Annotated in this window: 50 protein-coding genes, 1 tRNA gene and 1 other RNA gene (2 of these 52 running past the window's edge); 28 read left to right on the forward strand and 24 right to left on the reverse strand. The window is 68.0% G+C overall.

The genetic code is table 11. The annotated features are described in order from the left end of the window. A protein-coding gene (locus tag ACFYO1_RS43265; protein WP_387245668.1) for a queuosine precursor transporter crosses the window boundary here: on the reverse strand, positions 1-240 show its start. The gene continues 537 nt to the left of window position 1, outside the view; only the first 240 of its 777 coding nucleotides appear in the window; its start codon is at positions 238-240; its stop codon lies beyond the left edge, outside the window. Between the two features lie 32 nt (positions 241-272). On the opposite strand from ACFYO1_RS43265, the gene ACFYO1_RS43270 reads away from it, so the two are divergent. Further along, positions 273-809, forward strand: a complete 537-nt coding sequence (locus ACFYO1_RS43270; RefSeq protein WP_387245397.1) for a DUF4190 domain-containing protein — start codon at positions 273-275, stop codon at positions 807-809. Positions 810-884: 75 nt separating this feature from the next. Here the strand turns inward: ACFYO1_RS43270 and ACFYO1_RS43275 are convergent, their stop codons facing one another. The 3 genes from ACFYO1_RS43275 to ACFYO1_RS43285 are packed head-to-tail and all read right to left on the reverse strand — an operon-like array spanning position 885 to position 3088. After that, positions 885-1592 carry an RDD family protein gene (locus tag ACFYO1_RS43275; RefSeq protein WP_387245400.1) on the reverse strand — a complete coding sequence of 236 codons (708 nt, stop codon included), beginning with the start codon at positions 1590-1592 and terminating at the stop codon, positions 885-887. 44 nt (positions 1593-1636) lie between these two features. Further along, entirely contained in the window at positions 1637-2554 is a 918-nt protein-coding gene (gluQRS, locus tag ACFYO1_RS43280; RefSeq protein WP_387245403.1) for a tRNA glutamyl-Q(34) synthetase GluQRS, read from the reverse strand. A gap of 48 nt (positions 2555-2602) precedes the next feature. Then, complete coding sequence (locus ACFYO1_RS43285; protein ID WP_387245406.1) at positions 2603-3088, reverse strand: DUF309 domain-containing protein; 486 nt, start codon at positions 3086-3088, stop codon at positions 2603-2605. Positions 3089-3532: 444 nt separating this feature from the next. Between ACFYO1_RS43285 and ACFYO1_RS43290 the strand changes: the two genes are divergently transcribed. Then, a complete protein-coding gene (locus tag ACFYO1_RS43290) occupies positions 3533-3718 on the forward strand; it encodes a DUF397 domain-containing protein (RefSeq protein WP_387245671.1) in 186 nt (61 codons plus the stop codon). 141 nt (positions 3719-3859) lie between these two features. On the opposite strand, the gene ACFYO1_RS43295 is transcribed toward ACFYO1_RS43290, so the two are convergent. Further along, a complete protein-coding gene (locus tag ACFYO1_RS43295) occupies positions 3860-5515 on the reverse strand; it encodes a cytochrome bc complex cytochrome b subunit (RefSeq protein ID WP_387245409.1) in 1656 nt (551 codons plus the stop codon). 280 nt (positions 5516-5795) lie between these two features. Here ACFYO1_RS43295 and ACFYO1_RS43300 point away from each other — a divergent pair, with 280 nt between their 5' ends. Continuing rightward, positions 5796-7166, forward strand: coding sequence for a wax ester/triacylglycerol synthase domain-containing protein (locus ACFYO1_RS43300; RefSeq protein ID WP_387245674.1), 1371 nt, complete (start codon positions 5796-5798; stop codon positions 7164-7166). 34 nt (positions 7167-7200) lie between these two features. Here ACFYO1_RS43300 and ACFYO1_RS43305 read toward each other — a convergent pair whose 3' ends face one another. Further along, a complete protein-coding gene (locus ACFYO1_RS43305) occupies positions 7201-7839 on the reverse strand; it encodes a class I SAM-dependent methyltransferase (RefSeq protein ID WP_387245412.1) in 639 nt (212 codons plus the stop codon). A gap of 54 nt (positions 7840-7893) precedes the next feature. Continuing rightward, complete coding sequence (locus tag ACFYO1_RS43310) at positions 7894-8403, reverse strand: GNAT family N-acetyltransferase (protein WP_387245415.1); 510 nt, start codon at positions 8401-8403, stop codon at positions 7894-7896. Between the two features lie 208 nt (positions 8404-8611). Here ACFYO1_RS43310 and ACFYO1_RS43315 point away from each other — a divergent pair, with 208 nt between their 5' ends. The 4 genes from ACFYO1_RS43315 to ACFYO1_RS43330 all read left to right on the forward strand — a co-directional run bounded on the left by ACFYO1_RS43315 (position 8612) and on the right by ACFYO1_RS43330 (position 14503). Beyond that, a complete protein-coding gene (locus tag ACFYO1_RS43315; protein ID WP_387245418.1) occupies positions 8612-9034 on the forward strand; it encodes a hypothetical protein in 423 nt (140 codons plus the stop codon). A 92-nt stretch (positions 9035-9126) separates the two neighbouring features. Continuing rightward, a complete protein-coding gene (locus tag ACFYO1_RS43320) occupies positions 9127-11631 on the forward strand; it encodes an ABC transporter substrate-binding protein (protein ID WP_387245421.1) in 2505 nt (834 codons plus the stop codon). Positions 11632-12003: 372 nt separating this feature from the next. Beyond that, positions 12004-13272, forward strand: a complete 1269-nt coding sequence (locus tag ACFYO1_RS43325) for a cytochrome P450 (protein WP_387245424.1) — start codon at positions 12004-12006, stop codon at positions 13270-13272. Positions 13273-13282: 10 nt separating this feature from the next. Beyond that, positions 13283-14503, forward strand: coding sequence for a cytochrome P450 (locus ACFYO1_RS43330; protein WP_387245427.1), 1221 nt, complete (start codon positions 13283-13285; stop codon positions 14501-14503). Positions 14504-14543: 40 nt separating this feature from the next. Here the strand turns inward: ACFYO1_RS43330 and ACFYO1_RS43335 are convergent, their stop codons facing one another. After that, a complete protein-coding gene (locus ACFYO1_RS43335) occupies positions 14544-14918 on the reverse strand; it encodes a hypothetical protein (protein WP_387245430.1) in 375 nt (124 codons plus the stop codon). Between the two features lie 42 nt (positions 14919-14960). On the opposite strand from ACFYO1_RS43335, the gene ACFYO1_RS43340 reads away from it, so the two are divergent. From ACFYO1_RS43340 to ACFYO1_RS43365, 6 genes are all read left to right on the forward strand, one after another. Then, entirely contained in the window at positions 14961-15722 is a 762-nt protein-coding gene (locus ACFYO1_RS43340) for a helix-turn-helix domain-containing protein (protein WP_387245433.1), read from the forward strand. A 193-nt stretch (positions 15723-15915) separates the two neighbouring features. Continuing rightward, a complete protein-coding gene (locus ACFYO1_RS43345; protein ID WP_387245436.1) occupies positions 15916-18072 on the forward strand; it encodes a bifunctional serine/threonine-protein kinase/ABC transporter substrate-binding protein in 2157 nt (718 codons plus the stop codon). Between the two features lie 14 nt (positions 18073-18086). Next, on the forward strand, positions 18087-19070 hold the full coding sequence (locus ACFYO1_RS43350) for an adenosine deaminase (RefSeq protein ID WP_387245439.1): 984 nt from the start codon (positions 18087-18089) through the stop codon (positions 19068-19070). A 131-nt stretch (positions 19071-19201) separates the two neighbouring features. Beyond that, positions 19202-19591: a hypothetical protein gene (locus tag ACFYO1_RS43355; RefSeq protein ID WP_387245442.1), complete on the forward strand. Its 390-nt coding sequence runs from the start codon at positions 19202-19204 to the stop codon at positions 19589-19591. A gap of 45 nt (positions 19592-19636) precedes the next feature. Beyond that, a complete protein-coding gene (locus tag ACFYO1_RS43360) occupies positions 19637-20035 on the forward strand; it encodes a hypothetical protein (RefSeq protein WP_387245445.1) in 399 nt (132 codons plus the stop codon). A gap of 307 nt (positions 20036-20342) precedes the next feature. Continuing rightward, entirely contained in the window at positions 20343-20600 is a 258-nt protein-coding gene (locus tag ACFYO1_RS43365; protein ID WP_387245448.1) for a hypothetical protein, read from the forward strand. A gap of 132 nt (positions 20601-20732) precedes the next feature. On the opposite strand, the gene ACFYO1_RS43370 is transcribed toward ACFYO1_RS43365, so the two are convergent. Then, positions 20733-20820 (reverse strand) — tRNA-Ser (locus tag ACFYO1_RS43370). Between the two features lie 139 nt (positions 20821-20959). Between ACFYO1_RS43370 and ffs the strand changes: the two genes are divergently transcribed. Further along, positions 20960-21054: signal recognition particle sRNA small type (gene ffs, locus ACFYO1_RS43375), an RNA gene on the forward strand. 183 nt (positions 21055-21237) lie between these two features. Further along, on the forward strand, positions 21238-22527 hold the full coding sequence (locus ACFYO1_RS43380) for an aminotransferase class I/II-fold pyridoxal phosphate-dependent enzyme (protein ID WP_387245451.1): 1290 nt from the start codon (positions 21238-21240) through the stop codon (positions 22525-22527). 51 nt (positions 22528-22578) lie between these two features. Here the strand turns inward: ACFYO1_RS43380 and ACFYO1_RS43385 are convergent, their stop codons facing one another. Continuing rightward, on the reverse strand, positions 22579-23385 hold the full coding sequence (locus ACFYO1_RS43385; RefSeq protein WP_387245454.1) for a methyltransferase domain-containing protein: 807 nt from the start codon (positions 23383-23385) through the stop codon (positions 22579-22581). Positions 23386-23670: 285 nt separating this feature from the next. Here ACFYO1_RS43385 and ACFYO1_RS43390 point away from each other — a divergent pair, with 285 nt between their 5' ends. Continuing rightward, positions 23671-24246, forward strand: coding sequence for an HhH-GPD-type base excision DNA repair protein (locus tag ACFYO1_RS43390; RefSeq protein WP_378724374.1), 576 nt, complete (start codon positions 23671-23673; stop codon positions 24244-24246). Positions 24247-24399: 153 nt separating this feature from the next. Further along, positions 24400-24750, forward strand: a complete 351-nt coding sequence (locus ACFYO1_RS43395; RefSeq protein ID WP_387245457.1) for a hypothetical protein — start codon at positions 24400-24402, stop codon at positions 24748-24750. Between the two features lie 4 nt (positions 24751-24754). On the opposite strand, the gene ACFYO1_RS43400 is transcribed toward ACFYO1_RS43395, so the two are convergent. Then, complete coding sequence (locus ACFYO1_RS43400) at positions 24755-25672, reverse strand: neutral zinc metallopeptidase (protein WP_387245460.1); 918 nt, start codon at positions 25670-25672, stop codon at positions 24755-24757. A gap of 358 nt (positions 25673-26030) precedes the next feature. Here ACFYO1_RS43400 and ACFYO1_RS43405 point away from each other — a divergent pair, with 358 nt between their 5' ends. Then, the gene (locus ACFYO1_RS43405) at positions 26031-27662 is read left to right on the forward strand and encodes a DUF2207 family protein (RefSeq protein WP_387245462.1); all 1632 of its coding nucleotides are present in this window, start codon (positions 26031-26033) and stop codon (positions 27660-27662) included. Positions 27663-27891: 229 nt separating this feature from the next. Here ACFYO1_RS43405 and ACFYO1_RS43410 read toward each other — a convergent pair whose 3' ends face one another. Beyond that, entirely contained in the window at positions 27892-28266 is a 375-nt protein-coding gene (locus tag ACFYO1_RS43410) for a MerR family transcriptional regulator (RefSeq protein ID WP_387245465.1), read from the reverse strand. A 67-nt stretch (positions 28267-28333) separates the two neighbouring features. On the opposite strand from ACFYO1_RS43410, the gene ACFYO1_RS43415 reads away from it, so the two are divergent. Next, positions 28334-29104 (forward strand): amidohydrolase family protein, encoded by a 771-nt coding sequence (locus ACFYO1_RS43415; protein ID WP_387245468.1) that lies wholly within the window; start codon positions 28334-28336, stop codon positions 29102-29104. A gap of 4 nt (positions 29105-29108) precedes the next feature. Here the strand turns inward: ACFYO1_RS43415 and ACFYO1_RS43420 are convergent, their stop codons facing one another. The 6 genes from ACFYO1_RS43420 to ACFYO1_RS43445 all read right to left on the reverse strand — a co-directional run bounded on the left by ACFYO1_RS43420 (position 29109) and on the right by ACFYO1_RS43445 (position 36855). Then, complete coding sequence (locus ACFYO1_RS43420; RefSeq protein WP_150400703.1) at positions 29109-30398, reverse strand: ROK family transcriptional regulator; 1290 nt, start codon at positions 30396-30398, stop codon at positions 29109-29111. A gap of 349 nt (positions 30399-30747) precedes the next feature. Beyond that, positions 30748-31452 (reverse strand): hypothetical protein, encoded by a 705-nt coding sequence (locus ACFYO1_RS43425; RefSeq protein WP_387245471.1) that lies wholly within the window; start codon positions 31450-31452, stop codon positions 30748-30750. A 105-nt stretch (positions 31453-31557) separates the two neighbouring features. Then, entirely contained in the window at positions 31558-32235 is a 678-nt protein-coding gene (locus tag ACFYO1_RS43430; RefSeq protein ID WP_387245474.1) for a TetR/AcrR family transcriptional regulator, read from the reverse strand. Then, positions 32232-34508 (reverse strand): MMPL family transporter, encoded by a 2277-nt coding sequence (locus ACFYO1_RS43435; RefSeq protein WP_387245477.1) that lies wholly within the window; start codon positions 34506-34508, stop codon positions 32232-32234. Before ACFYO1_RS43435 ends, ACFYO1_RS43430 begins: the two co-directional genes overlap by 4 nt. A gap of 86 nt (positions 34509-34594) precedes the next feature. Next, entirely contained in the window at positions 34595-35896 is a 1302-nt protein-coding gene (locus ACFYO1_RS43440; RefSeq protein WP_387245480.1) for an ammonium transporter, read from the reverse strand. Positions 35897-36030: 134 nt separating this feature from the next. Then, positions 36031-36855, reverse strand: a complete 825-nt coding sequence (locus ACFYO1_RS43445) for a hypothetical protein (protein WP_387245483.1) — start codon at positions 36853-36855, stop codon at positions 36031-36033. Positions 36856-37324: 469 nt separating this feature from the next. Here ACFYO1_RS43445 and ACFYO1_RS43450 point away from each other — a divergent pair, with 469 nt between their 5' ends. The 5 genes from ACFYO1_RS43450 (at position 37325) to ACFYO1_RS43470 (ending at position 49263) form a co-directional block, all read left to right on the forward strand. Continuing rightward, the gene (locus ACFYO1_RS43450) at positions 37325-40126 is read left to right on the forward strand and encodes a DNA polymerase III subunit gamma and tau (RefSeq protein WP_387245486.1); all 2802 of its coding nucleotides are present in this window, start codon (positions 37325-37327) and stop codon (positions 40124-40126) included. A gap of 367 nt (positions 40127-40493) precedes the next feature. Beyond that, positions 40494-41708, forward strand: coding sequence for an acetyl-CoA C-acetyltransferase (locus tag ACFYO1_RS43455; protein ID WP_378726961.1), 1215 nt, complete (start codon positions 40494-40496; stop codon positions 41706-41708). A 114-nt stretch (positions 41709-41822) separates the two neighbouring features. Next, positions 41823-43973, forward strand: coding sequence for a 3-hydroxyacyl-CoA dehydrogenase NAD-binding domain-containing protein (locus ACFYO1_RS43460; RefSeq protein ID WP_387245489.1), 2151 nt, complete (start codon positions 41823-41825; stop codon positions 43971-43973). A gap of 122 nt (positions 43974-44095) precedes the next feature. Beyond that, positions 44096-45202: an esterase-like activity of phytase family protein gene (locus tag ACFYO1_RS43465; RefSeq protein ID WP_387245492.1), complete on the forward strand. Its 1107-nt coding sequence runs from the start codon at positions 44096-44098 to the stop codon at positions 45200-45202. Positions 45203-45687: 485 nt separating this feature from the next. Next, complete coding sequence (locus ACFYO1_RS43470) at positions 45688-49263, forward strand: protein kinase (RefSeq protein WP_387245495.1); 3576 nt, start codon at positions 45688-45690, stop codon at positions 49261-49263. Positions 49264-49271: 8 nt separating this feature from the next. Here the strand turns inward: ACFYO1_RS43470 and ACFYO1_RS43475 are convergent, their stop codons facing one another. Further along, the gene (locus tag ACFYO1_RS43475) at positions 49272-50588 is read right to left on the reverse strand and encodes a class I SAM-dependent methyltransferase (protein ID WP_387245498.1); all 1317 of its coding nucleotides are present in this window, start codon (positions 50586-50588) and stop codon (positions 49272-49274) included. Then, positions 50585-52024, reverse strand: a complete 1440-nt coding sequence (locus ACFYO1_RS43480; protein WP_387245677.1) for an FAD-binding oxidoreductase — start codon at positions 52022-52024, stop codon at positions 50585-50587. Before ACFYO1_RS43480 ends, ACFYO1_RS43475 begins: the two co-directional genes overlap by 4 nt. 207 nt (positions 52025-52231) lie before the next feature. Between ACFYO1_RS43480 and ACFYO1_RS43485 the strand changes: the two genes are divergently transcribed. Further along, positions 52232-52666 carry an SRPBCC family protein gene (locus ACFYO1_RS43485; protein ID WP_387245501.1) on the forward strand — a complete coding sequence of 145 codons (435 nt, stop codon included), beginning with the start codon at positions 52232-52234 and terminating at the stop codon, positions 52664-52666. A gap of 67 nt (positions 52667-52733) precedes the next feature. Here the strand turns inward: ACFYO1_RS43485 and ACFYO1_RS43490 are convergent, their stop codons facing one another. Genes ACFYO1_RS43490 through ACFYO1_RS43500 form a run of 3 tightly spaced genes read right to left on the reverse strand, consistent with a single transcriptional unit; the run spans position 52734 to position 54548 of the window. Continuing rightward, positions 52734-53084 (reverse strand): VOC family protein, encoded by a 351-nt coding sequence (locus ACFYO1_RS43490; protein ID WP_387245504.1) that lies wholly within the window; start codon positions 53082-53084, stop codon positions 52734-52736. Between the two features lie 15 nt (positions 53085-53099). Further along, on the reverse strand, positions 53100-53918 hold the full coding sequence (locus ACFYO1_RS43495; RefSeq protein ID WP_387245507.1) for a MerR family transcriptional regulator: 819 nt from the start codon (positions 53916-53918) through the stop codon (positions 53100-53102). 48 nt (positions 53919-53966) lie between these two features. Then, the gene (locus ACFYO1_RS43500; protein ID WP_387245509.1) at positions 53967-54548 is read right to left on the reverse strand and encodes a hypothetical protein; all 582 of its coding nucleotides are present in this window, start codon (positions 54546-54548) and stop codon (positions 53967-53969) included. 238 nt (positions 54549-54786) lie between these two features. Between ACFYO1_RS43500 and ACFYO1_RS43505 the strand changes: the two genes are divergently transcribed. The 3 genes from ACFYO1_RS43505 (at position 54787) to ACFYO1_RS43515 (ending at position 56439) form a co-directional block, all read left to right on the forward strand. Beyond that, positions 54787-55128, forward strand: a complete 342-nt coding sequence (locus tag ACFYO1_RS43505) for a YbaB/EbfC family nucleoid-associated protein (RefSeq protein ID WP_378719387.1) — start codon at positions 54787-54789, stop codon at positions 55126-55128. A gap of 20 nt (positions 55129-55148) precedes the next feature. Continuing rightward, complete coding sequence (gene recR, locus ACFYO1_RS43510; RefSeq protein WP_357379883.1) at positions 55149-55757, forward strand: recombination mediator RecR; 609 nt, start codon at positions 55149-55151, stop codon at positions 55755-55757. 64 nt (positions 55758-55821) lie between these two features. After that, positions 55822-56439 carry a LysE family translocator gene (locus ACFYO1_RS43515; protein ID WP_387245513.1) on the forward strand — a complete coding sequence of 206 codons (618 nt, stop codon included), beginning with the start codon at positions 55822-55824 and terminating at the stop codon, positions 56437-56439. Between the two features lies 1 nt (position 56440). Here the strand turns inward: ACFYO1_RS43515 and ACFYO1_RS43520 are convergent, their stop codons facing one another. Further along, positions 56441-57055: the 3' portion of a hypothetical protein gene (locus ACFYO1_RS43520; RefSeq protein WP_387245516.1), read on the reverse strand. It continues 30 nt past the right edge of the window; only the last 615 of its 645 coding nucleotides appear in the window; its start codon lies off the right edge, out of view; its stop codon occupies positions 56441-56443.

Below are 57055 nucleotides of genomic sequence, written 5' to 3' on the forward strand. Positions count from 1 at the left end.
CAGGAACCAGGCGCCGTCGGTGGTTATCGGCAGCACCTCCAGGGGGCCTAGCTTCACCGAGTGATCGGTGAAGAACTGCACGCCCTTGGTCGCGCAGATGTTGGAGATGATCAGCGTTGCCGTGAACAACGCCACGATCGGTGTGTAGTACCCCCGCGCCACCTGGGCGAATGCCGCATGGTCGGGCGCGGGGCGTCCAGATTCGGGTACCTCGGTTTTATTCGGCTCACTCACCCGCATCATCCAACCAGGTTGTGGAATACCCTGTAGCAATGACGAATCCCGGCGATTCCGACGAATGGTGGAAGCAGTACGGCGGCCAAGGCGTATCGCCGGAATCCGGCGCACCGAGCTCGGTTCCGCAATACCCGAACGCCGAACAGCCATCGGGGTACCCGTCGGCGCCGCAATACCCGCAGCAGCCCGCCCAGCCCATGACCCCGCCGCCGCAGCAGCAGTACCCGGGCTATCAGCAGCCGCAGCAACCGTATGCGGCCCAGCCCCAGCAGCAACCGTACGGCCAGCCGAACTACGGCTACCAGCCCGCCTACCAGCCATACGGGATGGCGCAGCCGCAGGGCACCAACGGCCTGGCCATCGGCGCGCTCATCTCCTCGCTCGCCGGATTCGTCACCTGTGGCCTCGGATCGATCGTCGGGATCATCCTAGGCGTCATCTCGCTGAACCAGATCAAGCAGAGCGGTCAGGAAGGCAGGGGCATGGCCCTGGCCGGCGTCTGGATCGGCGTCGGCGCCATCGTCCTCGCCGTCCTCTGGTTCGTCGTAGTCCTCGTCGCCGGCACCACCTAGCCCGACCCCGCGAAAACGTCAGGGGCGCACCCGGAAATCGGGTGCGCCCCTGCGCGTGTCTTCAGCCGATCGGCGTCAGGCCTTGACGACCTGGGTGCCGCCGGCGAACTTGTCGTGCCAGCCCTGCTTGTTCGGGTCCTGCGAGATGGTGACCATAATGTAGATCGCGAGACCGAGCGAGACCAGGCCGCCGATGCACGGGATGACATTCGCCGCGAGCCACAGGTTGCGCTTGAGCGAGGTGACCGGCTCGATCTTGGCCGCGCCGCCGGGTGCGAGCACCTTCAGCCCCAGGATCTTCTTGCCGAGCGTGGTCCCCTGGGTGGTCTCCATGCCTACGAAGTAGGCGAGTTCCACCAGCGTCCAGACCACGGACAGGCCGACGGTTGCGCCCGTGGAGCCGCTGAACACGACGTAGAGGATGGCGTACGGGATCGCCAGGATCAGCGCGTCGATGACGCGGGCGCCGATGCGGGTGCCGAGGTCACCCGGCTGGCCGCCGTACTGGTTGAAACCGCCGGGCTGCTGCGGGTACTGGCCGTACTGATCCTGCTGGCCGTACTGCGGGGCCTGACCGTATTGCGGCTGCTGGCCGTACTGCGGCTGCTGGCCGTACTGGGGCTGCTGGCCGTAGGGCTGTCCGCCCTGGGGGAATTGTTGGCCGCCTTGCGGGAACTGCTGACCGCCCTGCGGTTGCTGTTGGCCGCCTTGCGGGTACGGCTGCTGCCCATACGGCTGCCCGCCCTGCGGATATTGGTTGGGGTCGTACCCACCGCTTGTCATAGTTTGTCCTCGTCGAGTGATCAGTAGTTGGACGAATGCGTACGTTACGGACATCGACTGCGTTGCAACAACCCATTCCCGTCGAGTATCCACGGTTCGCGGGGCAGATGTGCCGGGTCGAAGCTGTCGAGCAGTTCGGCCGCCGAGGTCGCCGGGGAGCCGAGCGAGTGGGCGAGTGCGGCCACCACCTGGTCGGGCGGGTGGCCGAGCGTGCGTTGGTCGGCCAGCGTCACCGCGCCGTCGCGCTTGGCCAGACGTTGTCCTTCGGCGTTGAGTACCAGCGGAACGTGAGCGTAGTGCGGCACCGGGAGATCCAGCAGCGTCGCGAGATAGGCCTGCCGCGGGGTGGACGGTAGCAGGTCGTCACCGCGCACCACCTGATCGACGCCCTGCGCCGCGTCGTCGACCACCACCGCGAGGTTGTAGGCCGGGATGCCGTCGCCGCGGCGCAGCACCACGTCGTCCACCGGGGCGCGGTAGCGCCCGTGCAGGTCGTCGTTGATCTCGAATTCGGTTGCCGCGGCGCGTAAGCGCAGGGCGGCCGGGCGACCCTGGGCGCGGAAGTCGGCGCGCGCCCGATCGGTCAGCGTGCGGCAGGTGCCCGGATAGGCGCCGAGCGGTCCGTGTGGCGCGGTGGCCGCCTGCTGGATTTCTCTTCGCGTGCAGAAACATTCGTAGGTGAGTCCGGCGGCGGTGAGTCGATCGATGGCCGCTCGATAGAGCGGCAGCCGCTCGGACTGCCGGACCACCGGGCCGTCCCAGTCGAGCCCGATCGCGGTCAGATCGTCGAGCTGGCGCTGCTCGGCGCCCGGTCGCACCCGATCCAGATCCTCGATCCGGATCAGGAAGCGCCGGCCGGTCGACCGGGCGAACGCCCAGGCGAGCAGGGCCGTGCGCAGGTTTCCCAGGTGCAGGTCCCCGGACGGGCTCGGCGCGTACCGGCCCGCACCCGGCTCAGGCACGGGCCCGGCCGGGGCGGGATGAGGTGAACACGGTGCCCATCGTAGATATCAGCCGCGCAGCCGCGGCGTCAGCTCCGCCGCCGAGATCGGCGCCTGCGCGTCCAGCGCGTCGAGCAGGGCTTGCGCGTGGGCGATCAGGCCCGCGCGGTCGATGCCGTAGGGCACGTCCGCGCCGTCCTCCGGCTCGAACTCGGTCAGCCGGGTGATGGCCCGGGTCAGCAGGGTGCGCGCCCCCTTGGGATTACCTCGCTGGATGTGTGTGACACCGACAGCAAGTTGGGCAAGTGCCTGCCACAGCATCCGCTCGGCGAACGGTCCGTTCTTCCATGCGGCCTCTAATACCTCGTGCGCGTTGAATGCCAAACCGTCGTCCAGCAGTTGCTGAGCGAAGGTGAGGGTTTGCTGCGGCGGGAGTTCCAGATCATCGGGAATTCGGGCAACTCCGGCACTGCCGGGCGGTAGCGGACGGCCCAAACTATCCCGCGGGCGAGAGTTAAGGGCGCGACCTGCGTCGTCGCGATCGCGGTCAACCATGCCTTCCATCATGCCTGCCCACGATGATGGCGTCGATGAGACAGTGTCCGGAACAAGAAACTCCGGCGGATCACAGCGCAATCACATCGGCGGAAAAGTTTGCGGCAGCACGATCCGAGGAATAGTTACAACCCGCTGGCAATGTTTCCGCAACATTTAATCTTCGCAAACATGGCAGTTTTGCTGAGGCAATAAGCAAGAGACGGGCAAACTTTCGATCGACCTGCTAAAGTCTGTGTCGCGGGGGTAACCTCGCGGGGGTGTATTCACCCCGACGTACAGTGCGATAACGACGCACCGTTGAGTTGCGCGCTTTCCTCAGGCGCACAGGGGATTCGGCGTTGCTTGGCCGGGTGCCGGTGCTAGTTAGAACGATGTCAGAAGAAATCTCGTTCTCGACGCAGCAAAGGAGCTAGTGCCGTGGAGGTTGATTTGACGGATGCTGTGTGGCGCAAGAGCACATACAGCGGCCCTGATGGGAACTGCGTGGAAGTCGCCTTTCTAGTCGACGGCAAAATCGCGGTCCGTGACACCAAGGACAACGGATGTGGCCCGGTGCTGGCGTTTGCTCCGGGGCAGTGGGACGCATTCCTAACTGGAGTAGCGCAGGGGGAGTTCGGGCACGCCTGAGACAACAGGCGTCCTGAACTGGCACTACGGGCCCCGGGTCGGCACGGACTCGGGGCCTTCGCAATATTCGGGCACCGGGATTCCGGCGTCCGAATACTTGCGTGTGGGGATAACGCGCGTCGGCGAGCTATTCGCCGCCGGCTATCGCGCCGAACCGTTCCCGCCCGCACCGTTCCCGTTCCGGCTATCGCGTTCCTGGTAATTCCGCAGTACCGCCAGCTGCCGCCGCTCTTCCTCGTGATCGGCCTCGTGATTGCGCTCGGACTCCGGCCACGGATCGGCGCGGAAGAAGCTGCCGGTGCCCGGCTTGCCCGCCGCGCCGAGCTTGCTCATCTTCTTCGGCACCGGCGCGCCCTGGTACGCCAGCGGGATCGGATGGCCGTGCTCGTCCACCGGGCCGAGCGGCTGATGGAGCTCGATGTACTCGCCGTTGGGCAGCCGCCGGACCACGCCGGTCTCGACGCCGTGCGCCAGCACCTCCCGGTCGCCACGCTGCAGGCCGAGGCAGATCCGGTAGGCCACGAAGTAGGCCAGCGGCGGAACCAGCAGAATGCCGATCCGTCCGGTCCAGGTCGTCGCGTTCAGCGAGACGTTGAACTTGTAGGCGACGATGTCGTTCACGCACGACAGCGTGAGCACCACATAGAACGCGATCGACATCGCCCCGATCGCGGTGCGCACCGGCACGTCGCGCGGGCGTTGCAGCAGATTGTGATTGACGTACTTGTCCCCGGTCAGCCGTTTCTCGATCCACGGGTAGGTGATCAGCACCGTGAACACCAAGCCCATGATCAGCGCGCCCCACACCGGCGCGGGCACCGTGTAGCGGCCCAGATAGATCTCCCACGGCGGGATCAGGCGCATCATGCCGTCGGTCCACATCATGTAGAAGTCCGGCTGTGAGCCCGCGGAGATCTGGGACGGGTTGTACGGACCCATGTTCCAGATCGGATTGATCTGCAGCAGCCCGCCCATGATGGCGACGATGCCCAGGGTGAAGGCGAAGAACGAGCCCTGATCCAGCGAGAACACCGGCACGATCCGCGCGCCCACCACGTTGTTCTCGGTGCGGCCGGGACCGGGGAACTGGGTGTGCTTCTGGTACCAGACCAGCGCCACGTGCGCCGCGATCAACGCCAGCATGATGCCGGGGAACAGCAGCACGTGCGCGATGAACAGACGCGGAATGATGATGGTGCCGGGATAGTCGCCGCCGAACATCAACCAGTGCAGCCAGGTGCCGACGATCGGCATGCCGAGCGTGATGGACGAGAACGCCGCCCGCAGCCCGGTGCCCGACAGCAGATCGTCCGGCAGCGAGTAACCGAAGTAGCCCTCGAACATCGCCAGAATCAGCAGCAGCGCACCGATCACCCAGTTCGCCTCGCGCGGTTTCCGGAACGCGCCGGTGAAGAACACGCGGAACAGATGCACGATGATCGACGCCGCGAAAAGCAATGCGGCCCAATGGTGTACCTGCCGCACGAACAATCCGCCGCGCACCTCGAACGAGATGTTCAGCGCGGTCTCGTACGCCCGCGACATGGTCACACCGCGTAACGGCTGGTAGGAGCCGTCGTAGACCACCTCGGTCATGGACGGGTCGAAGTACAGGGTCAGATACACGCCCGACAGCAGCAGAATGATGAAGCTGTACAACGCGATCTCGCCGAGCAGAAAAGACCAGTGCGTCGGAAACACCTTGTTGATCGACCGCTTCAGAAAACTGGCGGCCTGATATCGCTCGTCGGCGGAATCCGCCTGCGCGCTGACCTTGCGACCGAGTTGAGTTGCCATGGTCGACACCCCGCCCCTGGGAGAGTGGTATGTGTTCTACTACAGACGGTAGCAGGCAAGCCGTCCGGAATCGATAGGTTTGCCCCGATCCACTTGCGGACCAAGATCATTCGTCGATCTACCCGCACCGAAAAGCCACGCTAGTTCGCCGCCGGACGGGACATCGCGGTGGCCTTTCTCGCAGCCGTGGCCCGGTCCTGAAGCCGGCGTTGTCGGCCGCGGCCATGTCCCGTCCGATTGAGCAGGCGGTGGGATTCGATACTGTCGGAGGGTGGGTTCGATGGCGCCGCAGGACGCGACGATGTACTGGCTGTCGGCCCGTACGCGCAATGATCTGTTCCTGCTGTACTGCTTCACCGATGCCGGGCGCCCGTCGGCCGAACTGCGTGACTTCGTCGCCGGACGCAGCGCGCGGATCGCCGATCTGCGGGTCCGGGCCCGCGATGTGCCCGGCGACCTGGACTATCCGGCATGGGTGCCGTGCGGGTTCACCGGTGATCAATTCGTCGAGCATGTGCTGCCGCAGCCGGATTGGGCGCACCTGCACACCGCGCTCGGCGAGGTGGTCGACACGAGTGTGGATGCGGCGGTGCGACCGTGGCGATTGCACGTATTCCGCGGCGTAACCGACGCGCCGGGCGGCCCTGAACCGGCACTCGTCGTCGTTCTGCAGATGTCGCACGCGCTTGCCGACGGCCGGCGCGCGGCCGAGATCGCCCGTGCGTTGTTCGCGGCGGAATACCGGGGCGACGCCACTGCGGATTCGGTAGCGGGCGCGCTCCGCACAATTCGCGCCGTGGCGATCTCTGCGCAGGTGACGGCGATACTTGCCTTGCCGCGGATGCCGATTCGGATGGCGCGAACGGCATTTCGTGGCTATCGAGCTTTTCGCGCCCAGCAAGGACTCGCCGAACTCACCGAGTCGGGGGAGTTGCCGCCACCTGGCCCGGGTTTCGCCCCCAGCCTGGTCAATCATGCTGCAATGGAAGCTGATTCGGCTCATCTGGTGCGGATGATCGTGTGCGATGCCGCATCATTGCGTGCGCCCGGACATACGTTGACCGTTGTCGTGCTCACCGCGGTATCGCTCGCGTTGACTCGCTACCTCGAACGGCGCGGCGGCCCGGTGGGCAAACTCGGAGCACAGGTTCCGATGGCACTGACCGATACGGCAAAGCGCAACGCCCGCAACAACTATCGAAGCCTCAGCGTCGACCTGTCCAGCGACGAACCCGATCTTCGTCTGCGCGCCGACCGGATCGCCGCAACCATGGCCGACCGTGGCCTGCGCGCCCGGCATCCCCTGTTGGCCGCTCAGGATCGGGTCACCGACGTCGTCCCCGCCCCGATGCTCCGCCGCGACATCGCCCGCTATCCCCTCGACACGGTCCCCGACTCGATCGCCGGTCACACCGTCGTCTCCAGCGTCAACCGCGGCCCGGCAAACCTCACCTTCGGCGGGGGCCGGGTCCGTTTCACCGGAGGGTTCCCGGCGATCGGCTCGGTGATGCGGCTGACCCATGGCGTGCACGGCCTCGGCGACACCGTCACGATCTCGCTCCACGCCGATTCCGCCACCGTTGCGGACCTCGACACGTACGCCGAGTTGTTGCGCACCGCTTTATCGGAAACAGCACAGGGGTTGAAATGATTGCGGCACGGACGAATTCGGGCTGGCACGCGATCTAATCGGCGGGTTTGCGCCACACCAGCGAATACCGCCAGTAGACCCGCCGCCGCACCCGCGCGCCTGGAAGCAGCGCGACCGCCTGCTGCCGCACCTGACGAGTCGTCAACGGCGGATCGAGAACGACCGGCATGTCATCGTGACTCGGCGCTATCGCGTACCAATCCCCGCGACCGAACTTGCGCAGAACAGCGAACGTGATCGCCAGCACCCGATGACCGATCGCGGCCACGAGCTCGACGGGCAGTTCCCGAACCAGGTCCGCACGCGGCAACGCGACGACCGCCAGTACCCCACCCGGACGCAGCGCCTCGGCCAGAACCGGTAACGCCTCGTCCAGCGGCAGGTGGTGCAGCGTGCTGATCGAAACGATCGCGTCGTAGCCTCTCGGAGGTAACGGCTGCGCCAGCACATCCCCGAGAATGCAGGTGACATTGCCGGGCACCGCCTGCTTCGCCACGTCGATCATCGCCGGCGACCGGTCGATCGCGTCGACCTGCTCGGCATGCCGCGCCAACTCCACCGCGAACGCACCGGCCCCACACCCGACGTCCAGCACTCGCGCGCACGGCTCGGGCAGTTGCCGCAGCAGAAACCGGTGGTAGAAGCTGTTGTGATCCCATCTGATGCCCGCCATCAATTCCACTCTGCCACAGCGTCTTCACGCGTCAACGCCGGTCCGGCCGGCTGCTCACCTGGCAGCGCGAGGCGTGCGCTGATCGAGCACGAGCGTCGCCGTGACCGTGTCGCCACTGACCGTCGCGCTAGCCGCTTCGAGTAGCCTGCGCGCCGCCGAGTTATCCACCGTGGTCACCGCGACGATCTGCCGCACACCGAGCTCCGCGGCAACACCCCGCAGCTGCTCGGCCACCGCCTTGCCTACGCCACGTCCTCGATCCGACCGTCCGATCCACACCCCGGCCTCGAGCCCCGCGTCCCCGGGCTGCAACCGTGCGGCACCCACGGCCCGGCCACCCACCACGATCACATACGTGTACTCGACCGGCGCGTCCTCCGCCAGCGCCCGCCCCCGGTGAAACTCGAGAAACGCCTGCCTACGCTCCGCGTTCCATCCCGGTTCGCCGTCCACCGGCGGCATCACCTCCAGCGGATCCGCGTCGGCCACCGCCGCCTCGAGTAGCAGCGTGAGGTTGTGCTCCGTCAACGGCTCGAGCTCGACCGGCTCCGTGTTCCTGTCCACGGCATCGAGCCTGCTGCAACGGTTTGCCCAGGTCAACGGAATTCCCGACTGGGTGCCGTGCAAGACTCAAATTGATTGTGCCACTTGAGCATTCGAGCGTGCGTGTCGATTTCTGCTCTGGCAGACTGTGCGACGCGGGCTCCCGCGGGGGAGTGGCCACGGGTCCGGACGCCGACACCGCGCGGGCCGATACAGGAGGGGATTAGACATGCGGTTCTCGATCCAACGTACGGGCCTGGCGATCGGCCTCATCGCGACAGCAGGCCTGCTCTCGACGGCCGAAGCCGCAGCCGCGCCGACCGGCTACCAGCCGCCGGAGCTCACCTTCGCCGCCACCGGCCCGCACGAGATCACCGCGACGATTCGCAACCCGAACGCCGCCGGCATCTGCTACGCCACCATCGGCATCGACACCTCGGTCCACGAGTTCGCCGAACACGACGGCACCGGCTATGCCCCCGCGGGCCAGACCATCAGGGTGACCCGCCACAACCTCGCCGCCGGCCGCTACCGCCTCGGTGGTTTCTGCGGCACGTCATCGACATCCCCTGATCAGGTGATGGCCGCCGAGCAGGAGGTCACCGTGCCGGGCGACAAGCCGGCTCCGACCGGCTCCGGCGGGTCGAGCTAGCCCGTCCGGCCTGGTAAACGTGCAGGCTACGATGACGGGTGAGCGGCCGGATTCGCTGATGCGGTCGGGTGACTCGACGTCTGAGAGGGCGGATGCTGCGCGCTGGTGAGGTTTTCGCCGGATATGTGATCGAGCGGCAGCTGGGTCGCGGCGGCATGGGGTCGGTATATCTGGCGCGGCATCCGCGGCTGCCGCGGCGGATCGCGTTGAAACTGCTCAGCCCCGACCTGCACGCCAACGACGAGATGCGCGCCCGGTTCGAGCGCGAGGCCGAACTGGTCGCGCGGCTGGATCACCCGAACATCGTCGCGGTGTACGACCGCGGTGTCGACGAGGGCATCCGATGGATTTCCATGCAGTACGTCGACGGTATCGATGCGGGCGCGCTCGACCCGCGCGAGCTGGATCCTGCGCGCGCGGTCGAGATCATCGCCGAAACCGCCAAGGCCCTCGACTACGCGCACGCCGTCGGCGTCCTGCACCGCGACGTGAAACCGGCCAACATCCTGCTGGCCCGCGCGACCGCAGGACAGGACGAGCGCGTCCTGCTGACCGACTTCGGCATCGCTCGCCTTCGCGACGACGCCCACCAGCTCACGCGCACCGGAATGTTCGCGGCCACCCTGGCCTACGCCTCCCCGGAACAACTCTCGGCGAGCGCCGTCGACCATCGCTCCGACCAGTACGCCCTGGCCTGCACCCTGTTCTGGCTGCTCTCCAACACCGCCCCCTTCTCCGCCGACAATCCGGCTGCGATGATCGCCGCTCACCTCCAGCAGCCGCCGCCCGCACTCACCACCCGCCGATCCGAGCTGCCCCCGGCACTCGACGCCGTTCTGTCCAAGGCACTGGCCAAACGCCCCGGTGACCGCTACGACTCTTGCGCGGAATTCGCCACCGCGGCCCGTGCAGCCCTGACCGCTGTGAAACTGCCTGCCCCGCCGACCATTCCGCAGTCCTGGGTGGCTCCGCGCGCAGAGGGGCCAGGACCGGGTGAGTCGCTACAGGGACAGCGGCCACCCAGTGAGCCCGTGCTCCAGTTGGGGTCGAGCGAGCGTGCGCCGAGGCCCGGCGAGCGTGGACAGCATGCGGCGCCGAGCGAGTCCACGCACCGGCAGGCCCGCGGTATGTCCGCGCCGGATGCGCATGCGCGACAGGCGGATTCGAGCGTTTCGGCGCATGGGTCTGCTCCCGATGCGGTCGACTCGGGCAGGAGTGCCCGGCCGTCGAATCGCCCCGCCGCGGCGACCGGTTCGCGCGGGGCGACGTTGTGGGAGACGCCGAGTCAGCGGACGCTGGCTGCCGAGGGGGAGGTCAGCCAGCCGGAAATCCGACGGCCCGGCCGGCGGGCCGCGCGCAATGCTGTTGCCGCCGGGGCTGTTCTGGTGGTGGCCGCGATTGTCGCGGGGATTATCTGGGCGAATTCCGGGACTTCGTCGGACGGCCCGGCAGCGCCCATGTCGTCCGGTCCCGGTGCGCTGCGAACAATCGACTGGTCAGGGGCCGTTGCGCCGGGGACTGCCGGCGCGCCGCGAGCGATCGAGCCACTGACGCAGATCGATATGCAGGGCAACGAGGTCGCGAAACCCACTGCCGCCGCCACTCCGGCAGGCGACGGCAAGGCGACGTGCACGCCCGTCACCATTGCCACGACAGCCGGGGCCGGCGGTAGCGCGGACGGTGGAGTGAAGCTGGCCGTGGATCAGTTCACCAAGGCGAACCCTGGATGCTCCGTGGCACTGCGGGAATTCGACATCGCGGGCGCACAGGCGAGCGACGTGGCCGCGCAGATCGTGAACGACCCGTCGATCGCGGCGCTGGTAGGTCCGGTGCTTTCCGCCGAAATTCAGTCCACCGGAAAGGTTTTCAATGACGCTGGCCTGCCGTTCCTGACCCCGTCGGCGACCGACCCCGCCCTGTCCACCAACGGCTGGCATTCCTTCTTCCGCGGCCTCGCCGCCGACGACGTGCAAGGCACCGCCCTGGCCAAGTACCTGGTCAACACGGCGCACTACCGCAGGATCTGCGTCATCCAGGACAAGGCCGGTTACGGCAGAAGCCTGGCCGGCAGCGCCGTCTCCAGCCTCGGCTCGGCCGCCGACTCGAGCTGCGCGGCCGAGATCGGCAAGGGCGATCGCGACTTCGCCACGCTGGCAACCGATATCGCGAAGGCGAAGCCGGACGCGATCTTCTACTCCGGCTACGCCGAAGAGGCCGCGGTCCTGCTCCGGCAACTGCGCGAAGCAGGCGTCACCGTCCCCTTCGTCTCCGCGGAAAGCACCGTCACCCCGGACTTCGTTGCCCAAGCGGGCAGTTCGGCGAAGGACGCGATCGTGTCGTGCTCCTGCGGCCCGGTGGTCACCCGATTCGCCGGCGAATACCAGGCACTCAACGGCCAGGCCCCGGGCCCGAGTTCGGTCGAGGCGTACGACCTCACCACGATCATCCTGAAGGGCGTCAGCACCGGCCGCACCACCCGCGCCGCCCTCGCCGACTACCTCCGCGGCTACGAGGGCACCGGCCTGGCCCGTACCTACCGCTGGTCCGCCGTCGGAGAACTCGTTACTCCCCAAACCTGGCTCTACAAAGTCAACTGATCTCCACCGCGCGGTTCCTGCCCTATTGCCTGGTAGCGCAACATATTTGCGACGTAGTAACCCGCTGTCGCCGGCTGCCGCATCGAGAGAGACTTTCTCGCAATGCTGCTACCGTGGGTGAGCCGTCAGGTTCTGGGCGGCTACCAGGGCCAACCGCGGGAATCCGGCGTTCGACCGGCGAAACCGCGTGTCCTGCAGGAACTGTGAGGGGGACGCGGTGAAACCACGGTTACCGCACAGCGTTCCGATCCTCGACGTGCACTCGTTAGCAGTGGTCACCTATGGTCGGGTGAAACTTGATATATCTCCGACCTTTCCACAGGCACGTGCCCGAGCCGCGTGCCCGCGCACCCACCGTCTGGAGTCACGTCCTTGACCACGTCACCCTTCACCGCGTCCGACAGCGCCGCACCCGGAGTCTGCCCCGTTCAGCACGGCTCACCCATCGACACCGACGGACCCCGCGTCCGGCTGCACACCCCGGAGTTCGCCGCCGATCCCCATCGCGCCTACGCCGAGATGCGTCGTCAGTACGGCTCGCTGGTGCCGATCGAGCTCGCCCCGGACGTGCCCGCCACCCTGGTCGTCGGTTACGACGCCGCGCTGCGAATCCTCAACGACCCCGAGCACTTTCCCGCCGATCCGCGGACCTGGCAGCAGAGCATCCCGGACGACTCACCCATCAAACCGATGATGGAGTGGTACCCGAACGCGCTGCGCAACAGCGGCGCCGCACACGCGCGCTACCGCCAGGCCTACACCGCCGCCATCGACGGAATCGACCTGCACGCCCTGCATTCCACCGTCGAGCGGATCGCCATCCCGCTGATCAACACCTTCTGCACCACCGGCTCGGCCGATCTGGTGACGCAGTACGCGTTCCCGCTGGTCTTCGACGTGCTCAACCAAATGGTGGGCTGCTCGGCCGAATTGGGTCAGCGGGTGGCGACCGGCATGGCTCAACTCTTCGACACGGTCAACGCCGCGCAGGGCATGCAGATGCTCAGCGAGGCCCTGCTGGAACTGATCAGCCTGCGCCGCGCGGAGCCCGGCGACGACGTCACCTCCCGACTAGCGCACCATCCGGCCGAACTCGACGACACCGAAATGCTGAGCCAGCTCATCAGTTTCTACGGCGCCGGCATCGAACCGCAGCAGAACCTGATCATCAACACCCTGCTCCTGATGGTCACCGACGACCGATTCGGCGGCCACGTCCTCGGCGGCAGCATGTCGACCCGCGACGCACTCGACGAGGTGCTGTTCAACGACCCGCCGATGGCGAACTTCTGCACCTCCTACCCGCGGCAGCCGATCCTGATCGACAACAACTGGTTGCCCGCGCACCAGCCGGTGCTGATCAGCCTGGCCGGCTGCAACAACGACCCCGAGATCCGCGGCGGCGACCGCACCGGCAACCGCTCGCACCTGGCCTGGGCCGCCGGACCGCACGCCTGCCCGGCCAAGTCCGTCGCCTACCTGATCGTGCAGGACGCCATCGATCAGCTGCTGGACGCGCTGCCGGAGATCGAACTCGCCGTGGCGCCCAGCGAATTGGTCTGGCGGCCGGGGCCTTTCCACCGCGCGGTCGCGGCACTGCCGGTCGTCTTCCCCCAGTCCCCTCCGTTGAACATGATGTAAGGAGCGTCCGATGGAGCATGAACCGATAGTTCTGGACACGACCGGTGCCGACATCCAAGGCGAGTCCGCGCGCATCCGGGCGCGCGGACCCGTCGCGGTAGTGGAATTACCGGGCGGCGTGCCCGCGTGGTCGGCCACCGACGCGGCGGTGCTCAAGAGCCTGCTCGCCGATCCGCGCGTGTCCAAAGATCCTCGGCAGCACTGGTCTTCGTTCATCAACGGGGAGATCACCGAGGCCTGGCCGCTGCTGCCCTGGGTCGCGGTGGACAACATGTTCACCGCCTACGGTTCGGACCATCGGCGCTTGCGGAAACTGGTTTCGCCCGCGTTCACCCATCGCCGCACCACCGCGCTGCGGCCGCGGATCGAGGCGATCACCGACAGCCTGCTGAACGCGCTCGCCGCGACCCCGCCCGGCGAATCGGTGGATATCCGTGCGGGATTCGCGTATCCGGTGCCGATTCAGGTGATCACCGAGATGATGGGCGTGCCCGAGCATTTGGGCGGCGGCCTGCACAAGTGCGTGGACGGGTTCTTCGACACCTCGTTCACGCCCGAGCAGGCGCAGGCCAACTATCTCGAAATGTACCGGCTGATCAGCGAACTCGTCGCCTACCGGCGCGAGACGCCCGGCGACGACGTGACCAGCGTCTTGATCGCCACCCGGGCCGAGGACGGCGCGCAGCTGGTGGAGAAGGAGCTCGTCGACACCTTGATGCTGGTCATCAACGCGGGCCACGAGACCACGGTCAACCTGCTCGACCAGGCGATTTTCGCGTTGCTGACCCATCCGGACCAGCGTGCGGACGTGGTCGAGGGCCGGGTGCCCTGGTCGGACGTGGTGGAGGAAACGCTGCGCTACGAAGCGCCCGTAGCGCACCTGCCGTTGCGCTACGCCGTCGAGGACATCGAGATCGGCGATATCCGAATCCCCAAGGGGGAGGCCATTCTCGCCTCCTACGCCGGTGCCGGACGTGACCCGAACCTGCACGGCGCGACGGCCGATCACTTCGACATCCACCGCACCAACAAGGACCACCTGTCCTTCGGTCACGGCGCGCACCACTGCATCGGCGCCCCGCTGGCCCGGCTCGAAGCGGCGATCGCGCTGCCCGCCCTGTTCGAGCGTTTCCCGAACCTCCGGCTCGCGGTGGATCCGGCGGAATTGCAGCCGGTCGGCAGCTTCGTCTCCAACGGTCACCGGCAATTGCCGGTGTATCTGGGGGAGTAGACCGTTGAGCGTGGGGCGCCATTCGGCGCCCCACGCACTTTCAGATAAAAGCAAGCGCGGAGAACGCGAGTGCGATCAGTGCGACCACGTCCACCCACGCGACGCGTTTGGCCTTGCCGTTCAGCTCGCGGAAACCGACGGTGAATGCCAGCGCGACAAAGCTGGTCATGCTGATCGCGGCCGCGACGAAGGCGGCGACGCGAATCGGCGCGGCAAACGCCCCCACGACCAGTCCGATTCCGACCGCTGCGAGCAGCAATGCCCGGTGCCGGAGGAGCAGTTCCTGGTCGTGATTACCGAGTCCGGTGCCGTAGACGGCCACGGCGCGGCCAGGCGCGCACGCGACGATGCCCGGGACACTATGGATCACGCCGATCAGCACCAGCACTGCCTGCGCGACGTATTCGAATCGCATCCTCGATCCGTCCTTTCCGTTGGTCGTGCAAGCATGGCGAGCATGGGCGATGCGGCACTTCCAGAAACACGCTGTCTCGCGACCGTGTGGTTGTGGCCTGGGCACGCGGTATATCGAGGTCCCTCGCTGCGGCTCGACGCGCACTGCGGCTCGGTGCTGTGTCTGGCGGTCGGGCTCGACGCGCCGTTCACGGTGCGGGCCGACGGGTTCGAGCAGTCGGTACGGACCGCGCTGATTCCGCCGCGCACGGTGCATCGAGTCGTGGCCACAGGGGAGCGGATGCTGTTCTGCTATATCGATCCCAGTTCTCCCCGGGCGAAAGCCAGCTGGGCCCGAATGACCACTCGCTCTGGTGGATTCGGTTTAGACCACCGCGATGAACAGGAGTTGATGGGCCTTGCCGCGCAGGACGAATTCGATCCGGTGGCCGCGGTAAACCTGGCCTGTGGTCCCGGTGCGGCGAGCATCGATGATCGGATCGCGGCTGCCGCGGCGACGTTGCAGACCTATCCGGCCCGGTCGAACTCGGCCGCCGATCTGGCCGCCGAGGCGCACCTGTCGACCTCGCGGTTTCTGCACCTGTTCGCCCGGGACGCGGGCACCAGCTTCCGCCGTTATCGGATGTGGGCGCGGATGCTCAGCGTCGGTCGCGCCGTCGCGAAGGGCGCCGACCTCACGACAGCGGCGGCGGACGCGGGTTTCGCCAGCCCGTCGCATTTCAGCGACACCTTCCACGCGATGTGCGGACTCACACCCAGCAGATTGCTCGCCGACGGCGCTCGAATCGTGGTGCTGGATTCGTGAACCGGGTCAGGCGAATTCGACGCAGGTCATGACGCATCCGATTCATCAGTGCAACAGGCTATCTCGAAGCTAAGATTGGGGCGGCGAGGCATTCGGGCCGGTGTCGGGCCCGCTCGTCGGCGCTACCCGCGGTCGGCACCGAACTCGGTGGCGCGATGCCCGGTTCGGCGGACTCGAAGTCGGAGGGGGCTGGATGCTGCGCGTCGGTGAGGTTTTCGCCGGATATGTGATCAAGCGTCAGCTGGGCCGCGGCGGTATGGGCTCGGTGTACCTGGCGCAGCATCCTCGACTGCCGCGATTGACCGCGTTGAAGCTGCTCTATCCGGATCTGTACGCCGACAACGAAATTCGAGCGCGGTTCGAGCGTGAGGCCGATCTGGTGGCGCGGCTGGACCACCCGAACATCGTGACCGTGTACGACCGCGGATTCGATGAGGGACAGCTGTGGATCTCGATGCAATACGTCGACGGCATCGACGCCGCCGATATCGACCCACGCACGCTGCCACCGGAGCGGGCCGCCGAGATCATCGTCGAGACGGCGAAAGCGCTCGACTTCGCGCACGCCACCGGGGTCCTGCATCGCGATGTGAAGCCGGCGAATATCCTGCTGGCCCGTGCGACCGTAGCGCAGGGCGAGCGAGTCCTGTTGACCGACTTCGGTATTGCCCGGCTGCGGGACGAGTCCAGGCAGTTGACCGAGGAGGGCGGGATCGCGGCGACGCTGGCGTACGCGTCGCCGGAACAATTGTCGTTCGTTCCCGTCGATCATCGTTCCGACCAATACTCGTTGGCGTGCAGCCTGTTCTGGTTGCTGTCGGGTACGTCGCCGTTCGCGGCGGGCACCCCGGCCGCGATGATCGCCGGACACCTTCAGCAGGCGCCGCCGTCGCTGCACAACCTGCGGCCGACGGTGCCGCCCGGCGTGGACGCGGTATTGGCGAAGGCGCTCGCGAAGAACCCCGACGACCGATTCGCGTCCTGTACGGAATTCGCCGTCGCCGCGCAGCGAGTCTTGACCGCGCCGCAAAGCCCGCTCGTACCACCGCCCGGACCGCAAGACGCGCGACGTCCCGCTCATCGATCCCTGCGCCCCGCCGCGATCGGCGGGTCAGTGCTCGTTCTCGTCCTCGCACTGGTCGCCGGGATCCTCTGGGCGACAGGCGATCACTCCGCGGAGAAGACCGGCGAGACAACGGGACCCGTTGCGCTGCAACCGATCGATTGGTCCGCCGCCGTCGCACCCGGCACGACCGGAGGTCCAGCATCATTCCAGGCGTTGCTGCAGATCGACGCCGACGGCAAGGAGGTACCGCGGCCGAGCGCCGCGGCCAGTCCGGCCGGCGACGGTAAGGCCACGTGCGAGCCGGTGACCATCGCCTCGACCGCACCGCTCACCGGACCCGACGCCGGCACCGATCGCGGCCTGATCGGCGGGGTGAAACTGGCCGTCGACCAGTTCACCAGGGCGAATCCCGGCTGCCAGGTCACCGTGCGTGAATTCGACTCCGGCGGGTTCCCGCAGTCCGCGGCCGATGTCGCGCGGCAGATCGTGAACGACCCGTCGGTCGTCGCGCTGGTCGGCCCGCTGTCCGGCGGGATCCAGTCCATCGGCGGGCCGTTCAGCGACGCCGGGCTGCCATTGCTGTTCACCGGTAGCGCTCCCGTCGACCCCGCCAAAGGCTGGCGCAGCTTCTTCCGCGGCGTCGCCGCGACCGATGTCTATCGTCGCGCCCTGGGCAAATATCTCACCGGCACAGCACATTTCAGCAGGATCTGCGTCGTTCGGGACGACTCCGGGTTCGGCAAGGGCCTGGCGCACGACGTCGTCGCGATGCTCGGCGGCGCGGCCGACCCCGGCTGCCGGGCGGACGTCAAACAGGGTGATCGCGACTTCGGCGCGGCGGTGAGCAAGATCGCCGCCGCCACCCCGGACGCAGTGTTCTACTCCGGTTACAGCGCCGAAGCGGCCGCCTTCGTCCAGCAGCTGAGGCAAGCCGGCGTCACCGCCCCCTTCCTCACCACCGAAGGCGCGCTCAACACGGATTTCGTTGCACCGTCGCCGCTTTCGGCCCGTGGCGCGTTTGTCACCTGCCCCTGCGCCCCGGTCCCCGGCAAGTTCTACTTCGACTTCCGCGCCCTGAACAATCAGGGCGCGGGCTGGAACGCCGTCGAAGCGTACGACCTCACCACCATCACCTTGAACGGCATCGCCACCGGCCACCGAACCCGCCCCGATCTACTGAACTACCTACACCGCTACGAAGGCCCCGGCCTGGCCCGCACTTACCGCTGGTCCTCCGCCGGTGAACTGACCACCCCGGGCATCTGGATCTACCAGATCAACTAGCTAGGATCCCCGGAATGCCCGTACCGAAAGCCGAACTGCATCTGCATATCGAGGGAACGCTGGAACCGGAGCTGGCGTTCGCGCTGGCCGAGCGCAACGGGGCCGAACTGCCGTTCGCCTCGGTGGACGAGCTGCACCACGCGTACAAGTTCGAGGATCTGCAATCGTTTCTCGATCTGTACTACCGGCTCACGGATGTGTTGCGGGTCGAGCGGGACTTCACCGAGCTGGCCGAGGCGTATCTGGTCCGAGCCAGCGCGGCGGGGGTGCGGCACGCGGAGATCTTTTTCGATCCACAGGCGCACACCGCGCGCGGAGTGCCGTTCGCGACCGTCATCGACGGGCTGTGGGCGGCGCTGCGGGACAGCGAGCAACGGTATGGCATCACGACCAAGCTGATCATGTGCTTCCTGCGTGACCTGTCGGTCGAGTCCGCGCTCGAGACCCTGAGCGCCGCCGAGCCGTACCTGGATCGGATCGTGGCGGTCGGCCTCGACTCCGCCGAGGTCGGCCATCCACCCGCCAAGTTCGCGGCGGTCTATGCGCGCGCTCGGGAGCTGGGGCTGCGCGCGGTGGCGCATGCCGGCGAGGAGGGGCCGGCGTCGTATGTGGCCGAGGCGCTGGATGTGCTTCGCGTCGAGCGCGTCGACCACGGAATCCGCGTGCTGGAAGACCCGGAGCTGGTCGCGCGCCTGGTGCGGGAGCGCATCCCGCTGACCGTGTGCCCGTTCTCCAACGTGCGCCTGCGAGTCATCGACAAGCTGGCCGATCACCCGCTGCGCCAGATGCTCGACCTCGGCCTGGTCGCCACGGTGAACTCCGACGACCCGGCCTATTTCGGCGGCTACGTGCAGGACAACCTCGACGGTGTCCGCGACGCGCTGAACCTGACCGCCGACCATCTGCGCACCCTCGCCCGCAACTCCTTCGAGGCGTCGTTCATCGACGAGCCGACCCGCGCCCGCTACCTCGGCGAGGTCGACGCCTACCACTTCTGATTCGCGAGAATCCAAGCCGCACATCTCGGTTCGAGGGCGCTGAGATGCGCGGTGACTACGCGCCATGACGTACCGGCTGATCCGCTGTGCGACGGATGCGCCGACCGCACCGCCTGACCGACAGTGTGTTCATGACCACAACGGCAGGCAGGCGCCGGCCCTTCATCATCGCGACGTGCACGGCTCTCGTGCTCGCCGCCCTCGGTGACGCCGGTCCGGAGATCATCGAATCCCGCAGTGTACTAACCGGTTACGACGGACCGGGCCCCTTGATCTACCTCGGCTTCGCCGCGGTGGTCGCCCTGGTTCGATGGCGGTACATCCCGCTGGCGGCGGTGGTGATGTCACTGTTCTTCCTGTTCGGCGGACTCGCCGACGCCGACTTCCGGACGCGACTCGGCACGCCGGCCGAGACGACCGAATTCCTTGCCGCGTGGCTGCAAATGCTCGGCTTCGCCGCCGCGATCCTGTTCGGAATCGCCGCCGTCCGGCGGCGCACCCCGGTCGCTATCCGGCAGTAACGCAGCTCGGGCAACACGTGCGGTTCGACTCGAAAGGAATTGACAATGACCACAATTGGCACCCGCTGGACGCAATTACCGAAAAACACCAAACTATCGCTCTACGGCCTGGCCACCGGAATTCTAGGCCTGATAATCCAATGGATCGCCGACCCCGCCAAATTTCCCGGCTTCCCACCCGGCATCCTGGTAATAGCAGTCTTCGCCATCCTGGTAGCCCTCACCGCCCGCTGGTGGTGGACCCCCCTCCTCGCCACCCTGATCGCCACCTTCATCGCCCTAGGCGGCCTCCTCGGCGGCGCCCTCCTCGACAACCTCTCCTCCGGAAACACCGCAACCATCGCGGGCAACATCATCCTGTACACAGGCCTCACCATCGCCGCTATAGCCGGCATCCTCGCAACAATCGACAACCGCCGCACCACCAAAGCTCCACTTGGCTGACTGTCGGCCCATGACGCAACAGAGCGGACCTGATCAACTGATCAGGTCCGCTTCGTCGTTCAGTACCTGTGACCTGCCAAGCTAGTGGGTGAGTTCAAGGCAATGCTCGATAGGTCCTGATAACAGCGATGTCGTGTCCCATCAGTGGTGACGGGCGCAGCGGTGTGTGCGTAACTCGGGCGGTGGCAATGGCATTGGTGCCAAGGTCTGCCAATTTTCCTGTGTGGGATGGTTTTTCGAATTGATACCCGTACTCTCCGAGGGGGCGGGGAGGAGTTCTCGCCGATACAGGGAGTGGGCACGTGTGATGTCTGCTGCAATCGAGGAGGGGATTCGTGTGAGGAAGCGCACCGCGTGTGGGTTTGCGGTCAGTGCTCTGGTCGCCGGCGCAATGGCCGGGGCTGTCTGGGCCGGCGGTACTGCCGCCGCTCAAGGCGGGGGCATGACCTATCAGGAATGCATGTCAACGGGCAAGGACAGTTACCGGCAGATTTATGGCACGGAAGCGGTCTGTGTCGAAGATGGGTATGGCACCTACAAACTGGAGCCCGACAGAGGCCAGTAGCGGGTGAGGCTCTCCTCGGACGGTGCTGTCTGAAGGACGAAGCGGTCACGTCCGCGTGTGGGCCCGTTGAGTGTTCGTACGCCAACCGAAATGCGAAAGGCCCCGCGCAGCTGAGCTGCGCGGGGCCTTTCGTGGCGGAGGATAGGGGATTTGAACCCCTGAGGGCGTTAACCCAACCCGCGTTCCAGGCGAGCGCCATAGGCCACTAGGCGAATCCTCCGTGGGGAAGCATACCGGGTGGGGGAGGGTTGACGCCAAACGGGTCCGTTCGGACCGGGAAAATCCCAGTTCGGCCCGGTTTTCGCTCGGTTTCGGGTACCCGGAGGTGGGGGATGGGCGGGGGAGCGGCTACACTGGCCGACGGATCCCGCGCGGCGCGCATCCTGTGAACTCCCCCAGGGCCGGAAGGCAGCAAGGGTCAATGGGCTCTGCCGGGTGCGCGGGGTCCCCTTAATTGTGAGGGGCCCGCCCGGATCGAGAACCGGCTGTCGAATAACGCCTCCAAATTCGAGCAACGCGCGGGTAACGTGAACTACGGTCCGTTGACGCCCGATGCGCCTGGCGGGCCGAACGTCCGGCCGCCGCACATCGGTCCGGCCACAACCCACGTCCCCGCTGCTTCGAAAGGCTGCCCAGGATGCCCCGGCAAACGCAGATCGGTTTGATGAGCCACGAGGAACTCGTGTCCGAACACGAGACTCAGCACGCGAACTATGCGACGCTCAAGACCGAGAAGCTCACGCTGGACCTGACGCGCGGAAAACCCTCGCCGGAACAACTCGACCTGTCGCTGGAGCTGCTCTCCCTGCCCGGTGACGGCGACTACCGCGACGGCACCGGCACGGATTGCCGCAATTACGGTGGCCAGCACGGACTCCCGGAACTGCGCGCGATCTTCGGCGAGCTGCTCGGCATCCCGGTGGACAACCTGCTGGCCGGCAACAACGCCAGCCTCGAGCTGATGCACGACGTGCTCGCGTTCGCGATGCTGTACGGAACCAACGACTCCGAGCGCCGGTGGGCCGCCGAGGAGAAGCTGAAGTTCCTGTGCCCGAGCCCGGGCTACGACCGGCACTTCTCGATCACCGAGGTGCTCGGCTTCGAGATGATCCCGGTCCCGATGCACCACGACGGTCCGGACGCGCACGCCGTCGCCGAGCTGGTTGCGAACGATCCGCAGATCAAGGGCATGTGGGTGGTGCCGAACTACTCCAACCCGTCCGGTGTCACGTACTCCGAAGAGGTTGTCCGGGAACTGGTTTCGATGCCGGCCGCGGCTCCGGACTTCCGGCTGATCTGGGACAACGCCTACGCGGTGCACCCGCTGACCGATACCGCGGCGCCGGTATACGACGTGCTGGGCCTCGCCGCCGCGGCCGGAAACCCCAACCGTCCCTTGGTATTCGCCTCCACCTCGAAGATCACCTTCGCCGGTGCGGGCGTCAGCTTCCTGGGTGGTTCCACCGAGAACCTGAACTGGTACCTGGGCCACGCGGGCAAGAAGAGCATCGGCCCGGACAAGATCAACCAGCTGCGTCATCTGCGCTTCTTCAAGGACGCCGACGGCGTGCGCGCGCACATGCAGAAGCACCGCGCCATCCTGGAGCCGAAATTCGCTGCCGTGCTGCGGATCCTGGAGGACCGGCTGGGCGCGTCCAAGGTGGCGTCCTGGACCGAGCCCAAGGGCGGCTACTTCGTCAGCCTGGACGTCCTGGAGGGCACCGCGGCCCGGGTGATCGCGCTGGCCAAGGACGCGGGCATCGCGCTCACCGCGGCCGGTTCGGCCTACCCGCTGCGAAATGATCCGGAGGACAAGAACATTCGGATCGCGCCCAGCTTCCCGAAACTGCCCGAGCTGGAGAAGGCGATGGACGGCCTGGCCACCTGTGTGCTGCTGGCGGCCACCGAGAAACTGCTCGGCAAGTAGTACGAGTACAGCGGGCGCGTACCGAGGTACGCGCCCGCTGTGCTGTCCCGATCAGTTCGGCTTGTGCGCCAGCACGGCGAACATCGTCACCGAAAGATGAATGTCGCCGCTGGCCGCGCCCGCCTCGAGATCCTCGACCAGTCGCGCGCGCTGCTCCTCGGTGATCACGCCGCGCGCCACCGCCATCGCCGAGATGCGGGTGACCAGCGAGCCGACGCCCACCGTGCGGTCCTGCACCAGCGCGTGCGAGCCGATCTCGTCGATCACCAGGCCCGCCTTGGTCAATTGCCCGGGCAGCCTGCGGCCGGAGAACGGATTCGTGGTCGCGGAGATCAACGTGTCGACCACCTCGCGCACCACCTGCCGCTCGCCCGGATGCACGATCGCGGTGCCCCAGTCGCTGTCCACCACCACGACACGACCGCCGGGCCGAAGCACACGGGCGATCTCGTTGGCGGCGCGGGCCGGCGCGGTCAGGTGCTGAAACACCCGCTCGCACAGCGCGGCGTCGAAACTGCCCGCGCCGAACGGCAGGCCGTAGGCGTCGCCGGAATGGAACTTGGCGGTGGAACCGGACTGGGCGGCGCGGCGTTCGGCGGAGGCGAGCAGGTTCGGGTCGGGCTCGACGCCCACCGCCGCACCGCCGGGGCCGACCGCGTCCGCGAAGGCCATGACCTCCGTGCCGGTGCCGGACCCGATGTCGAGTGCGCGCTCGCCGGGACGCAGCGCGAGTGCGTCGTGCGCCCAGTCCCGCAACCTGCGGATACCGGGCAGCGCGGCTTGTAAGTCGCGAACGTCGACGAGTTGATCCTGGCCTGCTCGATCGAATCGATCGGGGCGCAAAGTGTAGGTGTCCATGGGCCCGTTTCCATCCCTAGCCGTGGCCACCTCGTGGGGTGCCGATGTAGGTACTGCCGTCTGCTGAGGCATGCGCAGGAGCCTACGCGCGGGGGTATGGCGACGCACGGCAGGGATGTGAGGCCGGTCACGCGAAGGCCCGCCGTGCCCACCCGCTCCGACCGCGTAAAAGACGGGCGGTGATTCGGCTCGAGGCGCGATGAGCAGGACGGCTTCGCACCGTCTTGACAAGTGAGATGATCGAATCCGTCCGAGCAGGTTTGTCACGGTGGGAAGGAATGGGCGATGAGTCGCAAGCTTTGCCTGGCGCAGGACGTCGAGGCGGACGAGCTATTGACCGAGGACCACTTCGCCACCCTGCTCGGCATGCTGTTCGATCAGCAGTATCCGATGGAACACGCGTTCCGCGGCCCGAAGAAGATCGCCGACCGGATGGGCGGCTTCGACATCCACCGCATCGCCGAGGCCGACCCGCAGGAATTCGAGGATCTCTGCGCCACCCCGCCCGCCATCCACCGGTACGGCCGCTCGATGGCCCGCCGCGCGCAGGAGCTCGCCCGCTACATCATCGAGAACTACGACGGGAAAACCGAGAACCTGTGGAAGCAGGACAAGCCGGACGGCAAAGAGGTGCTGCGCCGGCTGAAGGCGCTGCCCGGATTCGGCGAGCAGAAGGCCCGGATCTTCCTGTCGCTACTCGGCAAGCAGCGCGGGGTGCAACCGGCGGGGTGGCGAGAAGCGGCCGGTGCCTACGGCGACGAAGGTTCCCGCCGCTCCGTGGCCGACGTGACGGATGCCGAATCACTCGCGCAGGTAAGGGAATTCAAGAAACAGGCGAAGGCGGCGGCGAAACAGGGCTGACCCCGCGGTAGCCGCCGCGACGTCCGCGCCGCTGCCCGGTGTCGAGCGCCGATCCCGGCGAGATTCGGTGCAGTGGCGGGGGACTGGCAGCGGTCGGGCATTGCCGGGGGCGGCGCTTTGCCGGGATGGTGTTGGGCGGAAGGGAGTTCTCCGATGAGGCGACGTCCAGCAGCGGTGGGATATTTGCGTCGAGATGTTTCCGGGGCACGGCAGCAGTGGGATGAGGTGCTGATCCGGAGTCTGGCACAGCGTTTCGGGTACGACCTATCCAAGACGGTGGTGTTCGGCGCGGAGACCGAGGACACCGTCGGGCGGTTGATGAACGTCGCGCGACGGCTCGGCGCGGACGCGGTGATCGTGCCGGGCACCGCACATTTCGACGGGGACGTGCCCGGCGAACTGGTGCAGGTGTGCGACGTGATCACCGTCGCGCCGGAATACACCTATGCGCGCCGGCCGAGCTCGCCGTTCGCCGACGAGGTGCAGGGGCCTCGGCCCGCCTGAACCGCTAGCTCACGGCCGAGGCCGAGGCAGTGAAGGTATTGCACTGGGCGGCACGGTTTTTGTCCAAACCCGTCTCGAACCATTGGCCGCCGTTTTCCGAGGTGCCGTGGTCGCGCATGTCGCCGGCCTGGTCGCCACGGCCGTAGGCATCCTTGCGGGCGAGGTTGAGCTGTGAGTTGGTGAGCGAGCCCCCGCCCGAGGACGAGTTCAGGTACATGCCGTCGAAGCAGTTGGCCTGCAACTCGACTCGGCGGGACAGCTCCAGACCGCGGGTGCTGCGCGGGCCCGCGTCGGCGCGGTCGCTGTTCGCCTTACGCAGGATGCCGGACATGGCCTGCACGTGGTGGCCGTACTCGTGGGCGAAGACCGACAGGTAGACGATCCAGTTGTCCTTGAAGAAGTCGGTCTGCAACTGGCTGATCGGCATATAGATGGTTTTGTTCGCCGGGCAGTAGAAGGCGGCGAAGTTGCTGGTCGAGCCGGTGCACGGGGTAGTGATGCCGGTGGTGGTCGCGCTCACGTTCAGCGACGGCGGGGTGAACGGCAGATTCGCCTTCTGCAGCACCGGTTTCCACGCCGCCTCGAGGCAGCCGGCCGCGCTGTCGAAGAACTTGCGCGCGGCGTCCACCTGGGTGCCCCACGGGGAGTACGCGCAGCGCGACGGGATGAGCGTCGCATTCGGATCGGCGAGCAGCGGATTGGCGCCGGTCTCGGCGGGACCGACCGCGCCGTCGGGGGCGAAGGTGAGGCTGGGGGCGGGACCGGTCGCGTTGTTGTCGTTCTTGCCGGTGGATATCGCGTTGCGGACCAGGCCGCCCGCGACCAGGAAAACCACGACGACCAGCACGGCGATCCAGGCGCCGCCGCCACCGGAGCGGCGGCGGGGCGTGTGCGGCGGCCGTCCGGGCGGGCCGTAGGGCATCGGCGGCGGTGCGCGGTGGCCGGGTGGCGGACCGTACCCGGGCGGTGAATATCCAGGTGGCGGACCGTATCCCGGCTGCTGGTACCCGGGTGGCTGGCCGTATCCGGGCTGCTGTCCATATCCCGGCTGCTGACCGTAACCCGGCGGTGGTCCGTATCCGGGCGGTGGTCCGTAGCCCGGTGGCGGCCCGTAGCCGGGCGCGGGCTGACCGTACCCAGGCGGGGGCGGAACCGGTCGCCCACCAGGCGGAACCGGTCCGTATCCGTACGGTGGTTGGGTCACGCCCCCGTACCCCCTCGTCTCAATGATCACCGACAGCCGATGACGCAGAATAGCAAGCTGTCTAAAGTAGGCAGCCATGCTGACTTTTCGGGGGGGCGCCGTAGGCGCGCTGCTGCTCGCCACCGTGGGATTGCTCGCGACCGCCCCGATCGCCCACACCCAGCCCGCCCCGAGCGGTGTCTCCATCATCGCCGATCTGAAGCTCAGCCGCGAGGGCGTGCTCGAGGTGGTCGAGCAGGTCGACGTGCCGGCCGACGGTTCGTTCCGGATGTCGCTGCCGTTGCGGCTGAAGGTGAGTGACGACGTCGAACGCTATTTCAAGGTCACCGATGTCGACACCAAGGGGGCGGGCACGGCGACGGTGGCGAACGATCAATTCACCATCGAGGCGAAGCCCGGTGCGTCGACGTTCACCTATTCGGTGCACAACCTGGTCAACGATGTGCCGGGCAGCCAGGTGTTCAACTGGCTCGGCGTCATGGGCAGCGATATCGCGTCGATCAGCGCGACGCTGATCAGCCCGAGCTTCGAAATGGGCATCGTGGACTGCAAACTCGGCCCGCCCGGCAACACCCGGCCGTGTGCCGACGTGAAGACCGAGGTGGACGGCGTGCTCCATCTGGAGCAGACCGATCTGAAGAAGGGTGATGCGATCGACCTCACCCTGCAACTGCCGCCGGGCAGCGTGCCGAGCAATGCGGATGTGCGCGACACCGGCGCCGCCGGACCGTTCGGCATCACCACACCGGTGCTCGTCGCGTTCGGGGTGCTGCTGCTCGCGCTGGCCGGACTGGTCGCCTTCGTGCTGCGCGCGCGCCGCCAGAACGCTGCCGCCGGAACCGGTTCGGACACGATCGATCCGCTGGTGCGCGATGGTGAGCGGGTGCAGTTCACCTCGCCGGACGGGGTGCTGCCCGGCGAGGCGGGGCTGCTGCTGGACGAGCATGTCGATCCGGTCGACATCGCCGCGACAGTGGTGGATCTCGCTGTGCGCCGCTACCTCTGGGTGACGCCGCTCGGCGAGACCGACTGGCGGATCACCCGGGTCAACGCCCCCGATGACCAGTTGCGGGATTACGAGAAGGCCGTCTATCAGGCGCTGCTGCCCGACGGCACGGACGCCGTCACGATCACCGAACTCCGGGCGCCGGGCCGGGTGCAGTCCGGGCCGGTGCGCACCGCGCTGGTCGCCGACGCGGTCACGCGCGGCACCTTTCTCGACCGTCGCCGCCCCGGCCTGACCTTGGCGCTGGGTGGTGCGCTGATCGTCGCCGGTGTCGTCGCTACGGTCGCGCTGGCCCTCACTTCCGGCCACGCGCTCGTCGGTGTCGCGATCGCGCTCGCCGGCCTCGCCACCGTGCTGCTGCCGAAGTACCTGCCCGTCCGCACCGCCCACGGCGTCGAGCTGACCGGCCAGATTCGTGCGCTGCAGCGCGGCCTGGAATCGACCAGGCGCGAACAGGTTCCACCGATCGACCAAGAGACCGTCTTCTCCCGCGCCCTGCCGTTCATGGTGATCGGCGGCCGGGCCGACAACTGGATCCGCGCCTTCCGCGACCTGAACCCCTCCGCCGACTCGCAGCCCGGCCTCTACTGGTTCGGCGGCTTCGACCGCGACCGCAACCTGCAACGCTTCGCCGGCCACTTCCCCTTCTTCATCACCGCCCTGGAAGGGCTGTTCGCGACCGCAGGCGACCCCCACCGCTGACCCTGCGCTCGACGTGGGTCGCGTGCTCGTGATGTGGGGTGCGCTACGGCCAGGACGCTCCGTACGCACGTCGCCTTTCGCCGCTGATGGCTTGGGGGCGCGGACATCGGCCTGAATGCCGGGGAGTCGGCCTCCAGCCGATCCGCGCTGCCGACGCTGGCGGTCGGTATACGACGGCAGCCGGTCGTAACGTGACCTGCTCGTGAATGCCGTTGTGGCGCAGTGTGATCTAGTTGCCGACTGTTCGGCCCAGGGCCGAGCGTTCGGTGTCCAGGATGGCGTGGCGGAGCAGGTCGCGGGCGGTGGCGAGTTCGGCTGCGCGGCGGTCCAATTCGGCCAGGCGGTCGTGGAGGGTGGGGAGGACGCCGGGGCAAGCGCGCAGGGCGCCGTCCGCACCGGTGCAGGGGAGCAGCCGGGCGATCGCGCGGGTCGGTAGGCCGGCGGCGAGCAGGGCGCGGATCTGGGTGACGCGGTGTTCGGCGTCCTCGTCGTATTCGCGGTAGCCGTTGCTGCGGCGTTCGGCGGCGAGCAGGCCGACGCGTTCGTAGTAGCGCAGCAGGCGTTCGCTGATGCCGGTGCGTTCCGCCAGCTCACCGATCAGCATGATTTGACCTTCCCATGGTGTCAGGGATCAACACTCGGCGGTGCAACACGATTCCTGAGGAGGACCGTTGATCATCGACGCACACAGCCACGTACACGTCCCGGTCGAGAACCACATCGCGCTGCTCGACGAGGCGGGTGTGGACAAGACCGTGCTCTTCATGTCCCGGCCGCATCCGGAACGCGCCGAAGACCTGGCGCAGCTGCGGCAGGAGATGGACCTGCTGCATCGCGCACTGGCCGGCGGCGGCAACGAGGCCCGCGATATCGCCTGGCGCGAACTGGATGCGGCGCTCACCGCGCACCCGGACCGGTTCATCGGCTTCGGCTCGGTGCCGCTGGACGCACCGGACGTCGGCCTGCTCGTCGACCGCGACGTGATCGGCCGCGGCCTGCGCGGCATCGGGGAGCTGACCCCGCCGCCGGGCCGGGCGGCGCTGCTCGAGCCGGTACTGCGCGCCGCGACCGACCACGGCGGGCTGCCCGTGGTTGTGCACGGCGCCGCGCCCACCACCGCCGCCGACCTCCACACCCTGGCCGGCCTGGCGCGAAGTTATCCACAGGTACCGCTCGTGGTGTCCCAGCTCGGCGGCGCGCACTGGATGGACGCCATCGAGCTGGTCCGCGACACCCCGAGCATGTACCTCGAACTGTCCACCGCCAGTATCGTTTTCGCCGTCCGCATCGCCATCGCGGAGATTCCGGAGCGCACCCTGTTCGGCTCGGACGCGCCCTACGGTGACCCGGTCACGGCCCGCCTCACCGTCGAACGAGCGACCCGTTCGCCACAGCTACGCGAACGGGTCCTCGGCGGCACTGCCCAGCAATTGCTGAGCTGAACGCTCAGTCGCTCAGGGTCGTCCGGCGGATCGCGGCGAGCGGGTCCGCGTAGAGCACGCTCAGCGAGGTGACCACCGCCGCGAACTCCTGGACCTTGCCACCGAATCCGCTGATCCGGATGTCGGTGGGCGGCAAGCTGGAACCCTGGTTGAACGCGCGGGCCACGTGCGCGACGGCGGGCCGGTAGCCGGTGAAGGCTTGGCCGCCGAGAATCACGCGGTCGGGATTGAGCATGTCGCGGACCATGGCCACGGTGTGCCCGAGGATGGTGGCCCGCTCGGCGAGCAGTTCGCGGGCCGGCTCGGAACCCGATTCGGCCGCGCGGTACAGGTCGAGGATGGTCGAGCCCGCGGTTCCGTTGTGCGCGGGGATGATTCCGCGCCCGACGGCCCGCGAGTGCAGCGATCGATCGCCGACGGTCACCTCGAGGCAACCGCGCCTGCCGCAGGTGCATTCGACGTCGGAGCCGGTCGGCAGGTGGGCGATCGAGCCGGGGCCGTTGCTCGGGGTGTGTACGCGACCGTCCAGAGTTACCGCGACACCGGCGGTTTCGCGGACGTAGAAGTACAGGCTGCTGCCGCGTTCCGGGCCGGCGACGCGCCCGTTGGCGGCGTCCCGCGACTCGATGGTGGGCAGCAGCAACTCCGAGGCGGCCATCGCCTCGACGTGCGGCGCCACCGACACGGGCAGCTCGAGCACCTCGCCGAGCACGGCTCCGATCTGCGCGCCCTGCCACTCCAGCTTGGGGTGGTCGACCACGCCGGTGAGCGGATCGACCCGGCCGCCGATGGCGACGCCGGCCCAGAGCGGCTTGCGCCGATGCCATCGCTGCAGGAACGCCTTGGCGCTGCGGGCGACGGTGGTGGTGGCGAATTCCTGGCCGGTCTGCGGAGTGGCGATGGCCAGGCCACCGAGGATGCGGCCGCGCAGGTCGGCCGCGACGATCTTGGTGACCGCGGCGCCGATGTGGATGCCGAGGGTCAGGTACGCCTCGTGATCGATCTCGAAGGGCACCCGCGGCCGTCCGACCGCCCCCGAGGCGGTGAGGTCGGGGCGTTCACGGAGCAAACCGGCGGCAAGCAGCGCGGACACCTGACGGTTGACCGTGGCGATGCTCAAACCCGTTGACCGCGCGGCATTGTCGCGCGAGACCGGGCCACCGGTGGCGGAGCGCAGAACCGCGGCCGCCGGGTTGTCGGCGATGCGCAGTTCAGGGGCGACCACGGGACGCTGGACCCGGATGCGGCCGCCTGCGGTCCTAGCGACGGATCGTTCAAGGGTAGGAAGGGACATGGTGAAGATTCCTTGCCGAGGTCCCGCGACTGGCGGGACGTGCCTACATGGGCGACTAGGCAGCAAACGAGCCGGAAAAGCGGCTCAGCTGCAGCAAGGGCGACAACACAGTTCGCGCGTCAGCGGCAACCGAAGACCCAGCGCGGCGGTCACATAGGTGACCCGCAGCGCGTTCGATCGGCCAGCAGACATGTAAATGAAATTAACACCGGTGACCACAACTCACCAAGCCTCAAACCGCCGCTGTGTTCTCACACACAATGTTTTCCCAGGTCACGGCGCGGCGAAAAGCCCCGCCCAGGCGAGAGGATGCTGGGCGGGGCTTTGTCGCGGCAGTGGCGACCGCGAGTTATTTCGGCGCCACGAACGGCTGATTGATCGTGGTGAAGTACTGGATCGCCGCACCGATCGCGACCGGAGCGGTGACGAAGATCTGGCCACCGATCACGCCGAGCGCACCGATGGCGGCCGCACCGGCGAGGCAGCCGGCGATGATGCCGCCGACGAACGGACCGAACAGCCCGACGATGGTGCCACCGACGATGGTGCCGCCCAGCGCGCCGCCCAGGACGCAGCCAACCGCCGCGCCGCCGAGGCCACCCACCAGGGTGCCGATGGTGGCGCCCATCGAGATGGTGGAGGTCAGCCGGCTCCAGGCCGCCTGCTCACGGTCGTACTCGGTCTTCCAGGGGGCCTTGTCCTCGAAGGGCAGGGCGACCGGCTTGTAGGTTGCTTTTGCCGGATCCAGCTGCGGGGTCAGGGTCGCGGTGTGGCCAGCGATGTCGGCCGCGATCGGGAGCTCGAAGTCGTCGATGCGGAACTTCAGCGGGGTCCCCGCGACGACGGTGCCGTTGGCCGCCTTGATCTTCAAGGTGTCGTCCTCGACCACGATCGACCCGGAGTCGGTGGTGATGATCGACGACGTATCGGTGGCATGGGCGGTGAAATTCACCGGATCATCGTTGGCCGGCGGTGCGGCGACCGAAGTGCCTGCGGCGACTCCGGTCGTCATGGTCACCAGTGCCGCGACCACGGCAAGCTTCCTCATCCTCATGTGTACTGCGATCCCTCATCTAGTCAGTGCTGTCGAGGCAAAGCATCGAGGAGAAAGTCCTGGATAACGAGTAAAAAACGCAGGGAGATTCCAATCCGCGACGGCTCAGCGGTCGCGGCGCATCTCGCTCACCCAGGCGGCGAACTCATCCGGTTCGGTATCGGCGCCGATCATGTCCACCACCACATGACCGACGCACGCGGCGCGCAGCACCCGATTGGCCACCGCCTCGGTATCGCCCCACGGAATGTAGGGCTTCGCGATCAGCAGCGACGCGATTCCGTGCGCGGCGGCCCAGAGATCGAGCACGACCGGCATCGGATCGCCGGGGGTGATCACGCCCGCGTCCATGCATTCCTGCACCGTCTGCGAAAAGTGCTGGAACGCACCGCTGCCGAGCACCTGATCCACCGCGCCGACGGACATGGTCGGCACGGTCGCCAGCCGGTACTGCTCGGGGTGCTCCCTGGCGAATCGGACGTACGCCAGCCCCTGCTGACACAGCCGGGTGATCGGCGAGACCGCCGGATCCGTCTCGGCGACGATCGCGGCATCCAGGTCCTCGAAGACCTGCACGACCACGGCCTCGATCAGTTCGTCCTTGTCCGCGAAATGCCGGTAGATGGAGGGTGCGCTCACGCCTACCCGCTTGCTGATCTCGCGGATGGACACCGCGTCGGCGTGTCCGGTGCGGGCCAGCAGTTCCCGTGCCGCGTCGAGGATTTCGGTGCGCAGCTGAGCGCCGGCGCCGCGGGCGGACCGCGACCTGCGTGCTCCGATCATTCGCGCCCGGCCAGGACGCGCTCGCTGGGATCGGTGTGTTCGCTCAACCCGATCCGGGCGTGCAGCCGGGCCAGCGGCGCGGGCGCCCACCAATTCCACGTACCCATCAGCTTCATCAGAGCGGGCGCGAGCATGGTGCGGATGAGGGTGGCGTCGGCGAGCACGGTCAAGGTTAGACCGAGGCCCATCAGCTGGATGAACGACACCTTCGAGGTGACCATCGCGCCCATCACGATGGCCATGAGCACGGCCGCGGCGGTGAAGATGCGGCCGGTGCGGGCGACGCCGACGGCGACCGCGTGCACGTTGTCCTCGGCGGTGCGTACGACGCCGCCGTCGACCACGCGACCGGAGGCGAGCCATTCCTCGCGGATGCGCGAGAGCAGGAACACCTCGTAGTCCATCGACATGCCGAACGCGAGGCAGAACATCAGGATCGGCATGGTCGGCGTCATGTAGCCGACCGGGGTGAAGCCGAGCAGGCCGGACAGATGCCCGTCCTGGAATATCCAGACCATCGCGCCGAACGCGGCACACAGCGAAAGTGTATTGAGCACAATGGCTTTCAGCGGCAAAATCAGGCTGCCGGTGAACAGGAACAGCACCACGAAGGTGGCGAGGGCGATCAGCGCTACGGCCAGCGGCAGCCGCTTGCCGAGCGAGTCGAGGGCGTCGGCATTGACCGCCGCGCCGCCGCCGAACAGCGTTTCGCCCGGTGCGGGCACGGCGCGCAGTTCGCGCAACTGTGCCTCACCCGCCGGGGAGAACGGATCGACACGGGTCGCGACATTGATGTATTCGCCTGTGCCGTTCGCCATTCCGGCTGGACCGTTGGCGACGCGCCCGCCTTTGATGTAGACGCCGGCGCTGGACAGCACCGCCGAAACGCCGTCCGCCTTGGACAAGCCCTTGGCGTAGTCGCCGATCGGGCCTGGGCCGCCTTGATATCCGTCCAGCACGACGGTGGTGTTGTTGCCCGCGTTGGCCGCCGGGAATTCCGCGCGCAGCACGTCGCCGACCTGGCGGGTCGCGGCGGTGGTGGGCAGGACCCGGTCATCGGGGTAGCCGAATTTCACTGAGAGGAACGGTGATCCGAGCGCGAGGAACAGCACGGCGAGGATCAGCGCGACCGGGATGGAATGCCCGGTCACCCAGGTCACCATCCGGTACCACCGGCTCTGCTCCGGCACCAGCGGCCGCATCGGATCGGGAGCCGAACGACCGAACAGGCGGCGCAACGGAACTCGGATGTCGAGCGAGTTCACTCGGCGCCCGAGCAGCACCAGCGCGGCGGGCAGGATCAGGATCGCCGCCGCGGCCGCCGCGGCGACCACCGCCACCCCGGCATAGGCGAACGACCGCAGGAAGTAGATGTCGAAGATGCTCAGCACGGCCAGCGAAAGCGCTACGGTCAGTGCGGAATACAGCACGGTGCGCCCCGCGGTCTGCACGGCGCGGATGGTCGCGGCCACCGGTTCCAGGCCGTTGGCCAGCTCCTCGCGATACCGGCTGACGATGAACAGGCTGTAGTCGATCGCTAGCGCGAGACCCAGTGCGGTGGTCATGTTCAGCGCGTAGATGGACACGTCGGTGATCAGCGTGAACATCCGCAGAATGGCCAGCGTGGTGAGGATGGCGAAGATGCCGACGGTCAGCGGCAGCGCGGCGGCGATCAGGCTGCCGAATACCAGCACCAGCACGACCAACGACACCGGGATCGCGACGCCCTCCGCGAGGGCGAGGTCGTGGGTGATCTGCTTGTTCACGTCGTGGAAGACGGCGGCGGTCCCGCTCTGGCGGACGGTGATGCCGTCGGTGGTTCCGGCGAGTTGCTCGGTGAGCTGGCCCGCGGTCTCCTGAGACTGGGTGTCGTCGCCGGTCAGGTAGGCGAAGACGAGCGCTTCCTTGCCGCTGGTGCTGCGCAGCGCGGAGGCCACCGCGGGCGGGGCGGTCCAATACGACTGCACGCCTTTGACGTCGGAGCGGGACCGCAGGGTGTCGGTCAGGTGCAGCCCGGCCGCGCGGGTGGCCGGTGCGTCGGCACCCGCATCCGAGCTGACCAGCAGCACATAGTTCGGTGCCGCCCCGTCGAAATTGTCCGCGAGCAGCCGTGCGACCTGGGACGACTCGGCGTCCGGCGAGGTGAACCCGGCGGACTTCAAGTGCGACGCCGCCGTCGCGCCGAAGACCCCGCAGAGGATGGCGAGCGCGGCGGCGGCGAGCAGGATCGCCCGCGGATAACGGGTGACGATGTGTGCGATCCGGATCAGCACGCGCGGCTCCCTTGCTCGGCGCAGTGAGTTAACGCGGTTAGCGTAACGCCGTTACCTCTGCACCGACAGAGGGAGCCGCCGCGCGATCAGTGATCCCGGTCACCCGTCTGGCCGTGGCCGAAGTGCCCCTCGCCGAACCGTCGCGGGGAATGCCCGTGCACGCCCTCCGCGTAGGCGGTCTCGGCATGCAGCGCGAAGTCGATGCCCGCGGTCTCCTCTTCCTGGCTGACCCGGAAGCCGATGGTGCGATCGATGAGCTTGCCGAGCAGGAAGGTCACCACGAACGCGTATGCCGCGACGACCAGCACACCGACCAGCTGCTTGCCGAGCTGCGCCAGCCCGCCGCCGTAGAACAGGCCCTGCACGCCACCGGTCATCACCTGGGTGGCGAGCAGGCCGATCAGCACCGTGCCGACGATGCCGCCGACGAAGTGCACGCCGACCACGTCGAGCGAATCGTCATAGCCCGCCTTGAATTTCCAGCCGACGGCGAACGAGCACACCACGCCCGCGGTGAGTCCGACGATCAGCGCGCCGAGCGTGTTCACCGAGCCGCAGGACGGGGTGATCGCGACCAGGCCGGCCACCACGCCGGACGCCGCACCGAAGGTGGTCGGCCTGCCGTCGCGGATCTGCTCGACCGCGAGCCAGCCGAGCATGCCGAGGCAGCCGGCCACCAGGGTGTTCAGGAAGACCGCCGCCGCAACACCATTCGCGGACAGCGCCGACCCGGCGTTGAAGCCGAACCAGCCGAACCACAGCAGCCCCGCGCCGAGCAGCACGAACGGCAGGTTGTGCGGGCGCATCGCGTCGGTCTTGAAACCGATGCGCGGGCCGAGCACCAGGGCGAGCGCGAGTGCCGAAGCGCCGGAGGCGATCTCGACGACCAAGCCGCCCGCGTAGTCCAGCGCGCCGAACGAGGCCAGCCAGCCGTCCGGCCCCCACACCCAGTGCGCGATCGGGGCGTAGACGGCCAGCGCCCACACCGGCACGAAGATCATCCACGCGGCGAATTTCGCCCGGTCCGCGATCGCGCCGCTGACCAGGGCCGCGGTGAGGATGGCGAAGGTCAGCTGGAAGGTGGCGAACAGGAGCTCCGGCACCGCGCCGTGCAGGGTGGCCGGGTCGATGCCGGCCATGGCCAGGTGATCGAGGTTGCCGATCAGTCCGCCGCCGGCGTCGTCGCTGAAGGCCAGGCTGTAGCCGAACAGCAGCCAGGCGACGGTCACCAGCGGGATCGCGATGAAGTTCATCATCAGCATGTTGAGCACGCCGGTCGAGCGCACCATCCCGCCGTAGAACAGCGCGAGCGCCGGGGTCATCAGCAGCACCAGGGCCGTGCTGATGAGCAGCCAGGCGGTGGCCGCGGGATCCAGGGATGTGGACACGGGAAGCTCCTTCCACGCACGATGCGTTGCAAGGAAATTACCGAATGCTCACCGCCGGATTTGCGCTGGTCCACGAGTCGTGCGCGGGTTCGGACATGGGATGTTTGCCGAATACGGCCGTTGACCGGGACCGGTCAGGCGCGGGACTTGCGGGCCACCGCGCGCTGGCCGCGCTTGCCGGGAACGGGCAGATCGTCGCGCATGGCAACCCATTCGGCGGTGGTCAGCCACAGTTGCTGGGTGCGCGCGTCGGCGGTGTTGTGGAAGATCCGGCGGCCGCGATCGTCGCGCAGTTCCTGGGCGACGGTGGACCAGCGCGGGGCGCGCTCGTGTTCGGTCAGGTAGTCGCCGAGGTAGGCGGCGACGGCGGTGCCGATCGTGTTGACCGGGCGCAGCGAGACCCGGTTGCCGTACTGGTCGGCGTGGAAGCGGCGGCCGGCGCAGAGCGATCCGGCGTTGGCGTTGGAGGCGATCCAACCGGCCCGCTGGGCGCGTTCGATCAGCCAGAGGTGTTTCACCGCGGACGGCGGGATATCGCCGATGCGGGTGCGGATCAGCGTCATGACCGGCTCGGAGGACAGCACGTCGCGGCGGGTCGGGCCGATGCCGTGCGCGGTCCAGTGGGCGTCGGCGAGGGTGGCCAGCGCGCGGCCGAAGTCGTCGATGCTGCGCTGGGCGCGGCGGCCGAGGCGCTCGATGCGTTCGGCCTCGCGGCGCATCTCGTTCTGCGCGGTGAGGGTGCGGATCGCGGCCATGGTCGGCACCTGGCCGCGCTCGAGCAGCTCGAGGATGGCGGCGGAGGTGGCGGGATCTGCCGTGGCGGCAACCGGGAGGGAGTCGCGTTTGATCGCGAAGTCCTGTGGACTGATCGCGCGGCTCAGCAGGTCTACCGCGGAACGATCGCCGGCGAAGTCGGTGCTGGAAAGCAACGCGGTGGCGATCTCATCAGGCTTTTGCACGGTGGGAAGTTCCTCCGATGGATGTGGAACTCGGTTTCGCTGGAACTCGGCGGTGCGGGAACTTTGGTTGTGCCCCGGTCGGGATGAGGGACCGGCCGGGGCAACCAACCTGATGAAGGTTTGGCTACCGAAGTTGCCGATTGCCACGGTAACCAGCCGATTGCGTAACTGTCATCCTCGTTGACGCTTTCGTTATCTCCACAAATCTGCGGTGAATCGGGGCGTGAGTACATCTTTTCCGGTCTACATGGGGGTATTGGGCGGTAATTTCCCGCTGTCGACCGGTGCTTCGTCAGTGATAGCTCATGCGTTGCCGCCGTATCTATCGGTGAGTAGGGGTTAATAAGGGCCGCAGAATCTTGTGATTTGGATCACATCGAATGGGTCTTCGCTGTTGGTGTTCCGCCGCGCCGGGGCCCGCCGGTCAGCGCGAATGTTCTTTGTCGGTGCGCGCCGGTAACCTCTGCCCGTGGCTCTGTACCGGAAGTACCGACCGGCAACGTTCGCTGAGGTAGTGGGTCAGGAGCACGTCACCGACCCGCTGAGCACCGCCCTGGACACCGGCCGGATCAGTCATGCCTACCTGTTCTCCGGCCCGCGCGGCTGTGGCAAGACCTCGTCCGCGCGCATCCTCGCGCGCTCGCTGAACTGCGTGCAGGGGCCGACCTCGAAGCCGTGCGGCGTATGCCCGTCCTGCATCGCGCTCGGCCCGGGCGGGCCGGGCAATCTGGATGTGATCGAACTCGACGCCGCGAGCCACGGCGGCGTCGACGACACCCGCGAGCTGCGCGACCGCGCCTTCTACGCGCCTGCCGAATCCCGCTACCGCGTCTTCATCGTCGACGAGGCGCACATGGTCACCACGGCCGGCTTCAACGCGCTGCTGAAGATCGTCGAGGAGCCGCCGGCCCACCTGATCTTCATCTTCGCCACCACCGAGCCGGACAAGGTGCTGCCGACCATCCGCTCGCGCACCCACCACTACCCGTTCCGGCTGCTGCCGCCCGCGACCATGCGCGGCCTGCTCGGCAAGATCTGCGACCAGGAGCAGGTGACCGTCGAAGAGGCGGTGTACCCCTTGGTGATTCGCGCGGGCGGTGGTTCCCCGCGCGACAGCCTCAGCGTGCTCGATCAGCTGCTGGCCGGTGCGGGACCGGAGGGCGTCACCTACTCCAGGGCGGTCTCGCTGCTCGGCGTCACCGACGTCGCGCTGATCGACGACGCGATCGGCGCGCTGGCCGACAACGACGGCGCGGAGCTGTTCGGCACGGTCGACCGGGTGATGGAGGCGGGGCACGATCCGCGCCGCTTCGCCGTCGACCTGCTGGAGCGGCTGCGCGATCTGATCCTGATGCGCGCGGTGCCCGACGCGATCGAGCGCGCGCTGGTTTCCGGGCCGGGGGATGTGCTCGAGCGGATGCGCGACCAGGCCGGGCGACTCGGCCCGGCCACGTTGGCGCGATACGCCGAATTGCTGCACGAGGCGCTCGGCGAAATGCGGGGCGCGACGTCGCCGCGGCTGCTGCTCGAGGTCGTCTGCGCGCGGATGCTGCTGCCGTCGGTGTCGGATGCCGAGTCCGCCACCTTGCAGCGGCTGGAGCGGCTCGAACGAGGATTCGCGGGCGGGGCGGTCGCGCCGTTGCCCGCGACCTCGTCGGGCTCCGCGCCCGCGGACGCCGCCGTGGCGGCCGTGTCCAGGCCGGCGCCCGGCTCACCCGAGTCGACTCGGCGTCGCGGTGCGGAGGCGTTGGCCGCCATCCGCCGGGAGACCGCTGGATCGGGTGGTGCTGCGCCGGGGACCGCAGGCGGTCCGGGCGCCGCCGGGGCCACAGGGCACACGGGGTCTGCACCTACATCAGCGCCGCCCGCACCTACGCCGGCCCCGCCCGCGGCGGATGCTGCACAGACACGCCACGAGCCGGTTGGCGCGGCGACCGCTGCTCAATCGGCCGAGGCAGTCCGGACCGGATCGGGTGCTTCGAACGTCGGCACCGCCGCGGCGGGCCCGGATGTGTCGGTGCCGACCGGTGCGGCTACCCGCGGTGGTGAGGAGACCGGCGCGACCGGGGAAGCGGTGCCCGCTGCCGCCGGTGCGGATCCGCTGGCCTCGGCGTCGGTCGCCGGGCCGGATACCGCGGTCGGCCAATCGAACTCATCGACCGCGGCGCAGGACGAATTTGCCGGCCCCGCAGCATCTTCCGCATCGCCCGCGGCCGCGCCGGAGCAAGTTCCGGCCGGTTCGCCTACGCCGGTTCCGGCCGCCGACGATCCCGAACGCGAACCGGTGCAGGCGTTTTCCGGAGTGGAATCGGTTATCCGAGAGGTTGCCGAGCCGGCCCTTGCCGAACCAGCCGTCGTCCAACCTGCGTCGCCGACCGCCGCGCAACAAGCCCCTGCCGAACCGGCTGCCGTGCAACCTGCGCCGCCCGCCGCCGCGCAACCGGCCCCTGCCGAACCATCTGCCGCGCAACCGGCGCCGTCTGCTGCGCAGCCGGCGTCGCCCGCCGCGCAGCCGGATCCGGTCGCCGAACCGGAACCGTCGGCCGCCCCGAACGCGGACCTGCTGCGCGAGGTCGAGGCCGCCTGGGCGGATATCCGCGCCAAGGTGCGCGAGTTCGGCGCCGCGGTGCAGGCGATGCTGGCCGGCGCCTCGGTCTCCCGGATCGAGGGCGACACGATCGTCTTCGCGCATCAGCATGCGCCGCTGGCCCAGCGGCTCTCGGATCCGCGCAACCTGGACGCGGTGCGCTCGGCGGTGCACGCGGTGCTCGGCCGCGCGCACGACGTGCGCTGGGAGGCCGGCGGTCCCGCGGCGCGACCTGCGGCGACCGCGCGGGGTGGCGGGCAGCCGAAGCCGCAGCGCGGGGCCGGGCAACCGGCGGCGCGTGAATCCGGCAACGCGCCCGCGCGCGGCACGGATGCGCCTGCGCCGCCGCGTTTCTCGCGACCGAGCCAGGCCAAGAATGCCGCCGCCGCGGACCAGGCGGGCGGCGCGAACAAGCCGCGCTCGTTCGGCGACGACGATATTCCGCCGCCCGACTATCCCGATCTACCGGATGATCCCGGCCCTTTTGATTCCGCGCCGCCCGAGTCGGCGCAGCCCACGAACGGCAACGGGTCAGGGGTGGTACCGGAGACCACGCCCGAGGACGAAGAGGAGATGATCCGCGCCGCGGCGGTCCCGGTGGCGCCGGAGGACCGGCGCGACCCCGACGAGGCTGCCCTCGAATTGCTGAAGAGTGAGCTGGGGGCCACACGGCTGAGTGGTTGACAACCACCGCCGCCAGCACGTTAAGTTAACCGGAGTTCGCACACCACGGTAGTATGAACGGGTGGCCGTGAACTCCGGTACGACGAGGTTCTATGGTATGCCCAAGGCGTATGGGCGATCGGAACCGGCGTCCGCCGTTGCATGCCGCGATTTGTACAGCGTATGCACGGCGAACGTGCGGGGCCGAAGGAGGAAGCTTGCGTAACCGCGCAGGCCCAGAGAGTTGTGCAAATTCAATACGGCACGGTCGGTCGCGGGACCGGTCGGCGAGGTTACCCGCTGCTACCCCGCATAGCGGGGCAGCAGCACAGAGCGCTCGGACGGACGACGTCCGGCCGCCGCACCTTTAAGGAAGGAACACTCCGATATGACCACAGAGGCCTACATTTACGAGGCCATCCGCACTCCGCGCGGCCGCGGCAAGAAGAACGGCTCGCTGCATTCGGTCAAGCCGATCGACTTGACTGTTGGTCTGATCCAGGAGCTGCGCGGCCGCTTCCCGAACCTCGACGAAGACCGGATCTCGGATCTGATCCTCGGTGTCGTCAGCCCCGTCGGTGACCAGGGCATGGACATCGCCCGCACCGCGGTGACCGTGGCCGGCCTGCCGGACACCGTCGGCGGCTTCCAGCTCAACCGGTTCTGTGCCTCCGGCCTCGAGGCCGTCAACCTGGCCGCGCAGAAGGTGCGCTCCGGCTTCGACGACCTGGTCCTGGCCGGCGGCGTCGAGTCCATGTCCCGCGTGGCGATGGGCTCCGACGGCGGCGCGTGGGCGCTGGACCCGGCCACCAACTACGACACCTACTTTGTGCCGCAGGGTGTTTCGGCCGACCTGATCGCCACCATCGAGGGCTTCAGCCGCGACGACGTCGACGCCTACGCGGTGCGCTCGCAGGAGCTGGCCGCCAAGGCCACCACCGGCGGCTACTTCGCCAAGTCGATCGTTCCGGTCAAGGACCAGAACGGCATCGTCGTGCTGGACAAGGACGAGCACATGCGCCCCGGCACCACCGCCGAGGACCTGGCCAAGCTCAACCCGTCCTTCGCCGTGATCGGTGAGATGGGTGGCTTCGACGCGGTCGCGCTGCAGAAGTTCTACTTCGTCGAGAAGATCAACCACGTGCACCACGGCGGCAACAGCTCGGGCATCGTCGACGGCGCCGCGCTGGTGCTGGTCGGCACCGAAGAGGCGGGCAAGGCGTCCGGCCTGACCCCGCGGGCGCGCGTCGTCGCGACCGCCACCAGCGGCGCCGACTCCACCATCATGCTGACCGGCCCCACCCCGGCCGCCAAGAAGGCGCTGGCCAAGGCGGGCCTGACGATCGAGGACATGGACCTCGTCGAGATCAACGAGGCGTTCGCCTCGGTGGTGCTGAAGTTCCAGAAGGACCTGAACGTCCCGGACGAGAAGCTGAACGTCAACGGTGGCGCGATCGCGATGGGCCACCCGCTGGGTGCCACCGGCGCGATGATCACCGGCACCATGGTCGACGAGCTGGAGCGCCGCAACGGCCGCTACGCGCTCATCACCCTGTGCATCGGTGGCGGTATGGGCGTTGCCACCATCATCGAGCGCGTCTAACCCAACCGACAGCTGAGAATCACGGCGGCGTGAGCGTCAGGCCCGGAGGCGGAAGCTCGCGTCACCACGCAGGGCCTGCGAACGCCGCCAATTAGACACAGGAGACACAGAGCTGTGAGCGAAACCAACATGATCGGTTGGGAGCAGGATTCGGACGGCATCGTCACGCTGACGATGGACGACCCGAACCAGGGCGCCAACACGATGAACGAGCTGTACAAGACGTCGATGACCGCGACCGTCGAGAAGCTCGAGGCCGAGAAGGACAACATCACCGGCGTGGTGCTGACCTCGGCGAAGAAGACCTTCTTCGCCGGCGGCGACCTGAAGAACATGATCAAGGTCGGGCCGGAAGACGGCCAGGGCGTGATGGACGAACTCTTCACCATCAAGGACGCGCTGCGCCGCCTGGAGACCCTGGGCAAACCGGTCGTCTCCGCGATCAACGGCGCCGCGCTCGGCGGTGGCCTGGAGATCACCCTGGCGACCCACTACCGGATCGCCGCCGACGTACCGGGCGTGCAGCTCGGCCTGCCCGAGGTCAGCCTCGGCCTGCTGCCCGCCGGTGGCGGCGTCACCCGCACCGTGCGCATGCTCGGCCTGCAGAACGCCCTGATGCAGGTGCTGTTGCAGGGCAACAAGTACCGCCCGGGCAAGGCCAAGGAAATCGGCCTGATCAACGAGGTCGTCGGCTCCATCGAGGAGCTGGTCCCCGCGGCCAAGGCGTGGATCAAGGCCAACCCCGAGGGTGGCGTGCAGCCGTGGGACAAGAAGGGCTACAAGATCCCCGGTGGCACCCCGTCCACCCCGGCCTTCGCGGCGAACCTGCCCGCGTTCCCGGCCAACCTGCGTAAGCAGCTCAAGGGCACCAACATGCCGGCCCCGCGGGCGATCATGTCCGCCGCGGTCGAGGGCGCGCAGGTCGACATCGACAACGCGTCGCTGATCGAGTCGCGCTACTTCGTGCACCTGCTCACCGGCCCGGTCGCGAAGAACATGATCCAGGCGTTCTTCTTCGACCTGCAGTCCATCAACAACGGTGGCTCGCGGCCGAACGATGTGCCGAAGAAAGAGATCAAGAAGATCGGCGTGCTCGGCGCGGGCATGATGGGCGCGGGCATCGCGTACGTCTCCGCCAAGGCGGGCTACCAGGTCGTGCTCAAGGACGTCACCCTCGAGGCGGCCGAGCGGGGCAAGAACTACTCGGAGAAGATCGAGGCCAAGGCGCTCTCCCGGGGCAAGACCACCGAGGAGAAGTCCAAGGCGCTGCTGGACCGGATCACCCCGTCCGCCGACGCCAAGGACTTCGACGGCGTGGACTTCGTGATCGAGGCCGTCTTCGAGAACACCGAGCTCAAGCACAAGGTGTTCCAGGAGATCGAGGACATCGTCACCCCGGACGCGCTGCTGGGCTCGAACACCTCGACCCTGCCGATCACCGGCCTGGCGGCCGGCGTGAAGCGCCAGGAAGACTTCATCGGCATCCACTTCTTCTCGCCGGTCGACAAGATGCCGCTGGTCGAGATCATCAAGGGCGAGAAGACCTCGCCCGAGGCGCTGGCCAGGGTGTTCGACTACACCCTCGCGATCAAGAAGACGCCGATCGTGGTCAACGACAGCCGCGGCTTCTTCACCTCGCGCGTGATCGGCACCTTCGTCAACGAGGCCATCTCGATGCTCACCGAGGGCATCGAGCCCGCGACCATCGAGCAGGCCGGCCTGCAGGCGGGATACCCGGCCGCGCCGCTGCAGCTGTCGGATGAGCTGAACCTCAAGCTCATGCAGAAGATCGCCAAGGAGACCCAGGAGGCCGCCGAGCACGGCGACACCACCATGGGCAAGAAGCGGCACCCGGCCCAGGACGTCATCGACTACCTGGTGTCCGAGGGTCGTCCGGGTCGCCTGGAGAAGGCCGGCTTCTACGAGTACGACGAAGACGGCAAGCGCATCGGCATCTGGCAGGGCCTGCGCGATCACTTCAAGACCACGGCGGGCTTCACCGTCCCGCTGCAGGATCTGATCGACCGCATGCTGTTCATCGAGGCGATCGAGACCCAGAAGTGTTTCGACGAGGGTGTGCTGGAGACCACCGCCGACGCCAACATCGGCTCGATCTTCGGCATCGGCTACCCGGCCTGGACCGGTGGTGTGCACCAGTTCATCGTCGGTTACCCGGGCGGGCAGGCGGCGTTCGTCGAGCGCGCCGACTACCTCGCCAAGACCTACGGCGATCGCTTCGAGGTTCCGGCCTCGCTGCGTAAGTAGTCACCAACGGTAAAGCCCGCCACCGCGTTTCGCGGTGGCGGGCTTTCTCCGTTTCCGGGGTGGTTCGGCGGATTCGGGTGCTGTTCACCTGTTGGTACCGCATGATGGATAGCGTGGTCTTCGTGAGACGTGGACAGGCACGACGTGCGCAAACCCTGCTGGTCACGGCCGTCGCGGTGGCGCTGGCCGCCGCACCCGCCGGTGCGGCGCCCGAGCCGGGCCACGGCGTCCGGCTGCTCGGCGAGCAGATCGTCCCCAACGACCTGGAGTTCCAGGGCACCCGGGTCGGCGGCCTGTCCGGCATCGACTTCGATTCGCGCACCGGCGATTACGTGCTGATCAGTGACGACCGCTCGGAGCGCGATCCGGCCCGGTTCTACACCGCCCGCGTCGCGGTGGGCGAAAACGGCCTCGGCCCGGTGGAATTCACCGGCACCCGGCCGCTGCTGACCCCCGGCAGCACCGTGTACGGCCCGAAGTCGCTGGACCCCGAGGAGATTCGGATCGATCCGTGGACCGGTGATTACCTCTGGACGCAGGAGGGCGAGCGCACCGACACGGTGCTGGCCGATCCCTCGGTCCGGCTCACCCGGCCAGACGGAACCTTCGCGGGCGAGCTGCCGATCCCGGACAACGAACGGATGCAGCCGAATTCGGGTCCGCGGCAGAACCTGGCGCTGGAGGGCGCGACGTTCGCCGCCGGTGGTTCGCTGGTGCTGACCTCGGTGGAAGCTCCACTGCTGCAAGACGGTCCGGTCGCGACGACGGCATCGGGCGCGACCTCGCGGATCACCGTGCAGACGCGAACCGGTCAGCTACTCGCGCAGTACCCGTACCGGATGGAGCCGGTGTTCGCCGAGTCCCGCCCGCAGCCTGACCTCGGTATGAACGGCATCGCCTCGATCCTGGCCGCCGACCCGGTCGATCCGTCGAAAGTCCTTGTCCTGGAACGTTCTTTCGTCTTCGGCGTGGGTAACAAGATCCGGATCTACGAGGCCGATCTCGGCGCGGCCACCAACGTTCTGGACGCGCCGCTGGGCAATGCCCGCCCCGCCGCCAAGCGACTCCTGGTCGACCTGGCCGACGTCGGCCTGCGCAATCTCGACAATGTCGAGGGTATGACCTGGGGACCGCGTCTGCCCTCCGGCGAACGCACCCTGATCCTGGTGAGCGACAACAACTTCGCCGACAACCAGATCACCCAGTTCATCGCCCTCGCCGTCCGCTGAGACCGACGCGGCCCACCCCGGCGGTCAAGTCCTCGGACGTGTCGGAAATCCGCGCCGACGCGTACGGCGGTTTGCACCGTGGATGCCACCTACCCCGTTTGGTTCGGCATCCCTCCAGGACCGCGCGGACCTCGTCTGATCTCACCGCTTCGCACCCCGCACCACCATCCTCGTGCGCCGAGCCGGTCGCCGGTAAATCGCGGCCTTCCACAACACCAGGCGGCAGAATGTAATGGACCGAATCTCGTTCCTGATCGCACCGGACGCCAGGCCCGCGCGGAAGCGCTGAGCTGGGCGAATCCGGGGGAAGGCCGAGGTGGAAAAGATCCTGTTCCGAAACTTCTCCCACCGGGTGCCGCGCCCGCGCTACGTTGGAGTATGCGCAGACATATCGGACATCGCGCGGGGTTGCGGGTGATGTCCGTGCGTCGGTGTGCTTGTTGTTCGACGGTGACGCCGATTCGATGTGAGTTCGAGGTGGTCACGTGAAACCACGGACGCGTACGGGCGAGGTCGGCCCCGGCTCGACCCCGGCCGACTCGGATACCCAGCGCCACCCGCTCATCGGGATCGCCGACGAGCTGGAGGCGATGGGCCTGTCGGAGGCGAAGGAGATCGGCCGGGGCGGCTTCGGCGTGGTCTATCGCTGTATCCAGCGGGCGCTGGAGCGGGTCGTCGCGGTGAAGGTGCTCTCCTCGGAGATCGAGGTGGAGAGCCGCGAGCGCTTCCTGCGTGAGGAACAGGCCATGGGCCGGTTGTCCGGCCATCCGAACATCGTCGACATCCTGCAGGTCGACGTCACGCTGAGCGGGCTGCCGTTCATCGTGATGCCGTATTGCACCCGCGGTTCGCTGGAGCAGGTCATCCGCGATCAGGGCCCGCTCACCTGGGCCGATTCCTTGCGGGCGGGGGTGAAACTGGCCGGCGCGATCGAGAGCGCGCACCGCGCCCAGATCCTGCACCGCGACGTGAAGCCGGCGAACGTGCTGCTCAGTGGCTACGGCGAGCCGCAGCTGACCGATTTCGGCATCGCCAGGATCCCGGGTGGCTTCCAGACCTCGAGCAGCATGATCACCGGCTCGCCCGCCTTCACCGCGCCGGAAGTGCTCAAGGGCGACGACCCGACCATCCGCTCCGACGTCTACGGCCTCGGCGCGACGCTGTTCGCGCTGCTCACCGGGCACGCCGCGTTCGAGCGGCAGGCGGGGGAGAAGGTGGTCGCGCAGTTCCTGCGGATCACCACCCAGCCGGTGCCGGATCTGCGGGAGCGCGACATCCCGCCGGACGTGGCCGAGGTGGTCCAGCGGGCCATGTCCATCGACCCCGGCGAACGCCCCGCCTCCGCCTACGACTTCGGGCAGCTGCTGCGCGCGGTGCAGCGCGAGCACGACCAGATGCCCGACGAGATGGCGCTGCTGGAAACCATCGCCGCGCCCGAGCCGATGGCCCATCCCGTCGAATCCTCGGCCTCGACCAAGTCCAGGCCCGCGGTGACGGCCCGGCGCAGCTGGCCGCTGACCCTGCGTCCCCCGGTGTCCGAGCAGACCGGAGTGGGCGGACCCGCCACCACCCTGCCGCCGACCGCGGCCACCAAATTCCGGCCGCCGACCCCGGCCCGCGATCCGGTCCCGCGACCGCGCCTGCTGGACACCCTGCGCGCGGGCGGTCGGCGCAGGCTCGCCGCCATCCACGCGCCCGCCGGTTTCGGCAAGAGCACCCTGGCCGCGCAGTGGCGCACCGATCTGACCGAGCGTGGCATCCCGGTCGCCTGGATCGGCGTGGATCAGGACGACGACAACGAGATCTGGTTCCTCGCCCACCTCGTCCAGGCGATCCGCCGGGTCCGCCCGGACGTGGGCGCAGGCCTGGACCAGGTGCTGGAGGAACGGCCCGCGGACGCGGCCGCCTTCGTCGTCTCGACCCTCATCGACGAGATCCATGCCGGTGGCAGCACGGTCGTGGTGGTGGTCGACGACTGGCATCGGGTCACCGACGCGGGCGCGCACCGGGCGATGGAAGCGTTGCTGGACAACGGATGTCACCATCTGCGCTTCGTGGTGACCAGCCGGGAGCAGTCCGGCTTGCCGACCAGCCGGATGCGGGTGCACGACGAACTGGTCGAGATCGGCTCGGCGGCGCTGCGCCTGACCGTCGAGGAGACCACGGAGATCCTGGTGCGGCACCACGGGTTTCCGCTGTCGCAGGCGCAGGTCGAACAGATCCACGCGGCCACCGACGGCTGGCCCGCCGCCATCCAATTGGTCAGCCTGTCGCTGCGCGGCAACCCGGACCCGGCCCGGCTGATCGCCCATCTGTCCGAGGGCAACCACGGTATTCGCGAGTACCTCGCCGAAAACGTCTTGGACACACTGGAACCCAGGATGCTCGACTTCCTGATGGCGATCTCGGTGACCGAGCGGGTGTGCGGCTCGCTGGCCGCGGCGCTGTCCGAGGACGCGGACGCCGAACAGCTGCTGGAGCAGGCCGAGCAGCGCGAGCTGTTCGTGCGCCGGATCGTGCACGACCCGGAGTGGTTCCGGATGCAGCCGCTGTTCGCCGAGCACCTGCGGGCGCGGCTGGAACGCGCCCAGCCGGGCCGGTCGAAGTCGTTGCACCGCAAGGCCGCCCGCTGGTATGCCGAGCATCAGCTGCTGCGCAAGTCGGTCGATCACGCGCTGGCCGCCACCGATTTCAAGATGGCGCTCGACCTGCTGGAGACCGGCGGCATGGACCTGATCGACCGGTCCCGGCTGGCCACACTGCTCGGCACCGTGTCGAAACTGCCGATGCAGCAGGTGGCTTCGCGGTCCAAGCTGTTGATGGCGGTGGCGCGGGCCAATGTGAACCTGCAGCAGTCCGGGGCGGCCCGCACGGCGCTCGGCCGGTTGTCCAACATCCTCGCCCGCGGCTCGGCCACCGACGAGGACGTGAATCGGCAGCGCTGCCAGGCCGCCGTGCTCGGCGCCGCCGACCAGATCGCCCGCGATCACACCGAGGGCGTGCTGGACCGGGTCGCGGAGTGCCTGAAGACGCCGGACGGACTGCCCGCCTGGACCGTGTCCACCGCCGCGAACCTGACCTCGTTCGTGCGGCTGTGCGAGTTCGACTTCGACGGCGCCAGGGAGATGCAGGACTGGGCGGCGGAATACCATGCCCGGTCCAAGGATCCGCTGGGCGCGGTGTTCGGGTTGTGCGGGCGCGGCGCCGCGGCCTACGAGCAACTCGACATCCCCACGGCGACACAGTGTTTCCAGGAGGCGTGGGAGGTCGCCAAGCAGCGCTCCGGCCCGCGCGCGCACGCGGTGCGGGTGGCGGCCGCGATGCTCGGCGAATTGAACTATCGCCGTGGCGATCTCGACCTCGCCGACCAACTGCTGGACGAGAGCCATCAACTGGTCGCCCGGGTCGGCCCGGTGGACTTCCTGATCTCGACGTTCGTCGTCGGCGCCCGGGTCAAGGCGGTGCGCGGCGACTTGTTCACCGCCGCAACCAGACTCGACGAGGGTGCGCGCATCGCCAAGGACAACCGGCTGTTCCGGCTGGCCGCGCACATCCGCGCCGAACAGCTGCGGCTCGGCCTGCTGGACCCCGCGGACGAGCAAGCCTTCGACTCCGAATCACCCTCGGCCCCACTGCATGCCGGTCGGCGCATGGCTGGCACCGCGGTGCTGACCGCGGAGGCCGAGGAGATCGCCGCGATCCGCACCCTGCTGGCCCAGGGCCGCCTCGGCACGGACGACCGTGCGGTGCGCCGCGCCCGTGCCCTGCACGGCCGCATGGCGGACAAGGGCCGCCCCCGTGCGCAATTGGACGCGTCCCTGCTGCTGGCCGAATGCCTCGCCGCATCGGGCTGGGTCGGCGAGGCCACCGGCCTGCTGCTGCCTGCTGCCGCCACCTGCGCCGGATTGGGCTGGACCAGGCCGTTACTCGACGCGGGCCCGGGCGTCGTCTCCATCCTGCGCATCCTGCGCGCCGAATTGCCCACCGCCGCGGCCCATACCGGAGACATAGAACTGCCCGCCCGTTTCCTGGATGATCTCCTGGAAGCGGACGGGCAGTAACGCGAAAGCTACGGCTGCCACCAAGGCCGCAGGGGCACGGTCCAGTCGCCGTCCGCGGGCAGTTTCACGCCGAGTACCTGGTGCAGCTGGACCACGTTGCGCTGGAAGCCGAGCCGGCAACCGGCCATGTACAGGCCCCACACCTTGGCGGTGCCCTCGCCGACCTCGGCGACGCACGCGTCCCAGTTCGCGACCAGGTTCTTGCACCATTCGTGCAGGGTCAGCGCGTAGTGCTCGCGCAGGTTCTCCTCGTGCAGCACCTCCAGGCCGGTGTTCTGGATCTCGGAGATGATCCGGCCGGAGCCGATCAGCTCGCCGTCCGGGAACACGTAGCGGTCGATGAAGTCGCCCGCCTTGGTGGTCCTGGTGTTGTCCGGGCGGGTGATGCTGTGGTTGAGGAACAGGCCGCCGTCGCGCAGCTTGTTCTTCATGAACTCGAAGTAGTACGGGTAGTTGTGCACGCCGATGTGCTCGGTCAGCCCGATCGAGGACACCGCGTCGAACTCGCCCTCGGCGATGTCGCGGTAATCGGAGTGCCGCACCTCGGCCAGGTCGGACAGCCCCTGTTCGGCGATCTTCTGCTGCGCCCATTCGGCCTGCTCGGCGGACAGCGTCGCGCCGATCACCTTGACCCCGCGCTGGGCCGCGTAGCGGACCATGCCACCCCAGCCGCAGCCGATGTCGAGCAGCCGGTCGCCTTCCTTCAGCCGCAGCTTCTCGAAGACCAGGCGGTACTTGTTCTCCTGTGCCTGCTCCAGCGTCCAGTCCTCGGCGCCGTAACACGCACAGGTGTAGGTCATCGACGGGCCGAGCACGTACTCGTAGAACTTGTTCGAGACGTCGTAGTGGTGGTGGATCGCCTCGGCGTCGCGAGTCTTGGAGTGGCGCAGGCCCTCCAGCGCGATCCGGCGCCAGCGCGGCAGCGTCTCCTGCGGCGGCGGGGCGATCGGCTTGAGCCGCTCCCAGCCCAGCGAGCGGGCGATGGTGACCAGCGCGAGCGCGGACGGGCGATGGAACTTCAGCCCCTCCATCGCCGCGAGGATGTCGTAGGGATCGCCGGGATGCACCCCGTCGGCGGTCATATCGCCGGAAATGTAGGCGCGGGCCATGCCGAGATCGCCGGGCGCGGTCGCCAGGTAGTTGATGCCGCGTGGGGTCTTGATGTCCAGCGCGTACTTCGAGTCCTCGGGACCGGTCGCGCTGCCGTCGTAGGCGGTCAGCCGGATCGGTACCTCGCCGTCGATCAGCGTCTCGAAGATCTCGGCAATGCTGAGTTTGGCTCCGAGGTCACTTAAGAGGTCGGAGCGGTCCTTGAATGTCGTCATTTGCGTTGCACCGCCTTCGAATACAAATCCAGCAGCCGCTGGTCTGGGTCGTAGCGTTTCTTCAATTCGGTGTAGGTATTGCCGCCGTACAGCGCCGCGAACTCATCTTTGTCGTAATAGGAATCCGAGTACAGCGACTTATGTCCGTCGAAGTCGGTCACGGTGCGCTCGATCGCACGGTTGGCCGCTCCTTCCGGCCGGCCGGGCACGGTGGGCACGGCGGACCAGAACCCGACGTTGACGTACGTCCGGTTCGGTTCGAGGGGATAGAGCGGCCAGGTGCGCTCGGTGGTCGCGGGCGCGCCGGTGTCGCGCAGCCGCAGCGGGCACAGCCAGATCGGCTCGATCGGGATCTCGCGCAGGAACCATTCGACGAAGTCGGCGGTGCGTTCGACCGGCACCTCGATGTCCTGCACGACGCGTTCGCGCGGCGGGTTGCCCTGACGGGCCTCCAGCTTGTCGGCGATGTCGTATTTGTGGTCGAGCGCGATCAGCTTCCAGTAGAAGCTGCTGCGCCGGTAGCGCTTCGGCCAGAACCGGCGGATCTTCGGATTCTGCGTGCCGAACGCGCGCGAGCACCAGAACCAGTCGGTGTCCCAGCGCCACAGGTAGTCGTGGATGGTCAGCCGGTCGCGCTTGGGGTGTCCGTCATCGTGCTGGATGGACCGGTAGTAGATGTCCATGCCGGTGTAGTCGCTGACCGGGCCGGGCTCGTCGGTCTGCCGGCCGAGGGTCAGGTAGCTCTCGTCGGCGGTGAACACGACGCCGTCGAGGTAGTCCACCCGTTCGCCGTCGTAGCTCTGCTCGTCGACGATCGTGGCCAGCGTCCGCTCCAGCGCGCGCAGGTCGTGGAAGCGCAGGTGGCGCAGCGCCACGTAGGGCTGCACGGTCTCCAGTTCGATCTTCAGCCGGACCGAGTAGCCGAGCGTGCCGTAGGAGTTCGGGAAGCCGCGGAACAGGTCCGCGTGCTCGTTGTCCGGGGTGGCGGTGATGATCTCGCCGCTGCCGGTGAGAATGTCCATCTCCAGCACCGACTCGTGCGGCAGGCCGTTGCGGAACGAGGTCGACTCGATGCCGAGGCCGGTCACCGCGCCGCCGAGGGTGATCGTCTTGAGCTGCGGCACCACGAACGGCGCGAGGCCGTACGGGAGGGTGGCGGCGACCAGGTTCTCATAGGTGGTCATCCCGGCGACGTCGGCGGTTTTCGCCACCGGGTCCACGGTGATCACCTGGGCCAGTCCGGATACGTCGAGGCCGGGCGCGGGGTTTTTCGCCCTGGCCCGGAACAGGTTCGAGGTCTTCTTCGCCAGCCGCACATTCGCGTCCCGGGGAATGGCGCGATAACTCGCCAGGAGCCGGTCCACTCCAGCCCGATGCGCGGCAAACCCGGATTCGTGTGCGGCCGGAGCGCGTCCGGCCTTCCCCAACAGACTCACTGCCACCCCTCGACGCTAGTACGCACCTGAGTGTGAGACCACCGCGAGGGCGGGCTCTCGGGAGAAATGTCACGCATATGTTGCGAACCGGAATATCGACCGGCTCGGAGAAGTTCGCCACACGACTCGACCGGTATGCGGTGCGGTGGCCGCTACAGGGCAGGATGGGTACCGGTCGACATACCGTACCCGGACAAGGAGCTCATTGTGGGACAGGTCAGCGCCAGCAGTTCGATCGCCGTGGCGGCGGATCCGAAGCGCACCCTCGAGGCCATCGCGGATTACGAGACGGTGCGGCCGCGCATTCTGTCGTCGCATTACCGCGACTACAAGGTCGTCGAGGGCGGCAAGGGCGCGGGCACCGTGGCCGAGTGGACGCTGCAGGCCACCGAGAAGCGCTCGCGCAACGTGCACGCGGTGGTCTCCGTATCGGATTCCATTGTCACCGAGCGTGATTCGAACTCCACCATGGTCAACACCTGGACCGTGACACCGGACGGCACCGGCGCACAGGTGAGCCTGCGCACCACCTGGCAGGGCGCGGGCGGCGTGGCCGGCATCTTCGAGGGCATCTTCGCCCCGCTCGGGCTGAAGAAGATCCAGGCCGAGGTGCTGGGCAACCTGGCGCGCGAACTCGCCTGACCCGCAGGACGTCACGAAGAAGGCCGCCCGACTCCGCGTGTCGGGCGGCCTTCTTCGGGTTCGGCGGCTACGCGGCGCCGATGTCGAACAGGTTGCCCTCCGGGTCGGCCAGCGTTGTCCATTGCGCGCCGTACTCGTCGAAGTCGCCGATGCGCTTGGCACCCAGGCTGACCGCGCGTTCGATGTGCTGATGCCAGTCCTCGGCGTGGAAGTCGAGGTGGATCACGTTCTTGCCCGGGGTCTTGTCGGGCACCTGGATGAACATCAAGATCGGTGCCGCGCCGGCGGTCCGGCCGACGGTGGCGAAGTGCACCGAGGCGTCCGGATCGACCGGCTGATCGAGCAGTTCGGCCCAGAAGCCGGCGAGTGCGGCCGCGTCGTTGCTGTCGATGGTGATGTGTGCGAGGGACAGGGTCATGGGGTTCTCCCTTGTTCAGAGCAGGCCGATCGGCCAGCAGACTTCGGTTCGGTAGCTGTTCGGGTCGTCGGTGTCGTCGGGGCTGAGCAGGTACCGCTCGCGCACCGGCTCGGCCAAGGCTGTGTCGTGTTCGGCGACATGGCTGCCCAGTGCGCCGTAGGTGCGGTCGAAGTCCTCGAAATCCCCCTCGTGCAGGGCGATGGCGAACCGGCGGGCCGGCAATTCGATGACCGACACTCGGCCTTCCGGCGCGAGCCGGGCGGCGGCGGCCGGGATCGGGACGTAGGCGACCACCTCGCCGAGGTCGTTCGCGAAGAAGTCCATCGAATAGGTGGCGCCGTCGACGCCGTCGGACTCGAAACCCGCCGCGCTGAGCGTCTGGTGCAGCAGCGGGTAGGCGGCCGCGCACCACGGACCGATGTCGTCGCGGCTGACCACTTCGGTGAGCGCCAGCGCGGGAAAGGCCGGGATCGACCGGTATTCGACCGCGAGCGGCGCGGCCGGGGAGAGCAGCGACCGCAGCGACGCCACCACCGCGCGGGTCCTGGCCAGTTCGGCCTCCATCCGCTCCAGGTGTGCGCGCAGCGCGGCATTGCGGATGTCGTCGTCCGGCGCGGCCAGCACGGCCTTGATCTCGGGCAACGGCATGTCGAGCTGACGCAGGCGCCGGATCAGATGGGCCTGGGCCACTTGGTCGGTCGAGTAGCGCCGGTAGCCGGACCCCGTATCGATCTCGATCGGCTCGAGCAACTCGATGTCGTGGTAGTACCGGAGCGTTTTCACGGTCAGGTACGTCAGCCTGGCGAACTCCCCGATGGAGACGGTCGCTGTCATGTCCTTCAGCGAACACCCTCCAGCGGGGGGAGAGTCAACCGCGTGCGGTCAGCCGAGGACGAAGGTGAGCAGCAGGGTGTTCTGGAAGGCGCCGCGCCACCACGAATAGCCGAACCAGACGCCGGGGGTGACCTCCCGGATCTCGTCGTAGACCTGGGGCGTGGGGGACGGGTCGTAGTTGAGCGCCCAGGCCGGCCTGCCGTCGAGCATCGCGGGCGCGCTGTATACGTATGCGGGCCAGGCCTCGTAGCCCGCGCCGGTGATGCGGTTGGTCAGCATGCCGCCGTCGGGGCCGGTGTAGAAGACCTTGCCGATCCAGAAGGCCGGCGCGATGCCCTGAATCGTCGGTGGCCGGGTCACCCAGCCGTTCTGCACGCCCATCGGCACGTCGCCGCGGTCCGCGTCCCGGAAGACGGCGTCCTGCTGCTCGGGCGAACACCGGAAACGCAGCGAGTCGATCGTGGCCGCTCGGTTGTCCGGGTAGAGGACGCAGCCACCGCCATAGTCGGCGGCCGCCTCGGTGACACCGGAATCCGCGGTGGCCGCCGGTGCGGCAAGGCCGAGGAAGATGCCGGGAACCCCCAGCGAAAGCACCGCGGTGCTCAGGAAACGTGCCCTCATCGTGCTCATATCGGTACTCCAGAACTCCCGACCTACCTTCAGATGGTAGTTCGATCTTGACTATCTGAAGCCGGGCTTACCCAACCTGTTACCGGCCATGCATCGGACGCATAACGGCCGGTCTGTACGTATAACGATGGAGCGATCTCGCGTCTTGGCACGTTTCGCCCGCCCGAGGCGGCACAGTGCCGCGCGCGTCCCAGGGACTAGGCTGGCCAGTGACACTTTCCCCAGAGAGGAATATGCCGTGCAGCCCGGTGGTCAGTTCGACATGCAGCAGTTACTCGCCCAAGCGCAGCAGATGCAGCAGGCGGTGATGGAAGCACAGGCCGAGATCTCCGCCGCGGAGGTCGAGGGTCAGGCCGGTGGCGGGCTGGTCAAGGTCACCATCAAGGCATCCGGCGAGGTCGTCGCGCTCACCATCGATCCGAAGGCGGTCGACCCGGAAGACGTGGACACGTTGCAGGACTTGGTGATCGGCGCGGTCAACGACGCGATGGCCAACGCACAGCAGCTGGCGGCCGAGCGGCTCGGCCCGCTCTCGGGTGGGCTCGGCGGCGGTTCGCTGCCCGGGCTGCCGGGCTTCTGAGAGCCACGGGGACATAGCCGTTGTACGAGGGTCCGGTTCAGGATCTGATCGACGAGCTGGGCAAGCTGCCCGGCGTCGGTCCGAAGAGCGCCCAGCGCATCGCGTTTCACCTGCTGCAGGTGGAGCCGCCGGAGATCGACCGGTTGCAGGCGGCCCTGCAGAAGGTGCGCGACGGCGTGCAGTTCTGCGTGGTCTGCGGCACCGTCTCCGACGGCGAGAAATGCCGCATCTGCGCCGACGCGCGCCGCGACCGCACCATGATCTGCGTGGTCGAGGAGCCCAAGGACGTGCAGGCGATCGAGCGCACCCGTGAGTTCCGTGGTCGCTACCACGTGCTCGGCGGCGCGCTCGACCCGTTGAGCGGCATCGGGCCGGACCAGCTGCGGATCCGGGAGCTGTTGGCGCGCATCGGAAATCAGGAGGACGGCATCGATGTCACCGAGGTGATCATCGCGACCGACCCGAACACCGAGGGCGAGGCGACGGCCACCTACCTGGTGCGGATGCTGCGCGACTTCCCCGGCCTGAGCGTGACCAGGCTGGCGTCGGGTCTGCCGATGGGTGGTGATCTGGAGTTCGCGGACGAGCTGACCCTCGGCCGCGCGCTGTCCGGGCGGCGCGCGCTCTAGCCGCTGGTCCTGCCCCGAATCTACGGGGGTTGCGGTGCGCCGGGCACGGGTTACTGTGTCGGGGATGAGCATTGAATTCCTGCTGACCACGCTCGTCATCTGCGTGACGCCGGGCACCGGCGCGCTGTTCACCCTGGCGGCGGGACTTTCCCGGGGCACGAAGGCCAGCGTGATCGCGGCGTTCGGCTGCACCCTCGGCACCGTGCCGCACCTGGTCGCGGCGATGACCGGTCTGGCCGCATTGCTCAACGCGAGCGCGGTCGCGTTCCAGACGTTGAAGTACCTCGGTGTCGCGTACCTGATCTACATGGCGTGGAGCACGTTCCGGGACAAGGGCGCGCTCACCGTGCCGGAGCAGCCGGATCAGGGCGCGCAGTCGGTGCGCAAGGTGGTCACCTCGGCGGTGCTGCTCAATCTGCTCAATCCGAAGCTGACCATCTTCGCCTTCGCGTTCCTGCCGCAGTTCGTGCCGGCCGGATCACCGAACGCGCTGGCGCGCCTGCTCGAACTGAGCCTGGTCTTCATGCTCACCACGTTCGTGGTCTTCGCGATCTACGGGGTGTGCGCGGCGGCGCTGCGCAACCATGTCATCTCCCGGCCGGTCGTGGTGACCTGGATGCGCCGGGTGTTCGGCGTCTCCTTCATCGCGCTGGCCGGGCGGCTGGCCGTGCAGAACCAGTGAGTCAGAGCTCGACGCGCGACCACGGCAGGGTCTGCATCCGGGTGCGGTCGTCGGTGGCCCAGTCCCAGATCACCGCGGACACCGTCGGCGCGTCCAGCACCGTGGTGCCGAAGTGCTTGTCCGGGGAGCCATCCCGGTATTCGAGGGTGAAGGCGCCGGTCTTCTCCCGGTAGGTCTGCATGTAGACCTGCTCGTCGCGTTCCACCACCAGATACGGGTTCGGCGGGGCCAGCTCGGAAACCCATTGATCGGCAAGGGGTTTGGTCAGGTAAGGGAACTCGCCCGCGCCGCCGTGGGTGACCGTCGCGGGCACGTGCCCGGCCGGGTCGATCAGCCAGGCCAGCTGGGGGTCGTAGACCGCGTAGTCCAGCGGCGTCGCGATCGCGAACAGCAGTTGCCGGACGAACCCGATCGCGTCGTACGGGCAGGGCACCTGCAACGCCGCGCCGGTGGGCGCGCCGCCGACCGGGTGCACGCTGAGGAAGCTGTCGTCCTCCGGGAGCTCGGCGTCGGCCTTGTTCAGCTCGGCCGCGATCTGCGCGACCAGGCCCGCCTCGGGGAGTCCCTGCTGGGTCGCGAGGTAAGCGTCGACCTCGGCGATCGATGACGCGACACC

The sequence above is a fragment of the Nocardia sp. NPDC006044 genome, assembly GCF_042871115.1.
In the GTDB taxonomy this organism is placed as follows: domain Bacteria; phylum Actinomycetota; class Actinomycetes; order Mycobacteriales; family Mycobacteriaceae; genus Nocardia.

Excerpts from the sequence above, each read along its gene's own strand:
- ACFYO1_RS43275 (WP_387245400.1), bottom strand. The coding sequence starts at position 1,592 with ATGACAAGCGGTGGGTACGACCCCAACCAATATCCGCAGGGCGGGCAG.
- ACFYO1_RS43305 (WP_387245412.1), bottom strand. The coding sequence starts at position 7,839 with ATGGCGGGCATCAGATGGGATCACAACAGCTTCTACCACCGGTTTCTG.
- ACFYO1_RS43495 (WP_387245507.1), bottom strand. The coding sequence starts at position 53,918 with ATGACAGCGACCGTCTCCATCGGGGAGTTCGCCAGGCTGACGTACCTG.
- ACFYO1_RS43350 (WP_387245439.1), top strand. The coding sequence starts at position 18,087 with ATGCCCGTACCGAAAGCCGAACTGCATCTGCATATCGAGGGAACGCTG.
- ACFYO1_RS43285 (WP_387245406.1), bottom strand. The coding sequence starts at position 3,088 with ATGGTTGACCGCGATCGCGACGACGCAGGTCGCGCCCTTAACTCTCGC.
- ACFYO1_RS43340 (WP_387245433.1), top strand. The coding sequence starts at position 14,961 with ATGGGCGATGCGGCACTTCCAGAAACACGCTGTCTCGCGACCGTGTGG.
- ACFYO1_RS43360 (WP_387245445.1), top strand. The coding sequence starts at position 19,637 with ATGACCACAATTGGCACCCGCTGGACGCAATTACCGAAAAACACCAAA.
- ACFYO1_RS43385 (WP_387245454.1), bottom strand. The coding sequence starts at position 23,385 with ATGGACACCTACACTTTGCGCCCCGATCGATTCGATCGAGCAGGCCAG.
- ACFYO1_RS43355 (WP_387245442.1), top strand. The coding sequence starts at position 19,202 with ATGACCACAACGGCAGGCAGGCGCCGGCCCTTCATCATCGCGACGTGC.
- ACFYO1_RS43420 (WP_150400703.1), bottom strand. The coding sequence starts at position 30,398 with ATGTCCCTTCCTACCCTTGAACGATCCGTCGCTAGGACCGCAGGCGGC.
- ACFYO1_RS43490 (WP_387245504.1), bottom strand. The coding sequence starts at position 53,084 with ATGACCCTGTCCCTCGCACACATCACCATCGACAGCAACGACGCGGCC.
- ACFYO1_RS43390 (WP_378724374.1), top strand. The coding sequence starts at position 23,671 with ATGAGTCGCAAGCTTTGCCTGGCGCAGGACGTCGAGGCGGACGAGCTA.
- ACFYO1_RS43320 (WP_387245421.1), top strand. The coding sequence starts at position 9,127 with ATGCTGCGCGCTGGTGAGGTTTTCGCCGGATATGTGATCGAGCGGCAG.
- ACFYO1_RS43335 (WP_387245430.1), bottom strand. The coding sequence starts at position 14,918 with ATGCGATTCGAATACGTCGCGCAGGCAGTGCTGGTGCTGATCGGCGTG.
- ACFYO1_RS43295 (WP_387245409.1), bottom strand. The coding sequence starts at position 5,515 with ATGGCAACTCAACTCGGTCGCAAGGTCAGCGCGCAGGCGGATTCCGCC.
- ACFYO1_RS43365 (WP_387245448.1), top strand. The coding sequence starts at position 20,343 with ATGTCTGCTGCAATCGAGGAGGGGATTCGTGTGAGGAAGCGCACCGCG.
- ACFYO1_RS43345 (WP_387245436.1), top strand. The coding sequence starts at position 15,916 with ATGCTGCGCGTCGGTGAGGTTTTCGCCGGATATGTGATCAAGCGTCAG.
- ACFYO1_RS43380 (WP_387245451.1), top strand. The coding sequence starts at position 21,238 with ATGCCCCGGCAAACGCAGATCGGTTTGATGAGCCACGAGGAACTCGTG.
- ACFYO1_RS43475 (WP_387245498.1), bottom strand. The coding sequence starts at position 50,588 with ATGACGACATTCAAGGACCGCTCCGACCTCTTAAGTGACCTCGGAGCC.
- ACFYO1_RS43405 (WP_387245462.1), top strand. The coding sequence starts at position 26,031 with ATGCTGACTTTTCGGGGGGGCGCCGTAGGCGCGCTGCTGCTCGCCACC.
- ACFYO1_RS43430 (WP_387245474.1), bottom strand. The coding sequence starts at position 32,235 with ATGATCGGAGCACGCAGGTCGCGGTCCGCCCGCGGCGCCGGCGCTCAG.
- ACFYO1_RS43455 (WP_378726961.1), top strand. The coding sequence starts at position 40,494 with ATGACCACAGAGGCCTACATTTACGAGGCCATCCGCACTCCGCGCGGC.
- ACFYO1_RS43270 (WP_387245397.1), top strand. The coding sequence starts at position 273 with ATGACGAATCCCGGCGATTCCGACGAATGGTGGAAGCAGTACGGCGGC.
- ACFYO1_RS43500 (WP_387245509.1), bottom strand. The coding sequence starts at position 54,548 with ATGAGCACGATGAGGGCACGTTTCCTGAGCACCGCGGTGCTTTCGCTG.
- ACFYO1_RS43395 (WP_387245457.1), top strand. The coding sequence starts at position 24,400 with ATGAGGCGACGTCCAGCAGCGGTGGGATATTTGCGTCGAGATGTTTCC.
- ACFYO1_RS43330 (WP_387245427.1), top strand. The coding sequence starts at position 13,283 with ATGGAGCATGAACCGATAGTTCTGGACACGACCGGTGCCGACATCCAA.
- ACFYO1_RS43425 (WP_387245471.1), bottom strand. The coding sequence starts at position 31,452 with ATGAGGATGAGGAAGCTTGCCGTGGTCGCGGCACTGGTGACCATGACG.
- ACFYO1_RS43315 (WP_387245418.1), top strand. The coding sequence starts at position 8,612 with ATGCGGTTCTCGATCCAACGTACGGGCCTGGCGATCGGCCTCATCGCG.
- ACFYO1_RS43300 (WP_387245674.1), top strand. The coding sequence starts at position 5,796 with ATGGCGCCGCAGGACGCGACGATGTACTGGCTGTCGGCCCGTACGCGC.
- ACFYO1_RS43410 (WP_387245465.1), bottom strand. The coding sequence starts at position 28,266 with ATGCTGATCGGTGAGCTGGCGGAACGCACCGGCATCAGCGAACGCCTG.
- ACFYO1_RS43400 (WP_387245460.1), bottom strand. The coding sequence starts at position 25,672 with ATGCCCTACGGCCCGCCCGGACGGCCGCCGCACACGCCCCGCCGCCGC.
- ACFYO1_RS43515 (WP_387245513.1), top strand. The coding sequence starts at position 55,822 with ATGAGCATTGAATTCCTGCTGACCACGCTCGTCATCTGCGTGACGCCG.